Source organism: Halorubrum coriense DSM 10284, assembly GCF_000337035.1.
Taxonomy (GTDB): domain Archaea; phylum Halobacteriota; class Halobacteria; order Halobacteriales; family Haloferacaceae; genus Halorubrum; species Halorubrum coriense.
In genome coordinates this window covers 1-56,997 of the sequence record NZ_AOJL01000062.1, presented here as the reverse complement: position 1 = coordinate 56,997, position 56,997 = coordinate 1, and the positions used below count along the sequence as shown (strand labels likewise).

The following is a 56,997-nucleotide window of genomic DNA, read 5'->3' as shown; positions in this document are numbered from 1 at the left end:
GGCATGTCTCCCCTGACCAACAGGTGACCGAGTGGAAAGCTGTAATACCCGGCCGGATCGATTCGGGCCGTTCTCTGAGTTGCTACACTATCCTATTAAATTCACTCTGAAAGGTACTCCTCAACGACGTCGTGAGCGGTCAATTCGACCACGCCGTCGTCGATAAGACCAGCCGGCTCTCCTGATTCGGGCCGACCGGGATCCACGAATTCATCCAGCATTGCTTAGAACACGATTTCGGCGTCGAAGCGTTCGACGTCGGGTTAGAGATCGCGTCGACGATGGCGAGCTCCAGCAAACGATTTACATCATGGTCGCGCGGTTGATGATCGACCTCGTTCAGATCGAACACCAGTAGAAACTCCAGCCAATTCGTTCCGGCGTGCGCGCCGCCTATGACACTGGGAAATGGGCCGGTCAACCGCCGGCCGGTTTTGAGGCCAGGGACGGATACCCCCGCGTTGTGGTCGCCAAGTCGTATAGTAGAATTAGCTTGTCAACGCTACATAGAACCATGTGAGAATATGTACTCATAGCTGTCTCAGAGCGGCGATCGGGCCGGTTCAGTAGTCGAATACCGGATTCTAACACATCCAGAGACAAAGAATCAAATAGTCAATCAGAGTAGAATTTGTTACCATGCTCCCAGACGATCTCCCAGTTGATCGCCAGAAATTGCTGACGTGGGAAACAGAATGCTGGCAGTGTGGCGAGCAAACGCCTGTAGTCTGGCCACGAGAAGACCATCTTGATACGCCTCTCGGAGATATATTAGCGAATTACGAAACNGGCAGTGTGGCGAGCAAACGCCTGTAGTCTGGCCACGAGAAGACCATCTTGATACGCCTCTCGGAGATATATTAGCGAATTACGAAACCGCTGTTGAACGAGTCTACAGCAATACTCTCGGCAAGAAAGTCTGGGGGAATGTCTGTCAGCACTGTGATTCTTACCAAGGAAATCATTTCATCCAGCAAGAGGCACTGGGGATTGACCCTCCACTAGTAGACTGTCCACATTGTGGAGATGAACACGAATGGAGTCCGGACCAAGGGATGGGTGGGGCATTCGGACAGGGATGGGTGTCATGTCCAGAATATGGTGAAATACCGGTTGGTGACCCACGGGAAGAGTGATGAATACCTTAGCGCCATACAGAACCAGATCAGTAGTATTTCAAAACTCGAATGAGTAAATTGCGACATGTACGATCTCACTGGCTTTCAGCGCGATCTGCTGTACGTAGTTGCTGGACTTAATGACCCTCACGGACTCGCAATTAAAGACGAGCTCGAGGACTACTACGAAAAGGAAATCCATCACGGTAGGCTCTATCCCAACCTCGACACGCTCGTCGAGAAGGGACTTATAGAAAAAAGTCAACGGGACCGACGGACCAACGAGTACAGCACTACTCGCCGGGGCATTAGAGAGATTGAAGCTCGGACTGAATGGGAAGCCGGGTATATTGACCACGACGGGTGATCGAACCGCTGCGTTCGAGGACTGTTTGATTGGTTCTGTTGAAATCCTCAAGAAGTGACACATTCTGACTGCCTGTAGTCAGTACAGGTGATACAAATACCACTGAATAGCTACTAACGAGATACTCAGTTGGTGGCTCCGTAGTGCCTGAATCGGATTCAAACACCTCTTTGAGTCTTCCGGCTCTGTTGAAATCCTTAATAACTGATATTTTTGAGCTCAGGTCACTCACTACAGTTGGTACAAGTCGTTACTAACGCATCTGAACCTACAAGAACCCCCACACAAGATATACTAAAACTAATACAGCGATTGGCACGATAGCTACAATCGTTTGTCCTATAATTGCCATCGAATATAATACGCTTATAATAATTAGGCTCTGTTGAAATCCTCAAACGGTGATATGTTTCAGGCCGCGTGCTGAATACAGAGCGCGAATCTTGCGAGGTGGCTAGCTGCGGGTTAGCCATAGGATATACACGGCGACTCCAGACAGGGCCACCAAGAGAGAAAATAGTAATTGCTGAGCAATAATCAACCCGTAGAGGATAACGAATATGACGAAGACACCTGTGAGACCGAGAGCTATCGCGTGACCTATCAAGTTGTACGTCTCATCGGAGAGCATCTCACTATATTTTTTTTTAGAATGTATAAATGGTTTTGATACACAGATCCTCTGGATCTCGCATGCCGTTTGTATCAGTTGCTGAGGATTTCAACAGAGCCAATAATTATACTACCAGCTATGAGGTGGTGTACTCGGGACGTGTTTGGCGGGGACCAATCTGCCATATTTGATCTATTGTAACACCAATAAAATCACTTTCGAACCTAACAATCAATATGATCGATCAATATTGTGACTAAGACAGGCGATAGTAAGTTCACGGAACTGTTTCCACCAGTGTCGTGACCGGACGAACGCACCATACTTCCGCTTGAGCGTCGAATTGACAGCCTCGGATTGACTTCGTTGACCGTAGAGATCAGCGTCTAAGCGTGCGCTCCATGCCTTATGAAGTGATGTGAACTCACGGTGCTTAATCAGTGGGCGGGCCTCGTGTTGCCGGGCAAGTCGCCTGATTTTCTGGTCGTCGTAGCCCTTGTCACCGAGCAGAACGTCAATACTCTCGGGATTGCGCTTGATCAACGACGGGGCGATCTGGCTATCGTGTTTTCGTGTCGTCGTCACGTGGAGATCGAGGATTGCGTTCACCTTCGTATCAACCAAGAGCGTTACTTTGAGCTGCTGAATCGTGAGTTCGGCGCGTTTCGTGTAATGTTTCGAAGCGTGACAGCGGTCAAACCCTGACGCATCAACGCCAACAACGCCGCTCGTCGGAAGTAGTGTCGCTGAGAGAGTCAATATGACACGCCACACAGCCATATCAAGTCGATTAAACGCTTTACAGAGCGTTGACGGCGTAGGGAGTTCAGCTAATCCAAGAACACGACGGATCCGTGGCATCTCGATCAGTTCGTCAAGTAGGCCGCGGTAGGTCGTGTTCTTCCGAACTTTGAGACAGAGCAGAACAACGTGCTGCGGGAGTGTATAACGGTGTTTGGAGAACTTCGAGGAGTATCGAGAGACCGCTCGACGCGCCAGATGGATCGCCTTCTCAGTAAAACGGAGAATATGGGACTTCGGGAGGGCCTTCATTTTGTAGAATTACAGGACGAACATGTAACTCTCTGAGGATTTCAACAGAGCCTCACCAGTGTAACACGATCTGTGGTGTAGATCCCTTGTACTGACCACATCTAGGCCAGAATATGTCATCTTCTGAGGATTTCAACAGAGCCAGATTGTTGTAACATCGTGAGATGTGAACGCATAAAGTCATACAAGCGGCGTGAACGGGGCGTCCCTCAAGGATCAAACCCTGACAACTGCTTGGGATCGAACCACAGACCGCAAAGAGAACGACGTGGGCTCTAGCTGTCGTGGGAATAGAAAAATCAGTTCAGTTTTGTATATCACTCCGATACACAGTGATATGTGGAGGCCGGCGTCGAGGCCAGGAATCGATACGATGCGGGAAGCCCTCCACGCATCGAGCGATTACATCCCAGGGCTCGTCTGGAATACTGTGCTCATTACTGCAGTCGTCGGCTTCCAGTGGAACCTCCTTCAGATCGCAGTGTTATATGTCCTCGAGATCGCGGTCATTAACGTCCTATACCTGCTTGTTTCGCTGTTCGCACCGCAGCCAATCTCGGATCTCGATGAAGAGCGGTGGAACAGAGAGCCGACACCGGTACAGCCGATCGGGTGGGTGCCTCCAGTGTACTATCGGAACGCTCGGTTCATCGTTCGGTATGTGCTGTTCGTCGGAATCCTGGTCCCGATTGTGTTACAACGGCTGGTCGCGCAGTACGGGCTCGAATCAGTACTGACCCCGTCTGTCGGGTTAGCCGTAGTCGGAATCATACTCTTCGAGTTGCGGCGTGTCTGGCAGCACTTTATTCGTGGCCGGAAGTACCGGGAAAGTTCACCACTGGAAGCGATCCAGTTCGGATTCATTCACGTCGGTGAACTGTTCGTCATTTTGGTGTACGCGATTGTCCCCGTCACGTTTATTGTGGTGATCACCGCCATCGCGTTCGGAATCGATTACGGTTCACGTGCTGCGCTGCTGTTCTATCTCGTCCCGATCGGCGCGATTAGAATCTGGTTCAGCAGCCTCGACCCCCTAACTGACGATTTCGAAGTCAGTATTTCGTAATGCTGCTAAGTGCGGGTCGATGCCGACTGAGAGCGGTTCCGATTGAAGCGATCACGACGAGGATCCCGGTCACTACGAGCGCGCTGCCGAGGATCGGCTCAGAGAGCCGATAGAGGAGCCTCCCCATAGTCAGATTTGCGCCGGCCAACACGACGGGGTAAAGCGTCCGTACTATGCACATCGTCTTTATTTCTAGGAGTCCGTCCGCCACAGTTGAACACGGCCGGTCGGTGGCGTCGTGTCGATGCTCGCAACGGTTCCGCATGCTGAGTTTCCGAGGTCCATCGTCTTGTTAATGATTCCGCGCTAAACCCCCCTGTAATCGGAGGCCGATTATACAGAGTCCATCGACAGAAACAGTCTAACTATCCAGATGTGTAAATTAACAGACACGGCTACCGCTCAATTTCGACGGTTGGGAAAGTGGTAATAAACGAACTACATCCGACGTCGCCGGCTAGTTATCCCACAGAGCCTGTCTGTGCGTTGAGAGCGGTGAAACCATTATCGGCATTGTAGACCGTTTCGTCTGCCGCCACAGAAAACATCCGATCACTGCCACCGTTCCACGCTAGATTCCCCGTTCAGGTGCTGTGTTGAATAGCGATCTGATCGGCTAATATCGCGGAGTAGAAGGACGAAGCCGAGAAAATCGATTCTGTCCATGGAAGTCGATATCCTCGACTTCGTTGAGCAGTGTCGTCGCCTAGTCAAACAAGCGTTGGGAAAGCACGCGGGCGAACCCGCCAGCGGCGGGTTTGCCCGCTGGAAACACGTTGTGCTACACTGTTTTCGGCTCGAAGACGGCCACAGCTACCGTGAAACGCCGAATCGGTTGAAGTACATGGCCGAGGTTCGTAACGTCCTCGGGTTAGATCGAGACGATCTCCCAGACTACAGCACGATCTACAAATCGTTCGATCGGCTGAAAATGTGGGTATGGCGGGCGCTGCTGCGCGTTTCCGCGCAGCAGCACCCGCAGTCTGGCCACGCTGCTCTCGACAGCACGTTCTTCGATCGGCGACGTGCGTCGTCGTACTTTCGCCAGCGGGCAGGACAGACGATACAGACGCTGAAAGTGACGACATTGACGGATGTGGAATCGCTTGCTGTGCTTGATGTTCACATCGCAGCTCGATGGAAGCATGACACGAAGACCGGACCGCAGGTCGTCCGCCGAAACGCGGACGACCTGCAGTCCGTCGCCGCCGACAACGGCTTCCAAGACTGGCACACCGAGTACGAAATCGCCGCATATGACGTTGAGTACCTCGTTCATTACCGCGGCTCGTCAGCGAGCGCAACTGCGAATAACGCACTCAACCGAGCAAACGGCTACTCTCAGCGCTGGATGGCCGAAACATCGTACTCGACAACGAAGCGCTCGCTCGGCGACGCCGTGCGAGCGCTGGGCTAGTATCGGCAGTTCCGTGAAATCGTCTTGATGTTCGCCATCACCAATATAGAACCACTGTGTGAGCCGCTGTAACCGTGACTCAGCATCTATTCAACACAGCACGTTCAGGGACAACGAAGTCAAAAGAAGCCGTCTTTTTATGTCACGTCCCGACCGATTCCAGGCTCCAGTCGGTCTTGTTGGAAGCGCTCTGTCAGGGGAGGCGAGACACCCGGAGACGCCGCAAATACCGGTGATGACGGCGAGCGCTCCACAACGAGTTCAAGCCATGTCCCTATTTGATTAGTACCACTGTTAGTCGTTCAAGCATGTTTCTAAGGTTGAGACAGCGCTCAGTCACTTATTGTGAGACTGACACCATTCTCACTGACGACTGACTAACTCTCGAATTAAATAGATATACCTCTCAATCGGGGGTCACAAGAAGAGCATGATTCTATAGGTGAGGTGTTAAAATCACTCACTCCACGTAAGTCGGTCAACAGTTGGAAACTCAGCCTTCGCTGTCTGGGGCGGGTTGTAGTATCGGGACATGATATCGTAGTACCCGAATTCAGGAGGGATACGTGCACACGCCGCTGCCAGATTTTTGTCCGCTGTGTGGGTGATCACACGAATTCGGGCATTTGTATCGAACAATCGAACTGCCAACGCGACTACCGCTGCATCCTGCCAGTTGTTCGTCTCTGGATACTTGCTCTGCTGGTTGAGAAATTCATCTGTAACGAACCGCGCTTTCTCAACCGGTCCAGCGCTACTATCGAACCCCTTAGTGCGATCACCCGGCAGCGGTGTGGCTACCCGAAGCCAGCCCTCTTCGATAGCCGTATCGAGGTATGGATTTGTCGGTGAATCGGCACTCCCAGTATCCGTCAGTTCGTGATAAACCGCTGCTGGCACCCAAATTTCAGTTCCGGCTTCCTCAACGGCACCCTTGAGCGACTGTATGCGTGGATTGGGATACTTCCCCAAATTTCGAAACATCACCGTGTCTGCAATATTCGCAGTGTACATCCTCGCAACTTAGTTGTCGGTGAGTCCTTCGAGGAGATCGCCCTCATCATCATCGAAATCAGCTGGTGTGTACGTCGCCGGACTTGACTCATCGTCCCCGAGATCAAGAATCGAGTAGAGCGCTTCGACGAGATCATACGCAGTTCCTGACGACAGATCTGTGAGGCTCGCAATCTGCCGAATTGTGACGTCTCCCTCACTGTGTGCCGTTATGAGATCGTATGCAAGTGCGAACGTGACGATTCCGTGGTCGTTGAGAACCCGCTCGATCGCTGGGTACTCGTTCTTCTGTGCGATCACCTCGATAAGTTCGGGAGTGATCGAGACTTCCGTCTCGCGGACCATCAGCGTCAGTTCGAACTCTTCAGCAGTGTATCGGGCAGTCCCGACACCGTCATTAACTGTGCTGATCAGGCCCGCCTGCTCCAGTTTATGGAGATAGCCGTATACGGTCTTCTTCGAGACAGTCGCTGTTTCAACGAGTTCAGGACCCGTAGCAGTCCCTGACCGTCTAATCGAAGTATAGAGACTCGCGAGAGACGGGTTCTCAAGTAATTCTGTGAATGTGGGGATTCCGGTGATCATTCCCGGTGTGTCCCCCGCGTTTCGCACGTGTTCTGTATCGTAGCTCATCTTGTATAGAGTTACGAAACTAGAAACTATAAACGTTTGCCACGGGATGTAGCGCTGTTGTATCCACAACTCGTCAAGAGCATCAGAAGATAGGGTGTCTACCGACAATCCCATTCTTTAGGATTGGTTCCTGTCGTCTTTAGCTAAAATCTACACCCCAGTTGTGGAGCGGTAGCGAGCATCTCTTGTGTATTGTCGTTGCGTGTTATACAGCAGAATTGAAAGTAATTATACTCACTAGTTAGTCTATTCAATTGTACTTTCTAGTTAGACTTTCACTGTCTTGTAGTTGTACTAGTCAGTACAATTAATTAGACCTACTCGTTTGTCTTATCTATCTTTATTACTAGTGAGCCTAACACACATAACATGCTGACATACACGACCTATTCCGAGGCGGGAGGCGTCGGGAAGACCACCCTCGCGTCGAACCTCGCCGACGCGCACGCCCAACGCGGCCGGGATGTCCTCCTCCTCGATCTCGACCCGCAGAACGGCTCGATAACCTACCTGCTCGGCATCGACGCCGCTCGCGATGACGGCGACCAGGACAACATCGCCCGGCACCTGATCGACCGGCCGAAAGGCGCGTTCGAGGACCTCATCCATGAGACGCCGTTCGGCTTCGACCTCGTTCCGAGCCACAATATGCTCGAGGACCTCGCCGATCTGCTCGGGCGGGCGGAGTCGATGGCGGAGGACCTCGGCGAGGAGTTCGACCGGTTCGACCGACTCCGGCAGGTGCTCCTCAACGCGGGCGTCCCCGACAAGTACGACACGGTGATCGTCGACCCGCCGGCGACTGCGGGCCCGCACCTCTACAACGCGATCGGCGCGACGCGGTCGCTGGTCGTCCCCCTCGAACCCACGGGCAAGGGGATGCAGTCTATCAAGGGCCTCCAGGATGTCGTCGACAACTTCGAGGCGACGGTCGGAGTCGACGTCGGCGTCCTCGCCGTGGTCCCGAACGGCGTTGGGCGGACCGCCGACCAGCAGGAGTACCTTGAGCGCATCCGCGAACTCGGCTACCACGCGCCGGTCGCGATCGGCGAGCGCTCCTCACTGTTCGAGGGCTGCTGGGACAAGCAGACGACGGCGTTCGCGTACGTCGACGAGCACCGCTCCCGGAAACGCGACCACGAGATGGACACGCTCGACCAGTTGCGTGAGCTCGCCGCGCACGTCGAGGAGGTGGCCTGATGGGGGGTATGAAGTCTGGCTCGGGCGACGACCCGTTCGCCGATGACGAGAGCGACGACCAGGGCGACGTCGACGACGATCTCGACGCGGAGCAGCACGGCGCCGCCGGCGACGATCCGTTCGCGACGCCGCCGAGCGCGACCGCGGAGGAGACCCCGACCAGCTCACCGTCGGAGACGTCGACGCCCGACGCGCTCCCGGCCGTCCCGGATCACCCGGCTGACGAGGAGTCCGCGCTCCCGTGGATCCACCGCCGCGACGGCGTCAAGGACGGTCGAAGCCACAAGACGATCCACTACACGGAGCACACCCTCAAGCGCGAGCGCCGCGAGCTGCTCGGCGCTGTCGAAGACGAGCTCGGCGAGGACATCGAGCTCACCGACGCCCGGGAGGCGGCGTACCTCGTCGGGATGGACCACGTCGACGAGATTGCGGAAGTCCTCCGGGAGTGGGGCTACGCGATCGAGTGAGCTAGAGGCCAAGCTGGTCGGCCATCCACTCCGACGCTGCCTTTTCCAGCATCGCATCCCACGAGTTGAACCTCGTGTTTTCGTCTACGTGGTCGTCGAACTCGTCATCTGGTATCGCCTCGAAGTCCTCTTCACCCTCGATCTCCCAGCCACCTGCCTCGAAAAACGAGTCGAGGTCGTTGAAGTCGGTATATCTGCGCATGAATGCCCCATCGAATAGTTCTCCGAAGCTGACCTGGTCTCCTCCAGCGACATCGTCTAGTTGATCTCGCAGTTCATCGAGGCCGCCAATTTCAACACCCATATTTCAAATGAATGTCAACCTATCCTAAGTCATAATCTCGGAGGATAGGTCTCATGCGTGTCTTTATTTCACCGCAGAACTCTAATGATATTTCTAGCAAATCAATAACGGCCCGTCATTCGAGTACTGCTCCAGCAGACCCTTGATTCACCGTGAACTGTTCGGGTGAACTTCGTCGAACAAGTCTGTAACCCGCTGTTCGATATCGTTTCGGATCACACGGACCTGCTCGAGATCTTGGCCATCAGGGTCCGTTAGCGCCCAGTCGCGAACATCTATTTCTTCAGCATCGAGTTCGAGCGTCGAACAGCCCATTGTGGCGACGACGTCACATGATTCGAGCTCAGTCGTTGAGACTTCTCGAGGGACTCGATCCGAGAGATCGATCTCGTGGTCTTGCATGACTGTCACGACTTCGTCGTGGACGCTGTCGGCGGGGTGAGTACCACCGGTAATGATCTCAACACTGTCTTCGAGTCCACGACGGTCACGCTCGCGTTCGGCGAACGCTGTTGCCATCTGGCTGCGACCAGCATTCTGTACACAAACGAATCCTAGAGTAACCGGCAAATTATCACTCATAATCAGCAGAATCGATGCCGTCGACTTGAGAACTTATATGTGATGTATATACGTCTCAATAGCTCAACACGGGTCTGAGAGTACTTCTCAGATAGCCTACCAAGAGCCGTTGTGCCTGAAGTAACAGCTATACCGATCCCACTCGCTTGTGGAGGTGTGACTGAATCCGATGAGCGAACGGACCACCAGGTCGCGTTCGTGTGTGTCCAAAACGCAGGGCGAAGCCAAATGGCGGCGGCGTTCGCTGAGCGCGAGCGCGACCGTCGCGGTGTGGGCGATCAGATTACGATCGTTACCGGTGGCACACAGCCCGCGGACCACGTCCACGAGATTGTCGTCGAAGCAATGAGAGAGCGAGACATCGATCTCAGCGACCGAACGCCGCGAGAGGTGACGCCGGACGAGCTACAGGCGGTCGATCTCGTCGTCACGATGGGGTGTTCGGCATCGGACGTGTGCCCGGCGACGTGGAACGGCGAGAATCGCGATTGGGGGCTCGACGATCCCCACGAGCGTCCGATCGAGCAGGTTCGTGAGATCCGTGACGAGATCGAAGAACGTGTCGTCTCGCTGTTCGACGAACTCCCGTCGCAGACGCCGGCCGCGGAGTGACGATTGGCAGGGTCGTCAGCCGGAACGGCCCCTATGACCTCCGCTAACAGCAGCCGTCGTCGGCGTCGCCGCAGACGCTCCCGTAGTCGACACCGGTCTCGTCGCCGATCGCCTCGTTACACTGCATCACCATGGTGGTGAACGCGAACTCCGAGGAGGACTCTTTCGCCGCCGCGAGCTCCTCGCCGAGCGCCTCGGCGGCCGCGACGACCTCTTCGTCCGTCACTTCTGACTCGCTGGCATCCTGACCGGAAGCGCTCAACAGCACCCACCTCCGGTGGACCGCGCGAACTCCTCGCCGATCTCGTCGCTAATGGCGTCGTTCGTTCGCTGGAGCAGTTCTATCAGGTCGGCCTGTGCGGCCTGCTGACGCTGGATCGTCTCGTTGTTCGACATCTCGGTCTGGAGCTGCTTCAGCTCGGCCATCACCGACTCGTCGAAGCCGCCGCGTTGCATCTGCTGTTGCTTCCGCTGGTACTCGCGGAGCAGCGCCATCGCGTCGTCATCGTCCTGTAACGCCTCGTCGGCCGCGACGAACTGCTGATACGTCTCAGACTCGCCGAGCGTGTCGAGGAACTCACGGAGCGCCGCCTCGACGCTGGCTTCTACGTCTCCCTCATCGGGTACACTCACGCCGTCCCCGGCCGCATCTTCAACGTCCTGTGCGTCGCTCACGACGGCGTCACCTCCGGTGCGTCCGATTCGACAACGTCTGCGAGTCCGGTAATCTCCTCACCGAAGGCGCTGAGTTCGTCGAGCCCGATCGGTTCGTCCTGCCGGAGCGGCGCCAACATTAGTGGCGCGTCGAACCGGTCACGGATCTCGTCGAGGTACTGGGCCTGCTGGGCGCGGCGGTTCGCGAAGAAGGCGTTGTCGCCGTACTCCTCGGGGAGGAGGTAGTTGGCGACGACCAGCGACGTCTCGATGCCGACCTGATCTTCGAGGTCCGCGGCGGCCCGATACGCCTCCATCATGGGCGTGTACTCGGGGTACATCACGAACGCGAACGTGCTCCGTTCGGGATCTTTCATCGTCTCGATAACCTCGTCGTACTGGTCGCCTTTGGCGGGCGCGGCGCCCTTCGTCAGCGAGCCGAGGTCCATGAACCCCTTCCAGTCGGAGGGGAGTTCGAGCAACCGCAGCGTGTGGCCTGTCGGCGCCGTGTCGAAGACGACCACGTCGTAGCCGTCCTCGTCGAAGTAGCTCACGAACTTCTCTAAGGCGGCCATCTCCTCGGCGCACGGCGACTCCAGCTCCTCCTCGACGTTCGCGATCGCGGCGTCGACGTCGATCTGGGTGTCCTCTTTGTCTTCGTACATCTCGGTGACGTGGTCGAGGACCTGCTCGCGGTACTCGGCGAGCGCTTTCTCTTGGTCGATCCGCGCCGCGTCGAGATTCTCTTGGCCGACCGAGGTGGGCTCGTGACCCACGGGCTCGCCGAAGATGTCCTCTAAGTGCGCGGCCGGGTCGGTCGTGACGACAAGCGTCTCGTGGCCCGCCTCGGCCAGTTTCGTCGCCGCCGTCGAGGCGACCGTACTCTTGCCGACGCCGCCCTTCCCGGTGAAGAAGAGGTACTGCGTCTCGTCACCCGGTGTGAGTTGATCGACGACCGCCTCGGCGTCAGCCATCGAATCGAAGTCGACCGCACCGTCAGCGTCCACGTCGGTGGCGGTCCCGACGTCGACGGTCGCCTCCGTGCCGTCGTAGAGAACGCCGCCCACGTCAGCGAGCAGGTCGAGGCCGGCGATCTCGCCGGGCTGAAGCGGGTACGTCGCCGTCGCGTCGGCGTCGAACTCCTCCTGGGCGCGCTTGATGACGGCTTGTTCGTCCGCGCGCTTCCCCTCGAAGAAGGGGTCCTCGCAAACCGACTCGGGGAGGTAGCCGTTGAGGATCAGCAGCTGCGACTCGATCCCGAGCTCACCGAGGTCGCTCGCGCTGCGTTCGATTTCGTCGATCGAGGAGTCCTCGGGCTTACCGACGAACGCGAACGAGGTGCGCTCGTCGTCCTGGAGCGTGTCGATCGCGCGCTCGTAGTCCTGTTTTTTGTCTTCCATCGAGGCGGCCGGCCCGATACAGGTCGAGCCGCCCTTCTCGAGTTCGGCGTTCCAGTCGGAGGGGAGTTCCATCAGGCGGATGGTGTGGCCCGTCGGTGCCGTGTCGAAGACCACGACGTCGTACTCCGGGCTGTCCATGAAGTCGACGAAATTATCGAAGGCAGCGATCTCCTCGACGCAGGGACTGTTGAGCTGCTCTTCGACCGTCTGGATCTCCTCTTCACCGAGTAGTTCGCGCATCGGCTCGATCGTCTCCTGGCGGTACTCCTCGGCGGCGGTGTCCGGGTCGATCTCGATCGCCGAGAGGTTCTCGATCCCGTCGATCGCGGTGACCTCGTGGCCGATCGACTGCCCGAAGATGTCCGAGAGGTTCGGAGCAGGGTCGGTGGTTACCAGGAGCGTCTCGTAGTCGTTGTCGGCGAGCCACGTCGCGGTCGCACAGCTCACCGTGCTCTTGCCGACGCCGCCCTTCCCGCTGAAGAAAACGAACTCGGTGTCGTCGCTACTCGGTTCGACTACCTCACGCGCGCTCGTCGCTGTCGACTGTGATTGTGCCATTCGTTAGGCCTCCTGTGGTGTTGGGTTCTCGTCAATAGCCGCGGTCAGTTCGTCGTACGAGAGGTACTCGCCCTCGGCGACGATCTCGTCGTCGACGACCGTGATCGGGAGGATCGACGGGCCGTCCTCCTGGACGCGGTCGTAGATCCGCTGCGTTTCGAGGAACTGGTCGATGTTGTGCTGCATGTTTGCCCGGTTGACTTCAAGATCGTCGAACGCGTCTTCGAGCTGGTCGAGCGCCGCGCTGACCTCGACGAGTTCGTCGTCGGGGTCGGGACCGCAGACGCCGGTGGAGCAACACATCGCTTCTTCGTACAGGGTGAGTTCGGTCATGATTGAGTCGGATCGCGGTCGGACATCTGATATATCGTTCACAGCAGGACACGTCGGCTTGTCCTCGCTGTAGTCGGTTCATTTGAACAAACTCTCATACAATTATAAGCCCTTCGGTCAGATCTCTCCGCGCCGGTACCATATCACTATCTTGAACGACTGAGAACCCCGATCACCCGATGAATCCGTTGGTGGCCCATGATCCTGATTCGTCGACACACGTCGTGGTTCGACACTTCGACGCCGGGGCGCTCACGAGGACGAGCGCGCTGTCGACATCACCATTCTGGATCTGTCGTGTCGCAGTCGGTGGAATCCAAACTGCGTCACCAGCTTCGAGTTCGACGGGCTCGTCGTTGATAACGACGGTGGCTTTCCCCTCTAAGAGGACGTATATCTCCTCATGATCCTCCGCGGCGTGGTCGTGCGGCTTGTTCCGCCACCCGGGCTCACAGCGTGCGATCGACACGCCGACCTGTTCGCTGTCGAGCGAGTCGGTAAGCGGCCGCATCGCGCCTGAAACGGTCTCAATGTCGGTATAGTTGACCCGTTTGTAGGAACCCGTCATACCGAACACCCCGCAGCGGCGCATTCGGCCGCATCGTTTCTCAAACCTACCAGGATGGTTGTTGTCGATCGACGGACACCCGCCACAAGTCTCGTACCTTTCATACGAGACAATATTTGAGAGATTGCTATATTGTTCTCGCTGTCAAGCTACCAGTTGAGACAGCGCTCCGCAATATTTAATCTCGGTTCAGTTCAATTGTCTGTATGTCATCGACCGAGCGTTTACAGCGATATGTCGCCGATGAGTGCGGCTCCTGTACAGACGAAGACCTCGCCGGCCGGTTAGCGGAGCTAGAAGAACTGAACGAGAGCGTCGGTGGATCCGACCTAGAGACCGATATTGAGCTGCTGTCGGCGCTCGGCAACGAGACACGATACAAGATCGTCCGGATGCTCCACGCGACTGACGACGACGAGCTGTGCGTCTGCGAACTCTCGCCGCTGTTGGACGTGAGCGACAGCGCGATCAGCCATGCCCTCTCGCAGCTCACTGATGCTGGCCTCGTCACCCGCCGGAAAGAAGGGAAGTGGCGGATGTATCGTGCCACGCCGCGCGCAAACGCGGTTCTTGTAGCGCTCGACGGGTCGCGGTCGTTGTAAAAAAAGAATCGGCCTCGGCTCAGAGGAGGCCGGCGAAGATGGTGTTGAACAGCACGCCGACCGTGATCCCGATCGTTACGACCGTCGTTGCGTAGATCGCGAGCAGTCGACGCTCGAACAGCTTGTTCAGGAGGATCAGGTTCGGGATGCTGATCCCCGCGCCGCCGATGACGAACGCGATCACCGTTCCGATGGGGATCCCCGCCTCGGTGAGTGAGTGTGCGATCGGCAGCATTCCGCTAATACTCACGTAGATCGGCGCGCCGGCGAGCGCAGCGATCGGTGTCGCGAGTGGATTCCCCGGCCCGGCGATCCGCTGGAGGAACTCCGCCGGCACGGCGCCGTGGATCAGCGCGCCGATCGCGATCCCGACCGCGATGTACGGGAGTGTGTCGCGGAAGAAAGAGAGCGCGCCCTCCCCCGCGGCAGTCACGCGTTCCTTGTGGGTTCTGTTCGTGGCCGTCGTCCCGCACTCGCTACACCCGGCGGCGTCGGCCGCCTTCGAGGTGTCCGAGGGAGTCGCTCCGCCGTCGGTCGCAATCTCGCGACCGCCCGCGGTGATCCGAACGTCCTTGATGTACCCGTCGAGTTCGAACGTCCCGATGATGAGGCCCGCGACGATCGCCGCGAACAGTGCCGTCGTCACGTACGCGACGGTCACACCGGTCCCGAACAGCCCGAACAGCAGGAACACGGCGATCCAGTTGACGATCGGGGAGGCGAGCAGGAACGAGAACGCCATTCCCGTGGGGGCGCCGGCTCCCAACAGGCCCGCCAAGACCGGAACGGTCGAACACGAGCAGAACGGTGTCACCGCGCCGAGGCCCGCAGCGAGGACGTTCCCGCTGCCGTGGTCGCGTGCGCGAAGCATCTCCTCAACGCGCTCGGGCGGGAGATATTCCTGCGCGAGCCCGACGAGGAACGACGCACCGATGAACAGCGGCGTGAGAACCATCGCGAGGTGGAGGAAGTAGTCCCACGAGTCGAGCAGCGCCGCTTCGGTCCCCGGCGGGATCATCGGTCTTCACCTAGCGCCGCGGCCAGGTCCAGCAGTTGGAGGCTCGCCGTGTCTGCGATCCGGTAGTACGTCCACTTCCCCTCCTTGCGCGTGGCGACAATACCGGCGTCGCGGAGCTTCCTGAGGTGCGACGCGACTGTCGACTGGGGCGCGTCGAGTACGGTCTCCAACTCGCAGGCGCAGAGCTCGCCCTCTCGGAGTGCATGGACGACCGCGAGCCGCTTCTCATTGGCTAACGCTTTGAACGCCGACAGCTCAGCGTCGATGACTGCGTCATCTGCTCGTCGAGCCGCCGGGAAGGGTCCGTCACAGCAGACGCCCTCGTCCATCCGCCGGAGCGTCCCGCTCGCGGATTCAGAGCCCGCTTGAGCCGCCGTGTTCGGTTCCTGCGACATTATCGATCAGTCCTCCGCGCGGTCGGCGCGCTCTTCCGGCGCGTCCGCCTCGCCTTCGTTCGAGTCTACTTCCTCTATCTGCATGTCACAGCAGCTCTCGTCGTCGTTCGACTCGCCACCGAGCAGTCGGTCGAGTATCGACATACATATCGATATAATCCGATTTGACTTAATTCATTTGGTCAGATATTCAGATGTCTTGCGAACGCGATCAGGCCGATATAAGATTCAAATGAACGGCATCGGCGTATCACCTTATTGAGCCGCCTGAACGAGTCGATACACAGTAAACAAGAATTGAAGCGTTGAAGCGCCTTTGACGGGAATATAGCACTGCTTACAACCCCTGTCCGAGCGGTTCGCGTTATTCGCGATACCGTGGGACAAGCAGGCCCGTTTATATTTGAATACAAACTAAATTATACTTTGAATTAGGTGGCGGCTCTAGGAGACCAGACGGACCGAGAAAACGGAATATCGGCTGATGAGTCGCTGAGTGAAGAGAGTAAATAATAGTTCGACAAAATTATTGACACTGGCGCATTCGGCATGTAGGCCGATGCGTCGGACTTGGTGTTCTTCCAACGTGTCCTCCCGGGAGGTCAATCGGACGGTACGAGGAACTGAGCCGGTCGATAAAAAGATCGAGATGTGTCTGGATCGGCTCGAACACGTCATGAAGATTGAGAGTCAACTCGGAGACGCGGACGCGGCGGCGGCAATTCCTTTGAGGATGAACAGAGTATGTTTGTAGTCATGTTGGTGTGATAACTTTGCTATCGACACCAACATTTCTTGAATGAGTGGTTCCGGCAGTCCTCCTTCCAAAGATGATCCTCGTATACAGTCTCTGTGCGAAGCGTACCAGCTGGGGATCTCTATCCGAAACGAACTCAAAAAAGCCGATCTCGTCACAACGTTCGAGAAGCTCGGTCATTCAATAGATGCCATCGAAGACGGGTATCCGGCATGGCATCCTGCACCGCTATCCTTTCGCGCGATGGTCCTTTCGTTCGTGTTTATGGAGATCACGGGTGACTCGTACGCCGAGTTTTCTCGACGACTCACCCGACAACCGGAAGTCGCCACTATTCTCGGCTTCAGCCGGGTGCCCGACGAATCAGCCTTCTCGCGGGCGTGGCGAAACCGGTTCGACGACATAGCCCACGAATACGCCCACGCTGCCGCCCACTTCGTTGTTAAAGAAGTCCACGATCGCGACATCTCAGCGCCGGAGGTGCGGCCTAAGGCAGAGGTCGTCGACGATGAGCAAGAAGATACAGGCCCAATAGAAGACGAATCCTTCTCACAGGAGGAGATTATCCAGACGACGCGTCTCGCGCGTGATCACGCCTTCGACCACTTCGACTCTGGTCGAGCGTCGAACGCCTCGTATGAGGACACGCAATTCTTCGAGTTACAGACATTCATGGGGATGGTTCGGTGTGGAACCGCGCAGGGAGCGACTCGCTTCCAGTACCGGCGTGATGAAGAGTATGGACCCCACGGTGACACCCACCTCCGCGCAGTCAAGCAGTTCGATCCCGAAGGGCTCGTGAACGGCTTCAATGAAACGACGGACCGCTTGCTCTCCGTAATTGCCTCTGAAGCAACGTTCCGACGTCCAGTCACAGCCGCAATCGACATCACGACTATTCCCTACTACGGAGAGGTCGCAGGGATGTCGATGGTTAGCGGGACGAAAGACAGAGACAGTCGAGCGTTCAAATTTGCGACGCTTTCGATCATCGGGCAGAACATCCCGCTGATCTTAGCTGTCGAGCCGGTTCATGAGAGCTCTGAGTGGGATGAGAACCCGTCAAATCAGATCCATCGTACTGTGCGACGGCTCGTTCGACGAGCGAAAGAACACGTTCCAATCGAGACAGTGCTGTGTGATCGAGAGTTTGACTCGATACAAGTGTTCCAGACACTCTCAAACCTCGATGTGAACTATCTCATACCCAAGCGGGTCTCCAGCTCCCAACGGGATGTACTTGAACAAATGGAGACAGACGACCAAGAAGTGGCTGTTGAGTCGGCTTCTGTGGCTCTGTTGAAATCCTCAGCAAGTGATATATTCTGACCCTGTTTCGGTCAATGTAACTGATTTAGTTACCAGACGATGGGGTACCAGAATCAGCAATACGTTCGTCGTATTTTGCCATCGCTTCCTCAAGCGCCTCGCCAGCGTCAATTTCTGTAGCTTCGGCTAGCGCAAGAAGTGAGAATAGTACATCTCCGATTTCATCGGACGCAATGTTGACCTCTTCCGGCGAACTACCGTAGTCAGTCGATTCAGCGGCATCTTTTGCTACCTCACCTAGCTCTGAAACAACGTCAAGAAGTCTGTAGGTGGGTGGCGATTCCATTTCGTGCTCCTGAACAAACGAGGCAACCTTGTCCTGCTCGTTCATATTTGCCTCTACCTCGGGAGTGAGGAAAAATCATAAGATACGCAGCTCTCATCGACCGGCTATTTCAGGCAGAAATGTGTCTGAAGAATAATATTCTAACAGAGTCTTTCGAATAATTCGATGTTGAACGGACGTACCTGGCTGGCTGAGAGGGCTTACATTCATCGTGCTGAGCGCACAACTAGTTCGTATAGATCTCCTTGACCGAGACCTCCCTCGCAGAGAGTATCTAAAAGGGGCGGTCGCGGTGGGTGGGGCTGGCGCGCTGTCTGCCTGTCTCGACCGGGCGGAATCGGATCCGATCCCCACCGGCGACCCCGGAGCAAAACCCGCCCAGCAACACGCTTGGCGGGAGTACATTCGACACGATGCGGCCGGAAATTCACAGCTTCCCACTCATCAAGTGTTACTGTATCTGAATCTTGATGGGGAGGGACCGCCGACGTCCGAGCAGCGCGAGGCTGTCGCCGCTTCGCTCACGACTCTCGATCGGGCGTATGAGTGGAGTCATGAAGGGTTACTGTACTCGATCGCTTATTCGCCGGCGTACTTCGAGCGATTCGAGGCGTCCTTGCCGGCAACTGTAGACCTGCCCGCACCCACGTCGCTGTCGGATTTTGAGACGCCGACATTCGATACGCAAGACGCGGTCGTACACCTCGCGAGCGACCGTGCCGACGCAGTGTTGGAGGCCGAAGAAGCGCTGACCGGTCAACAGGAGCGTGTGAACGGTATCGACGTCGAGGCACGCCTCACGGATGCGTTCACCGTAGACTCGCGCCGTACCGGGTTCGTCGGAGCCGGGCTTCCGGCACAGAACCAGAATGCCGCGGGCATCCCGGATTCAAAACCGGTGCCAGAGGAGTCTCCGCTTTTCATGGGATTCATCGCGGGATTCGTCGGGAATCAGGCCACCGAGGAGTACGTTACGCTCGATGAGGGGCCATTCGCCGGTGGGACGACGAAGGCGATCGCAAACATCCGACAGCGCCTCGACGACTGGTACGGCGAGCAGGACTATGATGAACGGGTGATGGAGATGTTTAGTCCGGTACACGCAGAGGAAGGACTCGTTGAGGGGGTTGGCGCGAACCTCGGCGACAACAGCGGTATCGACGAGATGCTCGACGATATCCTCGACCAAGCCCGCGAGCACGCGCGGGTGGGCCACGCGCAGAAAGCCGCTCGCGCGAACAGGGACGATGACGGGAACGTCCGGCTCCTCCGGCGGCACTTCGAATCGACCGACGACATCGGCTCCGATCAGAAGGTTGCGAGCCTCCACTTCCCTTCGTTACAGCGGGGCATTTCCGCGTTCGAGGAGGTTCGTCGCGCGATGAACGGCACGGATGTCACGGCGGCGACGCCGGCCGTCCGCCAGCGAGTCAACAACGGAATTCTGGAGTACATTTTCACCCGTCGGCGAGGGAACTTCCTCGTGCCGCCTCGCCGCCATCGTGTCCTTCCGTCCCCTCGCCCGACGTGAGGCGTCTCGACCGCGTCAGGTTCTCTAAACTCGATTGGGATGCTGACGGGCGCACCGTTCACTCCGGTTTCACGGACGTGTCGGGCCATGGGCCCTGTCTTTCCGAGAAAGTAGTTATTCGTCGACGGTGAATTCGATGTCGTCCATCTCGCCGGTTACGCCGCCGAACGCCGTTTCGTACCCTTCATGACGCGCGGTTTGCGGCTGAAGGGTCGGCGAGATCGTCAGCTGATCACCAGATCGTACTTCGTCGACCACGCCTCCGTAGTGATACCCGAGGTCGGGGTCCAGCGTCCGGGTGAGCGGTCCCGCAAACAGTGATTCATCGCCGCGGGTCAGTGCTGCTGAGAGACTCATCGCCGGTAAGACCATTTGGTTGTACTGCGACCGGGCCGAGACGGCGAGGTACTGGCCTTGACCGTCGACGCCTGCCGGGGGCGTGTCGAGGACCGTCGTCACGAAGACGGCGCCGTCAGTACGGCCGGTCCCGACCACGGGGCCGGGTAGCGCGTCCGGCCGCGGTGCGGTCGAAGCCGGGAGCATCTCCATCGCCATTGGAGAAACCGCACCGCGTGCTCCGGCATCCTCCAACCGCCGGAAACTGATCGTTTCCTTGTCCGAGGCACTGTATTCGAATGGGATCGTCGCAGTCCCGGGTTCCTCGAATCGGCCTCGGAACGCACCGGTGCGTCGGATCGACAGGCCGCCGACACTGAGCCGGACATCGTACGCACCGCCCCCCTCAAGTCCGAAGTTCGCCCCGTAGTGAAACCCCATCGGCTGTGAAAGCATCGGGTAGATTGCTTCCTGCGAGACGAGCGTCTCGCCTCGATATATTTCGACGCTCAACCCGGTCTCTGGCAGAATCATTTGCGTGTCAGTGTCCCAGACGCTGGCCATGAGGTGTATGTCGTCATCGGGGCCGATCTCGGTCATCGACGTGGTCTTACCGTTGACGTTCCAAAATCGATGGGCGTAGCTGTACATGAGTCCGAAGCCGTACTCGCCTTGGTTCGCGGTGCCGATCATCTGCATCCCCTCGACGTGGCTCGGCAAATAGACCCCATCAGGGCGGTTCTCAACAAGCGCCGGGGCACGCGACGACTCCGGGATAAACTGGGTGGCACAGCCAGCAAGGCTCGCAAGGCTGGCCACCCCCACACCCGACTTGAGAAACGCACGGCGATTCATATTGGAACGTAGGAGACGCGTCGAGAAGGAGGTTTTCATGCGACCGTGTCGATGACAGTTGGTCGGCGTGAGCTGGTCGCGGGCCGTGTGACGCGACGGGCGACGCACCGACGTCGCGTCCACCGCTTACTCGGCGTCGTCTTCGTCGTGTTAGGGTACGTGCTCGTCGCGCACGGACTGATGGCGCTCGGCGTTCAGATCCCTCATCCGATGCCCCACATTATCAGCCGCTCGGGGGCGAAATGGGGCACTAACAGAGCTGAATACTCTCATACAAGATAGAGGGTAGACCTCCTATCTGAGTGCGTTGAGAGAAATACAGTTCGACGGCTCTGTTGAAACCCTCAACTGCTGATAGTTTTGAGAGGCGATGCTGAATAGAGCGCGCAAGTCGGTCACGACACTGATTTCTCAATCGAAGACCGAAGTATAGACATGCCTGATGAGCAGTTCCAGTACGAGTCAATTGGTGTGATCCGGACGCCCTTCGAATCGCCAGATGGAATGCCGATTCAACCGACTGGAGCAGATGACGCAGTTGGGACTGTCGAGGTTGACGAGTCATACGCGGATGGTTTGCAAGACCTGGACGGGTTTACTCACTGTATCTTGCTGTATCACTTTCACGCATCTGGTGACACCGCTTCCTTACAGGTTGAACCGTTTCTTGATGACGAAAAAAGAGGAGTCTTTGCCACGCGGGCACCACAGCGTCCGAATCAGATTGGACTCTCTGTTGTCGAAATTGAGTCCGTCAGAGATCACGAGGTGACTGTGAGGGGAATCGATGTCGTTGATCAGACGCCGTTGCTGGATATCAAACCGTTCGTTCCTGACTTTGATGTTCCGAATGATGCAGACACAGGCTGGATCAACGCATCGAAATCAACAATCCAATCAAAGCAGGCCGATGAACGGTTTCTTTGATAGGTTCGTCCTATGGGGACTGGTCTGATACTCGCAGCGTCCGGGCTCTCGGCTCTGGGAGTTCTGAGGGCTGCCATACCCACTGACCTATTTCGCTGTCTCGTTCATCGATATCCGCTGTTCAGAGTGATGTGTCGATGTTGTGAGTGAGACAGCCGACAACGAGTTCACGGAACTGCTTCCACCAGTGTCGTGAGCGGACGAATGCCCCATATTTCCGTTTAAGACTGGAGTTCACTGTCTCGTTCTGACTTCGTTGGCCGTAGAGGCCGGCATCTAGCCGAGCATTCCACGCCTTGTGGAGCGACGAAAATTCTCGGTACTTGATGACCGGACGAACACCATCTTCACGGGCTAACGCGCGAACCTTCTGGTCGTCGTATCCCTTGTCACCGAGGAGAATCGTTACTTCATCTGTATTCCGCTTGATGAGGGACGGTGCGATCTGTGAGTCGTGTTTTCTGGTCGTCGTCACGTGGAGATCGAGGATAGCATTCGCTTTCGTGTCCACGAGCAGTGTGACTTTCAACTGTTGAATCGTCAGCTTCGTTCGCTTCGTGTAGTGTTTTGAGGCGTGGCTACGGTCGAAGCCGGAGGCGTTGATTCCGACGACACCGTTAGTTGGGAGAAGCGTAACCGAGAGGTTGAAAAGAACCCGCCAAACAGCCATGTCCAGGCGGTTAAACGCCTTACACAATGTCGAGGGGGACGGAATTTCCTCAAGTCCGATGGCGCTCCGAATCCGAGGCATCTCGATAAGTTCGTCGAGGAGTGTCCGATACGTCGTATTCTTCCGAATCTTGAGGCAGAGCAAGACGATGTGCTGGTGAAGTGTGTACCGTCGTTTCGAGAATTTCGAGGAGTAGCGAGTGACAGCTCGTCGGGCCAAGTGATACGCCTGCTCAACAAACCGGAGCAATCGTGACTTCGGGAGGGCTTGCATCCGATCAAACTATCGGGCGGACGTGTAACTCTCTGAGGGTTTCAACAGAGCCAACCTAATTTAAACTATCGGTGCTGCCACAGCTACAATCAATTACGTTCGTCCTGATGACTTCCTAGTTACTCTGTGCTGAGTAATCTGGTATCATTGAGTCCAAGGATAACTCAGTACAAGAGCTATACTCTGTATTCAGCACGACTCTCTGAAAGTCAATAACATCTGGTAGGATCTACAACGGTACATTCGCAGGTTTCATCAGCCGGCTGTTTCAGGTGAGAATACGTCTAAAGAATTGGATTCCAACAGAGCCAGTGAGGAGAATCTCACTCTGTATTGCCGCCGTCACCCACTGCCCTGACCGAGCTACTAGCTTGAGGGCCGGCATTGTCACCCCTTACATCTCCAAGCCGATCAGGCTCGATATTAATGATGAACCTGCTGAGGCGGTCTTGTAGCTTCCCTGCCCGCTCTTTGAGATTGTCTGCGTTCTGAGAGACCTCCACAAGCGATGAGGTTTGTTCTTCGGCTGCTGCTGAGACGTTATCGGACTCACTGTCCACTTCATTGGCCGCATTTGCGACCTCCTCGACGATGCTTACGACTTCCTCTGTAGAGGCAGCTTGACTGTCTGTTGCGTCGCTGATCTCTTGGATACCATCATTCACCCCTTCGACGGTGGTCGTGATCTTATCGAGAGCAGCGAGGGCCGACTCAACCGTGTCAGCGCCCGAACGAACCCGGTCCTGCATAGACTCAATATCTTCAACGGTCTCATCGGAGTTGGACTGAACGCGCTCAATCCGCTTGGTAACATCATCAGCAGCCTCTGCAGTCTCCTCTGCAAGCCCCTTCACTTCGTCCGCTACCACCGCGAACCCGGACCCGGCCTCACCGGCGCGAGCCGCTTCTATCGAGGCATTCAGCGCAAGCAAATTCGTCTGATCAGCAATATCATCGATCAACTCCACAACCTGTCCGATTTCATCAAGCTCACTCACGAGCGTGTTGACTTGGTCGACTGTCTGCTCAGACTGAGACTCAATCTCTCCCATCTCATCAATTGCCTCTGACGCGGCTTCTTGGCCGTCATTACTGAGTTCAACCCCACTCTGAGAGGCTGTGGCAACTTCGTCTGCTGAGGACGCAACTTCTTCGACTGTCCCAGAGAGATTCTGCATCTCGTTCGATGCCTCTCGGCTCTGCCCGTGCTGTGTATCCGCGTCTGCTGCAATCGCTTGGATGGAGTCCGCGACTTGCTCGCTCGCACGCTGCGTCTCTGCCGTCGATGTACTCACATCTTCACTTGCGGAAGCGACCTCATCAGCGAAAGCTTGAATCTGCGCGAATGTCAGCTCAAGATCCTCCACCATATCGTTGAACGTGGTGGCTATTTCAGCCATCGCCTCGTTGTTTACGTGGGTATCAAGTCGGCGAGTGAAATCACCAGCGGCACACTCAAGCATGACTGACTGGTAGTCAGCAGCGGCCTGCTCAAGTTCCGCGTTGAGTTCTTGCATTCCCTCACGCTGTTCGGCTGCCTCTATTTCCTTTTCTTTGGCACGATCTCTCGCATCCTCTGCTTCTTCGAGTTTCTCTTGGACCTTCTCACGAGCTTGTTGTCGCTGAATCGCGAGCGACTGCCAAAGAAACGTGATTGTCCCCGCAAGCATTAGCACTCCAACAGCGTGTATCCCACCCCAGACGACTGGGTTCGCCATCGCCGCCTGATGATTATACACTGTGAACCACTCTATGAGCCCGAAGACACTGTGTTGGAGGGCAACATAGCCAATCGTGATCGCGAACGGTACCCAATCTTCATACAGTGCGACAACCCCGACTCCCACAAAATAAAGAAAATGTGCCTCGATGAATCCCCCAGTAAAGTAAGCTAACACTGACCCCTGTGCCATAAACGCGATTGCGCCTGTAGCCGCTCGAATTCGACGCGGAAGTGCTGGAATCGCAGCTATCACCACCAATCCCAACACGATACCAGTGCCAACAACGGAGTGTAGCATCGGGATAACCGGCAATTCCGCACCAGTGACCGACTCCGCTCCCACCATCCGACTAACTCCGAAGACAAACGGAAGCAAAGAGAGCGTGAACGCCAACACACCGATGTGTCTCCGCCTGAACGTATCATCAGGAATCTCTTTTCCATTTGGCGTGTTCTCTATGTACTTTTTAACTGACGATTCTGTATTTCCAAATTCCATGTACTTTTGCTGTTCGATACCGTATTTAACTCCTCACCCCGAATTCTCGTCTTTGAGAATATTCTGCGTTATACGTCCTTGACGGCCTCCTCTAGGCGCTCGACCCGCTCCAGAGCCGGCTGAGCTCGGTGCCGTCGGCCCGAAGGTCCTCGACTGGCCGGAGCTCGTCGAGCGCGGCGTTGACGCGATTGTCGTCGGCGTCGTCGGTGGGTGTGTAGGCTATTGTCCGCTTGACCCCGGCCTAAAGACGGGGGTATGCGCTCGTATCTTTATCAGGGGAATCCAGATATTATCCGATTAAGTGGGCGGGCAGGCCGCCTCTGTTAACAGTTAGTACGATGTGAAATTAATTAAAACATCCGCTCAGAACGTCAACTGTGGTTCGTGTAGGAACTGTCAGATTCATCCCCGCGCTAAACACGGGGCTTTCTCCTCGATTTTCCGTAACGTGCCTGTGGGCCGCCCCCTGAGCAAGTTCACAGTCCTCACTGACGTTTTGAACGGGCTAGTTGCTGTGAGCAGCGGTCGAGATCCTCGACCGGGGGCCTCAGACCACCTTGGCCACCGCTTCGCGCAGACTCAGTCCCTCGCCAACCACGTCGCGGCGATAGTGCATGTAGACCGCGCCGAGCGGTGGTTGAAGGATGTACGCCAGCGCAATGGGCAGAACCGCCTCTGCGGGCACCGAGTCGGCGGCGACGACGACCGCGACCGCGATAGAGAGGTTACGCATACTCGTCGCGTACACCAAAGCGACGCCGCGTTCGGTGTCGAGCAGTGCCCGCCCGAGTCCCGCACCGACTGCGAGGATGACAGCATAGAAGATAACCAGCGGGACGATGGTGCTGGCGGAGGCGACCGGGTCGGCGAGGATGCTCTGTGAGCGCATCGTCATGGCGATGAAGACGATGAACATCACGCCGACGGAGCTCAGGCCGCCGAACGTCGGCTTCAGCCGCTTGAATCCGTCCGAGCCGTACCGCCGGAGCAGCACGCGTCGCGTGAGGTTCCCGGCGATCATCGGGATCGCGACGACTTGTGCGAGCTGCTGGTACAGCGCGGTCGGGTCGAACGCGACCGAGGCGGGCACGAGCATCGAGAGGTACGCCGGCAGGATGGCGACGGCCGCGAGCAGGTTCACGGCCATCGCCACGAGCGCGGACTCCAAGTCCCCGTCGGCCAGTCCGGTCCACGCGGCGGTCATCCCGGAGGTCGGGATGAGCGCGATGAAGTACAGCCCGACCGCGTAGGCGGGGTTCCCCGCGAAGAAGGTACGCGCGAGGCCGACCGCGATCAACGGTGCGACGACGAAGTTCACGACGAGGCTCAGCCCGACCGGCTTCGCGTGGCCGCGCAGGTTGAGCACCTCTCGCAGGTCGATGTTGATCATCATCGGGTAGATCATCAGGAACAACACCGGGAGCACGGCGGCCTTCACGAGGCTCTTCGTCCCGGTGCCCGCAACCTGCCCGAACGCGAGGCCGGCGACGAGCGACCCGAGGACCACGTAGATGAGATTTTCCTTGACGGCGGTGAGAGCGTTCCGGAGCATGAATGAAAAGGATGTGTATAGTGATCAGTCGTCAGCCGGGGCGGGCGCGTCGGCCGCGGCCACCTCACTTGCGTTCAGCGTCTCGAAGGCCTCAGCGACGCCACTCCCAGCGATGTCAAGTGCCTCCTGCCATGCCTCAGACGACTCGGGATCGCTGGGCGCGAGGTCGACCCGTTCGAGCACCTTCGGCAGGCTGACGTGGTAGACGCGCTGGGTCTCCTCGCCGACTTGTTGGACGACGACGTTACACGGGAACAGCGTGGCGGCGTCACCGCTGGTCTGCTCGGCGACGATCTTGCCGGCGTGGGGGTTGCCGATGCCGACGACGCGGGTCGGCGGGAGCTCCTCCCCGGTGTGTTCGCGGATGTTCTCCGAGGGGGCGAACTCGGTCGGGATGCCGAAGCCGGCGTCAGTAAACGCCGCTCGCACCCGTTCGACGGCGTCTTCGTGGCCGGTCTCGAGGTAGGTCTCGCGAGCGCCGATGTCTGCGAACGGTTCTTCGAACGTCGAATCGCTGTCTGCTGGCATGCGTTAGTTGTATTGTGCGTTATACACAAAAATATTATGTCGATGATATTCGGTTCTGACTCCAAGGTCACATAACTGCCTGCGAAATGCTCTTAGTACGGCATGAAAAAGGGAATTATGAATTTAGCACAAGACTATAGTGATTCAAATCACAATTTACTCTTGCGTTATGTTCAAAATTCTGCTTCCGTATGACGGATCCGAACCGGCCGAGCACGCACTATCGGTAGTGTTCGACCGCTTCGACCCCGATATGGTGACAGTGCTATTCGTTTTCGATCCAGCCGAGGCAGGATACGACGCCCCCGACCCGTTCGGGACGGACACAGAACTAGAGCAGCTGGCAACCGACCAATCCGAAACAGTACTCGCGGATCTCGACGTGCCGACTGACTCGGAGACAACGGTAAGAACGACTCATCAAATCGGCCACCCAGCCAGGACGGTCGTCAACTACGCCGATGATGAGGCAGTCGACCACGTCGTCATCGGAAGCCACGGCCGTGCGGGCGTCTCACGACTACTGCTTGGGAGCGTCGCCGAGAAAGTCGTCCGGCGGTCACCAGTCCCGGTGACAGTAGTCCGGTGACGGACCGGATCGGGACACACGTTGGACGACAGCGACCGAGATGGTGGCCGGGGAGACTCCCCCCTAGTTTGGAATGAGCTTGTTGAGGAGATCACCGCCACGTTACGCAAAGCGATTCCACGCGAAAGCCTCGTCGCACTTCACGGACCACCTGCGACTACTGGACGATCCTTGTCTCACTCACCGTAGAGACCGGCAGCACTGGTCAGACACCCCCCAGTGTGAGCTATGCTTCAACTCGAAGCCGCTTACTAGTACTACTACTGTATTCTAAATATATAGTTAATGGTGTAGGCAAAACTCAAACAGAAAACGCAGACAGCAGGCTGTCTTACCGTCTTCTACAGTTCACATTAGGTTAGCTCTGGCTGCGGTTTATACATGATCCGATAGGCTTGCTTGGTGTAGACCGTGGTGGGTGCCTGTGCTTCATCTCGCCTTTGTCGGAGCTCATTCCAAACTAGGGGTCCCCGTGTTGACTACCGAGAGTTGCGGGACAATCGTCGACGAACTGCTCAGGCGGACACGGAGACCTCGGTAAACACGGAGACGTGATTGTTGTCGAGGTCGATCGGGAGCTGGGTGTCACTACCCCGGCAAGGGGTGGATTAGCATACACTCAGTTACCGTCTTGATGTCGTTTCGACGCAGATAGTACGGGCTCGTTTCAAAGAACCGACTGTTCCCGCACCCTTCCCAAGAGTACTCGTTTCCGGAATCGGATGTTGGTATAGGAGGGGGGAGGGGGGGTCTATGAATAATGATATCGGCTCAGAAGGTGGGGTGGGGGGGTTGCCGAATTCTCCCGCAAAAACGCGCCAAACCCCGATATCACTCGCTACAGCCTCTCAAACACTCGAATCCTAAGTTCGCTCTATAAAACTGAGGGTTTTATATGAGATTCACGCGAAGAGTACCCTCGATGGGTCGTAATCGGGTTGTAAAGAAGACAACGAGATTAGTGTTTGACACGTTTGGGTTGCCGGGTGGTTGGGCGTGGTGTTCCTCCGTGCTTGCTGGCTGTGGCGTCCCTACCGTGAGTTTTGCTTCTGAGACCGTGTCCAACCGGGGCGAGGGGGGATACCTTCCGAGGCCGTTTCATTATTTATAGACCCCCCCTCCCTACCCTCACTGATATTCTATCGTGTTCTTTCGGAAACAATCGACGTTCTGCCGGTGATTTGAATTTCAGATGCTGTACATGTATCGATTCTAAAATGGACTGAGTGCTGTTGAGAAAAACTGAATCTCCAGTCATATCCTCGATCAAGCCGTGAACAGGACAAAAGACACACTCTACCCAGATATCAACTCAAGCCCGGATCAGTACGCCGTCACAGAAACACAATTCACACAGTCCATGTGGGGCGGATGGAGCATCCTTGATCCGTTACGTGACCGGCTCGCGCCGTACAACACGATTCGGCTCAACGCTGGTGAACACGACCTACTCGGCGTCGGCATGCCAGCCACAAATGTGTTGAACGGCGACGCAGCCGAGACGCCAGTCACCGTCATCGAGGCAAAGGATCATAATACGGATCCGAGCGATACGGACGTCGTCCGTGGTCTCACTCAAGCCCACGCGCACCTCCCGAAGTCAATCTCGGCTACGTCGCCGCACCGGCTCCCAGTGTCACCGACGCGGCACGCGCACAGGCCAGGAACCTCAATATCGGGATCATCGCCGTCGAAGATACTGAAACGGCACACGTCGTTGAGCCCGCTCGCGTCACTGGGGCCGGTTCGCGGGCCTATCAGCACGCAGCCGAGAGGTTTCGCCGATTGAACTCAAGAGATTAATTCGCTGAAATCAGTCCTCAAGTCCGAAGTCAGCAAGTGAGTGCGTATGATGCCACATAGCGACCACTTCGTCAACATCGAATGTGAGGACGCCGTCTGTCAACTGAATCTTGATGACCCCGTCCTCGATTTCTGAATCGTGGAGGTGCATCTCAAGCGGTTCATCGAACTCTGAAACTGCGAGCATTAGTTCGCCTTTTTCTTCCAGTTCCGATTGGAGTTCCGCTGTTTCAACTACCATCGTACTACCAAATACGGGTTTGGTAAAAGTAAAGATTAGTTCTATTCGTAAAAATATATTTTTGTCGAAGGATTTAATTGTTCTAATAGCACAATACTGATGTGACTGAATCTGCCGTGTCAGTCACAAGTCGGCACCGTCAAGCTACCCTTACGGAGAATTGAGAAGAAAGCCTCGCGCTTCAGCGCAGGGAGAATGTCACTCTGCTGGCACGGATTCGACTCGTTTGTCGTCGTCCGTCGACGCGTACTCGTAGCGATAGTAGCCGCCGGTCAGGCTGCGAGCGGTTATCCCGTACTCTGCCAGTACCCGCGTTGCCATGTAGGAGCTCTTCCCGATCTTACAGTACGTAAACACCTCTCCGTCCGGGTTGACGTCAGCGGCCCACTCTCGGATCTCGCCGAGCGGGACGTTCTCGTCGCCGTCGATCCGTCCTTGGGCCTCCCGCATCTCCGGAGGGCGGGTGTCGATGACCGTTGCCTCGTCTTTCCGTTCGAGAAACTCGTCGAGATGGACGACGTTGGCGATATCTTCGACGACGTTCGCACCAATCATTCCTAACACGTTAACCGGGTCTTTTGCGGCCGAGTATGGCGGCGCGTACGCGAGATCGTAATCGCGGATATCGAACACGGTGTCCCGGTGTGCGATGGCCGTCGCGAGGACGTCGATTCGCTTATCGACGCCGCTCTCGCCAATGGCTTGTGCACCGAGGATCGTTCCGTCATCGGGATCGAACAGGAGTTTGAAGTCGATCTCCGACGCCCCGGGGTAGTACTCCGCGTGGTCCGGCTGACTCGTGTAGACCGCTTCGTACGCCTGTCCCTCCTCGTCGAGCGCCGCTACCGTGTCACCGACGGTGCCGACATCGAGATCGAACACCTTCGCGATCGAGGTGTCCAAAACTGGATCGAGGCGGTCATCAAGGCCGGCGATGTCGTTCGCGGCGACCCGGCCCATCCGATTGGCCGGCCCACCAAGCGGTACCCACGCGTTCCCGCCGGTCCGAGCGGCCGGCGGAGCGGCGACGTCGCCGACGGCGTGGATCGACGGCGTCGACGTTCGCATTCTATCATCGACCGCGACCGCACCACTGTCGTGTAGCTCTACGCTTGCCGACTCCGCCAGCTCTGTTCGCGGCGTGACGCCGGTTGCGACGACGACGAGATCGAACGTCTCTCGCGAGTCGTCCGTCGTGGCGACAACCGTCCCGTCACCGGGTTCCGTCAGCGAGTCGACGCCGGTTCCCAGCCGGAGATCGACGCCCCGGTCGCGGAGCCGTGACTCGACTCTCGCCGCCATTTCCGGACCGAGTGTGTTCGGCATTACCTGTTCGAGCAACTCGGCGACGACGACGTCGTTCCCGGCTTCAGAGAGGTTTTCGGCGACTTCGAGGCCGATGTAGCCGCCGCCGATAACGAGCGCTCGCTCGTCACCGGTCATCCTCTCGCGAATAGTCGTCGCGTCCGAAACGGTTCGGAGCGTGTGACAGTGTTCCAGTTCGGACAGGTCGAACATGGGCGGGACGAGCGGCTTCGCTCCCGTGGCGATAACGAGGTCGTCGTAGGCGATCGCCGCTGGTTCCCCGTCGGCCGCAGTGACCGAGACCGTCTGCGTATCCGGATCGACATTCGTCGCAGCGACGCCCGTTCGGATATCGAGATCGAAGGCGGCCGCGAGCTGCTCGCTCCCCATCACCGTGAGATCGTCTTCAGAGACAGTGCCGCTGAGGTGATACGGCAGTCCGCAACTCGCGTACGAGATGTTCTCTCCCCGCTCGAGGACGACGATCTCGGCGGTCTCGTCGAGTCGTCGGAGTCGCGTCGCGGTGCTCATCCCGGCAGCGTTTCCACCGATAATGACGTACTGCTGTGACACGCGTGGACGTTGCGTTCGTGGCAAATATATGTTGAGCCGTATTCCCAATAGTGGGAAATATTGTGGGTTATGCCCGAGTGCGCTAACGGGTCGTCTCGAGATCTCGCTCGCACCGCCTGCTCGCTGTATTTCACCGGTCAGATCACGCTGACGGTCTGAGACGGGCGCACCCGACCGGCGGGTTTGCTACTAGCAAACCGTTTATATCACACGAGCGGGTAGTATTAACGAGATGAGCGACAAGACGCCACACCGCCGCCAGCGGCGCCGGCGTCGTCGCGACAACGGCCGGTTCGCGGAGACAGTCCCGCCCGAGGCGGTCCAAGACGTGTTTAGCGCCGTTGACGGCCCGGTCGTGACGACCACAGACGTCGCAGACGTACTCGGGGTATCGACGGAAGCAGCGCGGACGAAGCTCAACGGGCTGGTCGAGCGGGGGGAACTCCGCCGGCGTGAGACCGGCCGGACGGTCGTGTACTGGGTGGCCGGCGACACCGGTGGCCGACCGACGAGGGAGCGGCACGGGGGTGGACACGATGAGTGACGCGCCTCCCGCAAGCCTTCCCGTGAGCCCGGCGGAGGGGCGTCATCTCTGCGCGCTGCTGGTATTGACGCTCGCCGACGACTCCCCGGTCGGCACCGGTGTTTTGGCCGGCTCCCTCGGCGTGAGCGGGCCGACGGTCACCGAGACGATTAAAACACTCGACGAGGCGGGGCTGGTGACCTACGAGCCCTACGTCGGGGTAGAGTTGGCCCCCCGCGGCGAGCGCATCGCACGGGACCTGTTGTGGCGGCGGTGTCTCGTCCAGCAGTTTTTCGAGACGGTGGATATCTCCTTGGACACCGAACAGGCCTACCGGATCGGCCGGATAGTTCCCTCCGGAGGGCTCTCCCGTCTAGACGACCAGCTCTCCCGGCCCTGTGACCGCCCCTGTGAGGCGACCAACGCGCTCGACTGCGAGCGGCTGGTCAGCCGGTGACCGACGGTGCGGTCCGTCAGTCTCTTCGCGGCCGCTGGGTTCGCGCTTGTTACCGCTGGCGCCGTGGCCGTACGGCCCACTAGCGACGAGACCCGGCGCTACCGGCGGATCGTCGCCGTCATCTTCGGGGCGTCGGCGGTCAGCTACGCCGGTATTGGCCTCGGCTACGGACGGGTTGACCTCGCCACAGGCTCGGTCGCATGGCTCCACTACGCGGAGTGGCTCGTCGGGACGCCGGCGTACGTCGCCGGGTTGTTCTTGCTTACCGAGGAGCCCAACACGGTCCGTCTCGCAGTCGGCCTGGATCTGCTGATGGTCGGCGCCGGCATCGGCGCCGCGCTGACATCGGAGCCGGCGCGCTACGCACTGTTCGCGCTCGCGACGCTGTCGTTGGTCGGACTGTTTGCCCTGCTCATCGATCGCCAGGGCGCCGGCAGCTTGCGCTCGGCGCTGTACGCAGACCTACGGCGGTTGTTTCTAGCTGTCGGCCCGGGCTATCCAGTTGTGTGGCTGCTCGGCAGCGAGGGGCTTGGCTTGTTTGGGTTCGGCGTAACGAACCTCGGGTTCCTGTTACTCGACGCAGTGGTGAAAGGCGGGTTCTTGATCTTCCTCTGCCGGGCCCGGCCCGTCGACATTATTGTCCCCGTCTGGGGTGACTGACCGCCCGGCAGACAGCGGCACTGTATAGACACCCGGTATCGCGGTATTGTACAACCACCGTAGCAACGCGGCAGTTAGGGTAAATGACCGTCCGTCCGGCCATTCGCCGCTGGAGGACCCCCTCGCGACGAGATCGTTGAGTTCCAGACGGGCAGCTTCGGTCAAAATACCGAGCACGTCGGCCACATCCGTGGTGGTGACAACCGGCCCCGCAATCGCCGTGAAGACGTCTTGAACCTCCTCGAGTACAACGGTCTCGGTGAACCGTCCATCGGTATCGCGCGAGCGTCCCTGACGGCGGTGCTGGCCACCCGCACACATCCGTCTGCGCTTTCTCTTCGGAACACGCGTCCGTTCGATCGCTGGAAAAAAGCCCTTTTGCTAGTGCCGTAATGGTACCCGCGGTTGGGTTCGTCGCAGTGGTGGCGTCACGGTAGTGTTCAGATAAGCTGATTCCATGCGAAAGCGAACGACCTCAACCACTCGTCAGCAGTTTCTGCTTCGGCGTTGCTGAAACAGTTTGAGAAACAGGTAGTTCTACGTTTTACCTCACGGAAAACACGTTCGACGTTGTTCCGATTTCCATGTCGTTCGTATCTGAAATCGAGGCCATGTTTTTCACAGGCTCGGTGAAGTGGAACCGCGCCATCAACGAGAACGATCGCGTCATCTACGTCGTGTTTTTCGCGGAGTTCCGCGAAAAACTGATCTGCGATCACGTTCGTTCTTGTTGTCTCAAGCGTTGTATGTAGCAGATCGTTTGAATTGGGATCGACAGCGGCGTACAGCCAATATTGTTCACCGTCAAGTTGAATCACTGTTTCATCGACCGCAATGTGATTCGGGCACCGACCAGATTCCGGCTGTAAATCGGCCTTGTGAACCCAGTTATGAACGGTAGACCGAACCCGATCAATACCGAATACCTCAAGAAACGAAACAGTATTCGAAAGCGATAAGCCAGCGAGCTGGAGCTGAATACTGAGCTTCATCAACAGTTTCGGTGTTGCTTCTCGCTCCACAAACTCTAAGTTGATCTCATCTAAACAGACGCTGAGGCGGTCGTTTTCGGGCATAGATCACTTTGAAAACGCACCGCCTCACCTTTCAATTCTTATCTGAACACCGCCGGCGTCACGACCGCAGTACTTTTTAGGCGGGCCAAAAAATACTGATTCAGAGAGAGTGAGTACAATAATGCTCTCTGGACGCATCGCCTCGGTCATACCTGAACAGACGAATAACGGGTCGTCCGTCGGTAGCACCCACGTGGCGGCCCTCGAAAGCGGGCAGACCGGAACGATTGAGCGGGTCGACGAAGACGTATCTGATCGCGCCCTCGCGATGGGCATCCGACCCGGACGCGAGCTTGAGGTGCGGTCCAAACACCCGTTCCATGGTCCACTGGTTGTTGCGGTTGATCAGTCGGTGACGTCGATCAGTCGACAGTGCGCTCAAGGGATCGAACTCTCGGTTGAGTGATGTCCGATCCCTCGCAGATACTCCTCGTCGGACATCCAAACGTCGGCAAAAGCGTGCTGTTCAACCGGCTCGCCGGCGCGAGTGCGACCGAGTCGAACTATTCCGGGACAACCGTCGACTACGCCGAAGGTGACCTCGTCATCGACGGTGATACGGTTCCCATTATCGACACGCCAGGCACCTTCTCGCTTGATCCGCGAGACCGCGCAGAAGAGGTAACGGTCGAACTCCTCGAAGACGCTGCCGATGTGCTCGTTGTCGGCGTGATTGATGCCACACGCTTTGAGCGGGGGCTCAACCTCATGCTCGAGCTAATCGAACGCGGACACGAACTCCTCGTGGCGCTCAATATGTGGGATCAGGCCCGTCGCAAGGGGATCGACATCGATGTCGATCGGCTTGAATGGTTGCTTGGCGTACCGGTTGTTCCGGCCGTTGCTACGGAGGGACGGGGAATTAAAACCCTCCAGCGTCGGATAGATGAGGCGCACGCCCCGTCAATTGAACAGGTACAGACACGCATTCGAAACGGCTCCTGATATGGACTCACAGCTTGATCCTGCGGCGCGGTGGAATCTCGTTGACGAAATCGCAGATCAGACCGTTGAGTACGAAACCGCTGAGGCCTCGGTCGCCGACGAAATCGGTCAGTTAATGGTCTCACCGTGGACCGGCTTTCCCTTCGCAATCGCCGTGCTCTACGGGATGTGGGGCTTCTTCGGCGCCGTCGCCGGCTTCTTCACCGATGGGTACTTCGTGCCCCTGTTCGATCGGTACTGGCTACCCTGGCTTCAGGAAACGTTCCCGCTTGAGGGCACTTGGGTGTACTTCGTCTTAGTCGGTGACCCGGCGGCAACCAATAGCTTCGAGGCGTTCGGGATGCTCACGAGTGGTCTCTTCATCGCCGTGGGCGTTGTTGTTCCGGCGCTGCTTGCGTTATATTTTATCCTATCCGTCCTTGAGGATTCAGGGTATATCCCACGGCTGGCCGTGTTGCTCGATACGTTCTTCCACCGGATCGGCCTACACGGCTTCGCGGTCGTGCCGATGGTTCTCTCCTTTGGATGTAACGTGCCGGGCGTCGAGGCGACCCGGTCACTAGAGGGGGAAAAACAGCGGTTTATAATGATGACCTTGCTGTCGGTGTTTATTCCCTGTGGCGCCCAGTTGGGGGTGATGCTCTCGTTGATCCCCCAGTATACGGGATTCATCCTCCTGTATCTGATTGCTGGCTTCTTTGTGTTCGGTGCCGTCCTCAACCGGGTTGTCAGTGGCTCGATACCGGAGTTCATTGTCGACATCCCACCGCTTCGCTGGCCGCGGCCGCGACCACTCGGCCAGAAACTCGCGATGCGCACCCGCGGCTTTCTCACGACTGGTTTGCCGTTCGTCCTCGTGGGCGTCGGAGTGATGAACGTACTCTATGTGACTGACCTCATGAGTGTAATTGGGATGGCAGTCCAGCCTGTGCTAACCGGCTGGCTCGGCGTACCGGCAGACACGGTTCCCGCCCTTGTCGCCGGCTTCATGCGGAAGGACCTCGCCGTCGCCCAGCTGAGCGCCATCGCACTCACCCCCTACGAGACAGTAATGTCTGTAATCATGATCAGTCTCTACTTTCCCTGTGTAGCCACTTTCGTTATGCTGATCAAGGAGGGCCGCAACAGCGGCGGACTCACGCGCGTCCTCCTCGGAAGTCTCGCCACGCTGATCGCAGCGCTGTTCATCTGGGGCGGACTGTTCCATCTACTTGGGATCGTTATGGGGGTGGCATAAATGCGGATTACGCGTCTCTACTGGGCGTTTTTCGGAGCCAGCCTGCTCGTCGTTGGCGGAATCGAACTCGCCGTCGGGATCCTTGGCGTCAGTCGGGCAGTCGGACCAGTCTCGATCGGTGGCACCTACGTCCTCTGGCGTGGCATCATCCTCGCCACCGCCGGCGGACTGTACACCCATGCTGTCCTCGCCGACGTCCCCAGTATACGCGAGCGGGCGATCGTTGTTCTCGCCAGTGGTATGCTCTGGATCACGGCCGGCACTCAGCTTTTCACTGCGGTACTGGAAGCGATCCCGGGCGGCGCTGAGACGTGGATTGCTCCACCAGGGGCAATTTTCGGCGCATTAGCGCCACCGTACGCGCCAGCACTCATCGCCGTTCTGCTCACGCTCCCCGCTATCCGTCACGTTGACGGAATCGCTGTCATCGACCGACTTCGTGAGGTGGTTGCGTCGTGAGTACCTACCGTTGTGTCCTCGCGATGGTCGCACGAAACGTACCCGTCTCGACGATCGCCACCCAGTTGGACACGCGGGAAGATGCCATCCGTGGAATGCTTGACTCGATGGTCCGTGAGGGGTACCTCCGCGCGATCGACTGTGAATCGGCGGCCTGTAGCGGCTGTCCGATGTCCGATGCCTGTGGAATGGATACCGACGGGAATCCAATGAGCTATCTGCTGACCCAGCGTGGTCGGGAACTGCTTGCGGAGCACGACTGCGTCGCTGTCAAGTCCTAAGTGGTCGACTTGCCGCGCCATACGAGTATACGCCACTGTAAAAGCGGGTAACGCACAGATCAAGGGTGGTAACGAACGCTGCGGCGCCGCCCTTTGCGACGGCGCTGTGGAACGTGGTCGACTCGACGACTAGGTGGATGATGCCGAGGAACGTCGTCGACGCTGCCTCGTTCATGCTAGTGGCGTCACCTCCGAGATGGTTAGAGAGACAGAACCGGCATTTTGGCTGGCCGTCTGGGACTGACGCCCCACAGGACCGGTACTCACGGCCGGCGCAACAGAGCTACCAGCAGCGCTTGTCGCGACGCGTTGGCGTCAGAAGGCACCTTCACCCCTATCGTCTAGCCTCATATCCGGAATGGAGGACGCCTCGCCGGTCGGCCTCAGTTCGGTGAAATTTCGATAGCGATCACGCGGCAATCAGTGTGGTTTGTCCCGGATTCGTACTTCAACGGCATGGCCAGTGTCCGCTCTGTCTCGGATTTATATATGGACTAAGAGATGCGAATATTTTATTCTTCAGACGGCATCATAAACGCCAGAAAGCGTTCTACAAACATATTTTATACGTGTTACCCGAACGTGTGGAACCAGATATGTACCGATCAGTTACCGGTCGGTGCTCACGGAGCCAAAGAAGGGGTCCGTATCCGTCTACCCATCCGTTTGTCTTCGAAATCCGCCTCAACCCATAACCAAGATGAATTTTACCATAGTCAAGGATGTCATAGAACGATTCACAAGCTGTTGTTTACAGTTAAAACATATCTGAATTAGTAGTTGGAAAGATTCTGCGTATTGACCGCCGAGGATTCTACTAACTCAGAGGAGTGTTCCGATAGGCGTGCGAGATATAGAGGATGTAGTCAGCGTTAGTATTGAGTCGGAGATCTCATTCCACAGTTTACATGACCCGCCACAATCACACTCTCTAACATAGCCAATGTCCGAAGAGTCCCCCGGCAGGTCCTCCAATAAGCCCTCCAATTCACGATGGTGGTATGGCGTCGCGTTCTTCATTGCGGTTTTTGTCGTAGTACAAGCCTCGTACGGTATTCTTCAGTTAGTGAGCGAACCACAGGCCGGTTCTCCACCAAGCCTCGTGCCCTCCGGTCCAGAAACGGCGGTGTTCAGATAAGGATTGAAAGGTGAGGCGGTGCGTTTTCAAAGTGATCTGTGCCCGAAAACGACCGCCTCAGCGGCTGTTTAGACGAAATAAACTTAGGGTTTGTGGAGCGAGAAGCAACACCGAAACTGTTGATGAAGCTCAGTATTCAGCTTCATCTCGCAGGATTGTCGCTTTCGAATACTGTTTCATTTCTTGAGGTATTCGGTGTTGATCGGGCTCGATCCACCGTTCATAACTGGGTACACAAGGCCGACTTACAGCCGGAATCTGGCCGGTGCCCGAATCACGTTGCGGTCGATGAAACAGTGATTCAACTTGACGATGAACAATATTGGCTGTACGCCGCTGTCGATCCCGACTCGAACGATCTGCTACATACAAAGCTTGAGCCAACAAGAACAAACGTGATCGCAGATCAGTTTTTCGCGGAACTCCGCGAAAAACACGACGTGGATGACGCAATCTTTCTCGTTGATGGCGCGGTTCCACTTCACCGAGCCTGTGACAAACACGACCTCGATTTTAGATACGAACGACATGGAAATCGGAACAGCATCGAACGTGTATTTCGTGAAGTAAAACGCAGAACTACCAGTTTCTCAAACTGTTTTAGCAACGCCAAAGCAGAAACTGCTGATAAGTGGCTCAGATCGTTCGCGTTCGCATGGAATCAGCTTATCTGAACACTACCCCAGAAACTGGCTTGATATTCTTATTCTCCTTGCTCTCGGTGGTAGCGACCGTTCTAATCGGAGGCCTTCTAGCCCCACTGTACTCGCTCTGTATCTATCTCGATGCCAGAACACTCCGTCAGAAAGACAGCGACTGGATACCAAACCGAGTGCTGTGGGGCGGCGTTGCTATACTACACTTGGGTTCGTTTGTGTTTTCTGCCGTACAACTAATCACGATTCCCGCCGGTGTGGCCTATCTTTACAAGCGTCACAGGGAAATCGGGCTCAGATAACCACACAAGTCGTTTTATCCGCAGTAACCGACTCGCGCCCTGTATTCAGCACGCCTCTCTGGAAATCGACAAAATCTGGCAGGAGCTGTAGCGGTGCGTCCGCACACTTCAGCGCCCGGGTGTTTCAGACAATAATGTGTCTGAAGAATAGGATTTCAACAGAGCTATCAAATACTAATTCCGAACAATATCCACTAGTATGAATGTTCTTCACAAGTGTCTGCGCTATGACTGGTTGTTAGGATGAGCACTACCACTGTTGGATTCAGTCTCCGTATCCCTAATCCCAAAACATCAATATAAATAACTTAATGGAGTAAAAATCCTCCTCACAGTGGAGAACGTGAGAAGCACACAGGTTCAGATCAAAGAAACTGACACGGTCGATCAGGAGCTAGAAGCCTTTTATCCGGCAAAATAATAACTATTACGGACGCGATGGCAACCTCAGAAAACGAATCGAAAGACACGATAACCGTGTATCAAGAGCGGTTGGACGCACTCGATGCGACACTGGCATCAAAAATGGACCGTTGGAGCGTCCCAGCGTTGCGAGCCGCTGTCGGAGCGGTGTTCATCTGGTTCGGCGCACTCAAAGTACTCGGCGTCTCGCCGGCCGGCGACCTCGTCGCCTCAACGGTGTACATTCTTCCACCTGAGTTTTTCGTCCCGGTACTTGGCGTGTGGGAAGTGATTATCGGTATCTGTCTGCTCTATCCCCCGCTTACACGCGTCGGATTGCTATTGCTGGCACTCCAGCTTCCGGGGACGTTCCTTCCGATGGTACTGCTCCCTGAAGTCGTCTATACTACGTTCCCGTACGGGTTGACAGTCGAGGGTCAGTATATCGTAAAGAACCTCGTAATCATTGCCGGCGCACTCGTTCTGGGAAGTACTGTGAGAGATGAACCTGCGTCGGTGTGAATCAGACAGTTAAGTGCTCGCGCTGAAAGACGAATTTTGAGCCGGAGCCGATGAGTCTGAGATGTCATCATTCGCTCTGAGAGGAGCCTCGATCGACGACCAAACTTATCTCGATGAGTATGATAAAAGGAGTCTGTTCCTCGAGGACTTGTCCTGATTCGAACCCGACATGTGTGACCGCTAGACTCGAGATGCTCCCCACAAAGATAAGAAAACCGAGCAACCGGACAATCCGAGAGACGACAGCCGATACGTCGCCCGATGACCGGACGTGAGCAGGGTCTCGTCGGTAAGTATGACATCTGGCTCTGCCGGCAATCGTTCCGCGAACTGGCTCCGAAGATGGGGTTCAAAAAATATGACTGACGCACGGTACCTCACTGACAACGTCTCATCAACCAGGACGGCGAGAAGGAAACCGTCGTAGTCGTTGGCAAGGAGAGCGTCGGGAAGTCGAAACTCGTCACTGGCAGTAGTGGCGGCTCACTGGTGAGCGGTCGTAGAACATGGCATCAATCGCGGCGTGTTCAGAGAGATGGTGTAGCTGCGTTGACTGACACAGCAGGACTTGACACACGGGGTTGTGTTGAATCGCCATACAGCAGCGAGGTAGGCCGCTAACGTTCGTGGGGCCCTGAGTTGGCATGTGATAAACAATAGTTGATTGATTTCACCTACATACGCGTAATTGGATAATCCATATGTCTGGAGAACATTCAGCAAGTGGGAGTGCGACACAAGATTGGTGGCCAGAATCACTCGATGTAGAAATACTTGATCAGAATGCCAGCAACGTTGGGCCGTACGAAGACGAGTTCGATTACGCTGAAGCATTCGAGTCACTCGATTTCGAGCAACTAAAAGCAGATATTGAAGATGTATTAACTGATTCTCAGGAGTGGTGGCCGGCCGACTACGGACATTACGGACCGCTCATTATCAGGATGGCTTGGCACAGTGCGGGCACGTATCGTACTGGTGACGGTCGCGGTGGTGCGTCAGGTGGCACACAGCGGTTTGCGCCTGTCGAAAGCTGGCCAGACAACGCAAATCTCGATAAAGCTCGGCGACTGCTCTGGCCAGTCAAGGAAAAATATGGTCGGAAACTCTCTTGGGCTGACTTGTTAGTCCTCTCTGGAAACGTCGCCATGGAGTCGATGGGATTCCAAACGTTCGGCTTTGGAGGGGGGCGTAAAGACGCATACGCACCAGACAAAGGGGTCAACTGGGGGCCTGAAGAGGAAATGATGGAAGACAAACGCCACGATGAGGAGGGGAACCTCCAAGGCGACCTCGCCGCAGACCACATGGGCTTGATTTACGTGAACCCAGAAGGTCCTGGCGGCAAACCAGACCCATTAGAGTCTGCGAAGTACGTACGCCAATCCTTTGATCGGATGGCGATGAACGATGAGGAAACTGTTGCCCTCTGTGCTGGCGGACATACGTTTGGAAAGGTACATGGCGCTGACTCTGACGAAAATCTTGGTGCTGAACCCGAAGCAGCGCCTATCGAACAGCAGGGCCTCGGCTGGGAAAACGAGTATGGTGAGGGCAAGGGCGCCGACACGATTACAAGCGGTATCGAGGGGCCGTGGACTCAGTCCCCAACCAACTGGGATATGGAATATGTAGATCTCCTGCTGGATCACGAGTGGGAGCCACACAAGGGGCCCGGCGGAGCTTGGCAGTGGCGGCCAAAAGACGAAGGGGTTCATGACTCTGCAGAGCCAGCCCACGACGAGATTGAGAGTGCAACCCCGATGATGCTGACGACGGATGTCGCACTGAAGCGGGATCCAGACTACCGGGAGGTTCTCGAACGCTTCCAAGAGAACCCGATGGAGTTTGGAATCAGTTTCGCAAAGGCATGGTACAAGCTGATTCACCGCGATATGGGGCCACCGGAGCGGCTCCTTGGTCCGGAAGTACCTGATCAAGAGATGCTCTGGCAGGGACCCATCCCCGACGCCGATTACGAACTGGTCAATGAGGAACACGTGGCCGAGCTCAAAAGAGAAATGCTTGACTCCGATCTGTCTCGCACTCAGCTTGTCAAAACCGCTTGGGCTTCAGCATCAACGTATCGGGATAGTGACAAGCGCGGCGGTGCGAACGGGGCCAGGATTCGCCTCGAGCCACAGCGAAGCTGGGATGTTAACGAACCGGGAGAACTGGAAACAGTACTTGACACGCTCGAAGGTATTCAAACGGCGTTTAATGACTCTCAATCGGACGGAGTCCGTATCTCACTTGCCGATCTCATTGTACTCGGCGGAACCGCAGCCATCGAAGAGGCGGCAGCCGAGGCCGGACACGAGATTGAAGTGCCGTTCGAACCGGGTCGGACTGATGCGCTTGCTGAGCAGACAGATGTCGAGTCGTTCCAAGCGCTGAAACCGGACGCCGATGGCTTTCGCAACTACTTCACCGATGGAGATGGGCTAAACCGCTCACCTGAAGAACTGCTGGTCGACAAGGCAGATCTCTTGGACCTGACACCGGCCGAGACGACGGTCCTAGTTGGCGGCATGCGTACGCTGGGAGCCAATCACCAGAATTCGGAGCTTGGCGTCTTTACCGACGACGTAGGAACGTTGACTAACGAGTTCTTTGAAACGGTACTTTCGATGGATTATGAATGGGAGGCAGCTGACAGCGAAGGTGACAAACAGGTGTACGAACTCAGACATCGTGAAACGGGTGAAGTCGAATGGACGGGGACACGCGTGGATCTCATTTTCGGGTCGAACTCACGGCTTCGTACCCTCGCAGAAGCTTATGCTGCTGAAGAGGAGAAGTTCATAAATGACTTTGTCGATACTTGGCAAAAGGTGATGACGAACGACCGCTTCGACCTGAATTGACACCTGCCTTCGCGTGAACAAGGAGGAGTTCGAAGAGGGGTCACCTCAACGTTCTTGATCGAACGACTGCCCCGGACACGTTCGCGTCCGAACGACCCGGTGAGTATCGCCGCCCACGTGTGCTACTATCCAGCGATGTGATGCCGTGGGAAGCCTCGCTGTTTACGTCGAGGAGTAGGTCACGTCCGAGAGGGGTCGGTTGCTCCACCACGATCCGACAATACCCGTCTCACCACGCCAATGGCGCGGCTTCTGAGAGATCGGAGTGAGAAGTGTATTGTCTGCTAGAACTTCCACCACGTTGTCGAGGAGATTATCCTAAGTCACTCGAAACGACATACAAACGATTCAGTAGATTCATCCCGCGCTAAAGCGCGAGGCTTTCTCCTCGATTTTCCGTAACTCCCAGCCCGTCGGGAAACGCTGGAAGCCATCGCTACCACTGGATACGGCGCAAGCACGGCAGCCGCTGTCTGCTGCTCCTCACGCGAGTCCGCTACCTTCCAGACACCAATATAGACCTCTAGAACGCTCATGGAGCGAATTACGGAGAATCGAGGAGAAAGCCTCGCATTTTATTTTGGAGAAGATTTCAAGCGTCGCAGAGTTGCGCTTAGACAGCCAGCATTATAACGGACAGTAGTATACTGACGGCGAGCGTATAGGCCGCTACAGGGACGAGATTCATTCGGATTACGACTCCTTCTTTCCCGACGAGACCAACAGTCGCCAGCGCAGCGATCACATTATGAATTGATATCGCGTTCCCGACCCCGCCTGCTGCGGCTTGCGCTGCGACGATATGTGCTGGAGAGAAGCCTAGCTCTCTGGCTAGCTCATACTGTATGGGACTGAACGTGACGTTTGAGACCATCACAGAACCGGTTACAAACGTCCCAAAGACACCGAGAGGGGCAGCAACAATCGTATACACTCCATCAAGTGTCCCGCCGACCCCGTCGGCGAGAGCGAGCATCATGCTCTGTCCGCCCGGGGCGCCTACATACTGTCCTGAATGAAGGAGGATCCCAACGGTACCAATGATGAATGTGAGTGCTACAGCAGGCGTTGCTGCTGTCTCACCCGCTTCTTTCCATGCGTTTTTGATATCAGTCCGTGAGAGCCCGTATAATGGAATTGAGATGAGAGCGACAGCGACAAGCCACGTACCCGGTGCGTATGCCCATTCGATACTATTCGTGATAGTTGTGCCAAAAATTCCTGTCCAGGCTGGTGCGAGCAGATCGACTTCCGTCAACAGGCTTCCTATGGGTGTGAAATCACGAGTTGCTATGAGAAGGATAACAACGAGAAGGTATGGCGTCCAAGCTCGAGCAAGTGACATTGACTGTCCGCCATCTGTTAAACTGCTGTGCTGGCCCACGGACCGAGGGGAGTCCGCTTCAGTTACTGTTCCAGTCCAAGCCTTTGGCCATGTCTGATTATCTGGCAGCCGCCACTGTTCGTCTGGAACCAACCATCCACGATTGAGTACCGTGACGGTGAGTCCCCCACCAACGATGGGCGCGATGATTGATGGCATTTCTGGACCGATGAACACAGCGGTAAGGGTGAATGGGATGACGAACACAACCCCAGCGAACAACGCGAGTGGAACGATAGGACGTACCGCCGCAAGAGACCGGTGCGTTACATCGCCGAAAAAGTAGACGAGCATTGATACGGTAATAACTGGCATAAATAGCCCAGGGAGAAGGTGGTAGGCGGCCGCAAGTCCGCTCACTTCACTCATAAATGCTACAGCCTTACCAGTAGAAACGCTGGCAAGAGAGCCGACCGCTTCCATCACGCCTGGGTTGATTGGGACACCGACTGCCCCGAATGTCGTCGCCATCGCGTGCCCAATAAGCGCCACGACAACGGCTCCGAGTGCTGGAAATCCGAGGCTGACCAATAGCGGGGCAACGATTGCCGCAGGAGTACCAAAGCCGGCAACACCAGTGAGAAACGTTGTGAGGAAAAACCCGATGAGGATAGTTTGGACACGGTGATCACTACTGAGTGAGGCGAACCCCCCAGCGATTCGGGAAATTGCTCCTGCCTGTCTGAGTGTATACAATAGTACGAGCGCACCGAAGACGATCCAGAGAATTTCGACAGCAAGTATCACTCCCCATGTAGTTGCCGCAGCGATCCACCGAACTGGGAGCTGCCAGACAGTCGCAGCCACGAGTACGGCGGTGCCCCATGCGACTGGCATGGCCTTCGTCGCCGGCCAGAGAGCACCGACGAGTAACACTGTAGCAGCCACGAGAGGCAGTGCTGCGGCAGCAGCTAGGAGCACTTCGCTCATCGTTGACCACCACCCTGTGTCAACCAACTAAATAATCGATAACTGGTGGGGAGACCGAGCCGAAAAATGAACCCACTACTGGTTACCTTAATTGTCGTTTGGAGTATTAAGAGATCACTCATGTTTACATATACAGCTAGAACCTGAAGTATATTTTTGTAATATTTGTTTGTAAATTACTAGAACGAACAGGAAATACAATTTTCGTTCATAAACATCCCACTAAGGTGAATAGCCGCGATGAGTGTTCGTGTAGCCCTCACACGATTGAAACGTGGGGCGATCAAAAGGTCGAATAATTCATTTTAAGCTTGATCGACTTCGTGATGATAGCGATAGAATCGAGTTAGAATTCCTAATTCGGGGGTGTAAAGTCCTGTCCGGCAGTGGAACTTGGTGTCCGGTTCAATTATATAATACACAAATTTTGACACTATGTCGACTATTTCGAATTCGGGTGTCAATCGGAATTAAGTTGCCGTCCACAGTGCCGTGTTGAATAGCGTTCTCTGAGCGGAAGTGAGATCACGCTGATTCTGTGACCTCCCTCGTCAGCAACTCACAAGTGGATCAAAGTGCGGCCTTCTACGAAGACACCACTATTCAGCAAAGCAGTCCATAGGCGAATGTAACACACCCGCGGTATCTGTCTGGGGTTGTTCGAGAGACACACCAGACAACACAAGCCCATACACAACCGAAAGCGACTATGATCGAGCCGCTCCTCCGGATTGACATCGCGCTCTTCGTTCTCATCGGCGTACTGGGCGGCGCCCACTGTATCGGGATGTGCGGTCCACTTGTGACGATGTACTCGAAGCAGATGACGCCGCAGCCTGACGGCGGGACGGTAACAGCCAACGACGGGCGTGCCGGTCATCTCACAACCTACGAGGTTCGCCAGCACTTCCTGTTCAACGTTGGCCGAGCGACGACGTACGCAATTTTCGGGGCCCTCTTCGGGGCGCTCGGCAGCGTCGTGTTCGTAACCGCTGACCAGCTGACACCGATCGCTGATCTCCTGCGGGGTGCCGTCGGTCTCGCGGTAGGGGGATTCATCGTGGCGACGGGCGTTCGGTATGTTATCCGGGGGAGTGGAGGTGATATTCGAATACCCGGCGTACAGCGCGTCACGTCGTGGCTTGCGACGAGAGTTCACCGACACGTGAACAGCCCGAGTATCGTTGGCCTCGGCGCCGTCCACGCGCTTCTCCCCTGCCCAATGCTGTATCCCGCGTATCTGTTCGCCTTCGCCAGCGGGTCCCCCACCACTGGAGGAATCGCACTCGGTGCCCTTGGCATTGGGACGATTCCAGCTGTCTTCCTCTATGGAACGATTATCCAGTCGATCGATGTCGCCCACCGACGACGCGTCCATCGGCTGCTCGGCGTGGTGTTCGTCGTACTGGGGTATGTGCTATTCGCGCACGGGCTGATGGCGCTCGGTGTCCACCTTCCACACCCGATGTTCCCGCATTACCAGCCCCTCGGGGGCGCGATGGGGCACTGACCCAGCAATGGATCCTTTTCGCTGGCTCGATACAGGTGACGGCTCCAAGCAACAACTACGAGGGGAAACACGACGGTAGCTGGCGTCCCGGAACTCCACGACCTGTCACGTGGTGGCCACTCGTTTGAGGTCGTCAACGAGCCGGTCGATGTCGGTTTGCGCCCCTGTGGGCACGTCCGCTCAATGACCCTTGATTATTTAAACGCTATTACTGAGTGACCTACGGCTTTAGTTGTAATAGGACCTCACTTACACACACCAGTAGCCTCAATTTGAACTGTAGCATCGTTCGGCAACTGCTCGACGCCAACGAAGGTCCGTGACGGCCGTTGACCCTCAAAGAATTCGTCATAAGCCTGCGTAACTGCCTCTAATTGGTTCATGTCAGTCAGATATACTGTAGTTCGCATTAGATCCTGACGACTGACGCCAGCTTCAGCAGCGACAGTGTGAACACGTTCAAGAGCTTTAACAGTCTGTGTTCGGACATCCTGATCTGCTACTGTCTCTTTGCTAGGTACTTGGCCATCGAAACATACCAATTGTAAACTGCGATTGCGAACACTGTACGGACTTGTCAACGAACTATCTCGTTCTTTTCTGGTTATGTTTTCGGACATGTTAGTCGCTTAGCTTCGAGCTTCCTGGAGGTTTGTTATTAGCTGCTCTATATTCGAGGAACTCATCGTACTGCTCAACAACAACTGTTGAGTCCGCCCGCGGCTTCGCAGTACAGGTGAGTATGTAGCCTGCCTCTCGGTCTTCAGTGTCGTACCGACGCGCGTTTGGATGGACAACGTCGCCGTCAACCAAACGAGCAGCACAGGTGATACACCAACCTTGTTGACAGTCAGCTGTGAGCCACACACCCGCCGAACGCGCGGCCGCAAGGATCGTCTCGTCCTCACTGATCTCAACTTTGTGTGTTTCACCCGCTTCGTCCAGCGCCGACTCTTCGGGAACGACAATCGTGACGGTCCACGTATCGTCCGACGACTGTGTCATAAATGAGGGGAGAGCGAAGGCCGTTGTTACTCGCTCAGGCGGAGTCGTTGAACGGGTTGTTTTTCGTGTATGGTGCGTCGCCTGGCTCCCCCCGTGCGAAGTGCCCAGCCGGATTGATCTCGCCGTCCCGCTCCTTGCTCAGCAGCTCAATGAACCAAGCTTCGTGGTCCATCTCTTCGTTGAGAATCCGCTGGGCCATGTCGTAGGTTCGCGGGTCGGCCCCACGAGTCATGTCACAGATTTCGCTCCAAGTGCGGATCGCACACCGTTCCGCTTCAAGCAGTACTTCCAGAATGTCTTCGACTTCTAGCTCGGATGTGTCAAACTCACCGCTGCCATCCATTGGCGTTGGCACTTCAGCGTCAGGACAGGACGCGCGATCCGCGAAATCACGAATGTCATTCGGGAGCGATCCCTCCAGCTCGTAGACTCGCGGGACGACAAGTTCGAAGTGTGCCCGGTCTTCGAGCCGAGCGTCTTCGGTAATCTCTTTGTAGTCCTCCTCGCCAGCGAGATGCATCCGGAGATTCGTATAGTAGTAGTACGTCGTGAACTCCGCACCGATAGCGTCAATCAGTTTCTCTCGGAGTTCCTCAGGATCGACACCGCGTTCACGGATCACCTCGGCTCCGACTCGTTTGCTCGTGTCGCCAGGTTCTACGGAACCGCTGCCGTGTTCTTTTTCGTTTGCCATCGCATCCCTACATACCCCGGTAACAGTAATCAGAATTGTTTTAGCAATAGATGAGATTATCTGTTAGATAAATTTAATGGCAACAAGAACAATTCTTTTGTAGATCTGCTTTTTAGCAATAGATGAATGAGTGGAAAGCCTGAACCCTCACAGGAGACACGTGAGTTTGAATTTGTCCTCCAGTTCGAGTCAGGAGCCGATGAGCTGATGGATATGTTCCGACAATACCAGAGCCTCTCATTATGGTCGTCGGCGATATTTGTGAACGACGACTATATGTGGCGGCTCGATTACGCGAAGGGGACAAGCGAAGCGCTAGACGCGTTCGATGAGGTGTTTCTTAGCGAAACCCGCTGTAACGAGTGTTTCGATGTCGTAGATTGTGATACGGACCGGTCATATTGCGTCCTAGATCGTCAAGAGAATAGTCGGACTATCTATACACTTCGCCGTGAGATTAACAGTTGTCATTCACTTCCGCATATCGTACTTGGTCATATTCAGACAGGAACCATATTCGAATCCCGTCGGGTCGGCGATGAGTACCGGTGGCGCATTCTCTTCCCTGGTGATTCTCCTATTGGAGACATTTACGATACAATGGAAGCACAGCTTCGGGAAGGCGTGTCGCTTTCGGTGTCGCATATCACTGCTGGCAGCGACTGGAAGGCGACCGAGCGCCTCGCAACGGACTTCTCGCCAGAACACTGGGAAGTGCTGAAGGCGGCAGTCAAGCACGGTTACTACGAACGACCGAGACAAGTTTCTGTCTCCGACCTTGCGTCGATACTTGATGAACCCCGTTCTACAGTTCAATATCGACTACGAACCGCAGAGGATCGTATCGTGTCGGAATTTGTCGAGCGAACACTGTGAGGGATGTGGCTACGAGTGGTAGCCATCACGATTGCTGAACACTGGTCAGCGAGATTAGCAAATTCGTTCCGTGTCTTAAAATAAGCGCGTATCAAGAACGGTTGGACGCACTTGGTGCGACACTGGTATCAAAAATGGACCGTTGGAGCGTTCCAGCCTTACGAGCTGCTGTCGGAGCGGTATTTATCTGGTTCGAAAAACTGAAAATAATTAGTATCTTACCGGCCGGCGATCTTGTTGCTTCAACGGTGTACATTCATTCTTCAGCCTGAGTTTTTTGTTCCGGTACTCGGATTGTGGGAGGTGATCATTGGAATCTGTCTGCTCTACCCGCCGCTTACTCGTGTTGGGTTGCTACTGTTGGCACTCCAGCTCTCGGGGACGTTCCTCTCAATGGCACTGCTCTCAGAAGTTGTCTATACCACGTTTTCGTACGATTAACGGTCGAGGGGCAGTATGTCGTAAAGAATCTCGTGATCATCGCTGGCGCGCTCGTTCTGGGAGGTACCGTCAGAAACGACTCTATGTCCGCGTGACTCGGACAATCAAGAGAGTTCGTGCTGAGGACGAATTTTGATTTGCGCTCTTCTGTAGGAGGTTTTTGATACGCTGAGCTGCCGCTGTGGAGTCGAAGAGGACAATGACACCGCGTCAGCGGTGTCCGACGTGAATAATTCCGCTCAATGTGTCTGGGTGGGAAATACTACCGCATTGGTGTCGACGGCTTTTTTTACCCTCTGTTCGGACGTGGGCCGTTGTGACGGTGAGTTAGATACAGACCCGCTAGGTGGGTAGGTCATTAATCACCACTACACCCTCGGTCTCAACGAGCCTATCTCAGAGCACCTCACCGGCGACCGGCGTCTGCTGGAAGAAGATTGCCTCATTATTCCACAAACAACAAGTCAATACGCATGATACGTTCACTGAGGCGGTCGAACTCTGGCATAGGCACTTACAATCGTCCGCCTCATTCTCTAATCTAACGCCATCTTGAGTGTCTCATCAACTGCTTTGGTAACTCACGCGTTGCGTTGCCGGAAGACAAGAGCGACGAGAGCCACAACAAGCACAATCTGAACGATTTTATCGACATATCCAACGAGGGTGAAGTTCCCCGCCTTGGCAACGTACCACAGTGGGATCTGGACGGCTGTATACGGGATCGCGGCGATAGCGAGACCATGGCGACGGACACCCCGTATGTACAGAAGCATTCCCCCGATGAAGCCAATACCAGCAAGAAGTACCGGCGGTGCTCCCTCTACAACACCAGCATATAGGTGTGTTGCGGCTGTGATTCCTAACAGGATGAGTACGACTTGCTCAACTGTTGACAGCGAGTTCATCCCAGAAGTTCCCGTCGGCGCCTGTTGAGTCGGTGTGGACACATATATTAGTGTAGCTCGACGTGTATTAATCTTGTGCCATTAATACAAGACTATTTGAATAGAGCCTGTCATAGAATCCATCTCATAGCTTCTTACAGCCCGGATCTTTTCCTCGCTCGTAGTTGGTGATGGCAACAACGAGCCGGAGACAGAGCGTAATGGACACGTCTATTCGTGCGTGGACGCGGCCTCGGGCGCGGATGTGCCTGAGGCCGCAGCCCTTGACTGCGTCGTTGGTTCGCTCAACTCCTGTCCGGTTGTTGTACATCTCGTCCAATATAGATTGTTTCAGCTGAACGTCTTCACTGTGTTCTTCGATTCGGTTTCCGACCCTGTACTCGATGTTCTTCGGGTTGTAATTGATGCTAATTCGACCTGAAACTGGCCTATTCTCCGAAACTGGGCAATTCCACGAGCCTGACGTGTTGCGAAGATAGGGAATAATGTACAGGTTCGACGTCGACCACTCACCAAACTGAGTTCTCTTGTGTGCCCCTGCTCACCAGTAAACAAACCTACTATTCTCCTGAATCCATATTTTTCATATATATTCTAGCGTGAAACAGATGTTCGCTGAAAACTGCGAGTTGACGGCTCCAAATCCCACCAGTTTCAGATAATGTTTAGAGCACCGTGTAAGATACAGGGCGCAAGTCGGTCACGACTGACAAGATAGTGCTGCTCAAATGGTTGGACGCTGACACTGATCACTCAAATCCGTTCAACGACGGCGAGGAGTCCCGGTTCAGAACGTACTCTTGTTTCGAACACTCTCTCCTGTATCTCGTGGACCGTCCACTCGGACCCAAATGTAGAGTGAATATCTTCGTGAGTGAGCGGATTCGGCCCCGCATTCTCGGTGGCGCCCTCAGCGAAGCCGACGAGAAAGAGGTGTCCACCCGACGAGACGACTGCGGCGAGTTCACGAGCGTAGGTTTTCCGTTCGTCTGCCTCGAAGGCGTGTAAAAGCCCGCTATCCAACACCGCTTTGAACGGTCCAAGATTGCTTGGGAGATTCAGCGCATCTGCAACACGAAAGTCGGCGTTCAAACTACGCTTTCTGGCCTTCTTTTGTGCCACTTCGATGCCCACCTCGGAGAAATCGATTCCGAGAGCCGTGTGTCCTCGTTCCGTAGCCCAAAGTGCGTGTGTCCCGGTGCCACATCCAACGTCGAGGACCGGATCGGACAACCCATAGCTCTCGATGGCATCCACGAGTGCTGGTTGTGGATGAGCAATGTCCCACGGTGGAACTGTTTCACTCTCATACACCTCATTCCACCAATCCGCTTCGTCTTCCGTTTCGGACTGATCGGCCATGGCCCTCCATATTATCCAGTCACTTATTATGAATCTGCTGAACTCTCCCTATATATTTGTACGTATCAGTTACCAGTTAGCGGATAAGTCATGATCTCCTGTGCTTACTCGTTCACCTGTACTGACCACACCCAAGTCAGAATGTATCAGTTCCTGAGGATTTCAACAGGACCGTTTTCTACTGTAACTGCGCTTTTATATGTGAAGACGTGTAAATTATTGAGCAGTGATAGCGTGCGCAGGGGAAGCCCCAATGGGGTCACGGTGGGAGCGCCTCGGTCCACGGAGGAATCTTGACAGTGCGGGCTATGAATCTACACCGAAAGATTACGAGGTAGACGGGCTTTTCGCCACGAATTCTGGCGCGCTTGTCGAAGCACAATCCTTCGATATGACGTTCCGTGAAATGGTTGACGGCGTTCTGTCAACCTTCCCGCGCGAGCAACAAGTCCGACACAATCGCTCAGCCACGCTAGAGGATCTTGTCACCGAAGTCCCAGCCTGCTACCTCCGATTTTACGACACTCTTGACCACGAACAGGGCGACCCGAAACCTTGGGAGGCTGTCTTCCGAGCGCACGTGCTCCGCTGCGTGAAGGGCTGGAAGAGTGAAACGACTCTCTGGAAATATCTCAAACAGAAGCCGCTTCTCAGCACGCAGCTCGGCTTCGATGGTATCCCTGATCAGTCAACACTTTGGCGGGCATGGAACGGCCGTCTCAAAAGTGTCCGCGATGCCGTTCGGGATGCCGCTGAGGTCGTCGTGGATATCGCTCGCTATCACGATATTCCTGCGCCCGAACCAACGTTTCTTCCCAACCAGCCGACGGATACAGTCACACGTTCAAAAAGCAAGGATACGCTCGCTCGTGAGAAGGCCCGCGAGGTTTGGAAGGGTGCGAAGCCCATTGTCGAGGACTGCTTCCACCTTGATCGCAGCGAGAACGCGAGTATTCCCGAAGGTGCATTCTGGGAACAGCAGTCATACCTCGGGATGCGGACTGATATGCATCCGAACGACGGCGCACAGTCCTTTGCCGCTGACTCCACCCGGACAAAGACACCGTCTGGCGACTCCCACAGACTTCAGACGAAAGATCTCGGCGTCGAACGTATCCGGACAATGCTCCGAGAGACTAACCAGACACTCGTTAAGCAGGCGAAATCGAAGGACAAGATGGGCCGCAAGCAGATGGCAGCCATCGACCTCACAAAAGGCAACCCGTGGGATGGCGAGATCACCCGAGATCGGAGTGGACAGAGTCAGGAACCGTGGATTCTTGGGTACAAAGGTGACGACGGCCCGTTCTTCCAGTGGGCAGTCATCAAACTCGTCGGTCACGATGTCCCGCTCATACTCGATGCCGTCCCAGTCGAACGCGGCCGGAAGCGAGCAGATCTCGTAGACGATCTGCTTGATGGTGCGACAGATATTGTCCCCGATCTGGAGCTCGTGATGATGGACCGCGAGTTCGCCGACGATGGCGTGAAAGACGCCTGCGAGAAGCACAACGTTCACTACCTGAATCCGGCTGTTGTGCGCTCCAGTAGCGACCACGAACACCAGATTGCCAAGATCGCCAGCGAGAATAGGGACTTCGACGTGGTCAAGCAAAAGCGTCTGGACGACGGGCCTGCACGAAAGTCAGTCTACCTCCCGAAGTGTGAGTGGGAACGTGAAGACGAAGATGACGATGGGAATGACTTGACGGTTCGACAGGAACTTATTGAGGAGTTCGAAGACATCGGTGAGACAACGCCGCTCTCAGAGGACCGCGACGGCAACTCACCGCTGGGAAATATCCTCGATGAGGTCCACGAGGAAGAGGAGATCGTGGAGCCAGCGCGGGTTGAAGCACTGACGGTGCCGTTTGAGACGAACCTTCCGTGGGTAGATGTCAATCCTTCGGACGACCGGGAGATGAAACATCAGATTGGGCGGCTGATGGTCCGATACAAGCGCCGGTGGGGCATCGAAAACGGGTTTAAGAAGCTGAAGACGTTCCTCGCGGAGACACAGTCCCCCGACCACCAGTTCCGGTACTTCAACTTCGCGTTCGCCTGTGTGTTGTACAACTGCTGGCGACTCGTGGATATCCTCGTACAGTTGGAACTCCACGGTGAGGTCGGCAACCAGCCGGCGGTCTCTTCGAACTCGTTCCTGACATTTGCCAAGAAAAACTACGGTCTCGATCCACCCGACTAATTTCTCGTCTCCTCTGAGCTTGCTCGATTGTGAGCGGCGGCGCTGGCCTAACCGGCGATTTTCTATCGCATTTATGAACGCTACGCGATAGGTCTCTCAGAAACGCATTTCCAGACCCGCTCGGCCACTTCTTTCAGATGGCTTAGCCTCGAAACCTGTACATCATAGACCCATCTTCGCAACATCCACAGTCTCGGAGGTTGTGTTTGATGCGTGCCTTATTTTCATACCTATTGGCTGGTTATCTACTTAGGACATGTGCGAATCAATCGCCGTCGTGGTCAACTAGTTGACCGTGTGAAGACAGCGATAGCGACGAAGTTTGGAATCCGACTGTATTTGACAATATTATCACTATCATATATAATATTGATATTTGGTAGTTTTGCGGTTTATCAGTGTTGTTTCGGCATTCACCGTTGGGTGGAAAGATGTTATTTGCTCTGCTGAAATCCTATTCTTCGGATACTTCTTCGTCTGAAACAGCCGGCCGCTGAAGAGTGCCTATTGACTGGAAAGATTCCTGCCAATTTCCGGTGATATCCATAGCCTCGTGCTGAATACAGGGCGCGTATCGGTCAGTGGTCTGCCCGGTGAGAAACAGGATTGCGGATCGGTCAGTACAGAGGATGGATCTACTGCCCTGAATTGCTATCTGTTGAAACCTCATCAGAAAGTAGGTTTAACACTCAGAGGAGGGGGTCAGACAGAGGTATTGTTCGATTCACGCCGGATGAGCGCGGTCGGCTGTTTGTTGTCTTTCTTCCATCAGATTTTTATCAGTGTACTAAACATAGTCGATGCCATGTCTGGGTCGAAAGACGACCCCGTGTCGTCACTCTCGGAACTCGCTGTCCCGTTCCCGACCGCGGGAAAACTGACGGCTATGGACTTTTCTGATAGGTTTCGCTCCCAGCTTGACGACGCGACAATTATCGGACTGGGCGAAGCCTCACACGGGACACAGGAATTCTTCGAACTGCGATTCCGGCTCACCCGTCTCCTCGTAGAGGAGTTCGGAGTTCGCGCGGTCGGCATCGAGGCCGGGTTCGATCCACTGTGTCGGGTCGCCGAACTCGTCGACGCCGGCGAGGGCGACATCCGACCGCTTCTCGCCGAGAGTGACATCTACCGTCCCTGGAAGACCGAGCCGATGGTCAATCTCTTCGAGTGGCTACAGTCGTTCAATGCCTCACGCCCACCCGAGGACCGTGTCCACGTCTACGGGTTCGACATGACGATTATCGAGCAGGCAGCCGCGGGGCTTGCGTCGTATCTCGAACGAGTGGACGCCGACATCGATGCGTCGCTTCGCGAAGACCTCGACACCATAATGGCCGGCTATAGTTCCGGCGACGAGAGACAGACGCTGCTCGAAAGCGCACGGCGGGTACACTCGACGCTCCGGCCGATGCTTGACGCAAACGAGTCGGCGTGGGTCGAGGCAGATTCGCGTCGGGCGTACGAAAACATCCGATACCGACTCCACCTCATCGACCGGCAACTTGAGGCCCACGAGCGTAGCCACGAAGGACGGATGGCACTCAGAGACGAGACAATGGCCGAGAACGTCGAGTGGATTCGTGGTCGTTCGACTGGCCCAATCGTGCTGTGGGCGGCCAACGGTCATCTCAATCGGGGGAGACACATCCTCGAGGAATGGGACGTAGACGTTCAGTCGATGGGAGAGTGGCTCGCCCGCTCACACGGGGAGGGATACTGTCCAATCGGCTTCGGACTCGGTAGCGGTGAGGTAGCCGCTCTTGACGGCGAAACAGAGGAAATCCTCGAATACCCGATCCCCGATCCTCCGTCGGAGTCCATTCCAGACGTGCTCCGGCAGGTCGACGAGTCGCCCTTCTATCTGCGGGTCGACAATCTCCACAACGATTCTTCGATCCAGGAGTGGCTCCGGACCCAGCCACGGCGACACGAAATCTGGGGTGGCCATCCCGACGGCGATAACCCCGTACAGTACCTTCAGTCCGATCTTAGCGAGTTTGACTGGTTCTTTTTTGTCCGGGAGACGTCCCCGCTCGACCACCTAGAATGAGGAGCGACAGGTCGCATCCCCGGCATCATTCCGCTGAAAGCACTCGATTGGTATAGAGAAACCTCCTAACGGATACGTAAGCGCATTCTACCGACTGATTCAGGATTCAGATGGAGTCAATAACGCAGTTCCTGTGCTAACTGTATCCTCTGTATCGGCCACACCGGTACTGGCAGACAATCGGGAGTTCACCGAGGTACCGCTGAATAGAGTGTACAAGTGTTGTACTGGGCTGATTCAGTCCTAAGCCGATAATTCGATACAGCAGCCTCCAAGTACAAAGTCCGGTTGTCCAGATCGTGTGGATTTATTCTCATCACGGAATTCTCTCCGTATATGACCGGCTCTC

At 56.1% G+C, this 56,997-nt stretch carries 54 protein-coding genes and 8 pseudogenes; 29 read left to right on the top strand and 33 right to left on the bottom strand.

The features are described from left to right. Positions 1 to 139: 139 nt before the first annotated feature. Positions 140 to 352, bottom strand: a complete 213-nt coding sequence (locus C464_RS19000) for a hypothetical protein (protein WP_161781687.1) — start codon at positions 350 to 352, stop codon at positions 140 to 142. Between the two features lie 851 nt (positions 353 to 1,203). Here C464_RS19000 and C464_RS16150 point away from each other — a divergent pair. After that, the gene (locus tag C464_RS16150; protein ID WP_006114854.1) at positions 1,204 to 1,485 is read left to right on the top strand and encodes a helix-turn-helix transcriptional regulator; all 282 of its coding nucleotides are present in this window, start codon (positions 1,204 to 1,206) and stop codon (positions 1,483 to 1,485) included. Positions 1,486 to 1,939: 454 nt separating this feature from the next. Here the strand turns inward: C464_RS16150 and C464_RS18995 are convergent, their stop codons facing one another. Beyond that, positions 1,940 to 2,116, bottom strand: coding sequence for a hypothetical protein (locus tag C464_RS18995; RefSeq protein WP_161781686.1), 177 nt, complete (start codon positions 2,114 to 2,116; stop codon positions 1,940 to 1,942). Positions 2,117 to 2,329: 213 nt separating this feature from the next. Further along, the gene (locus C464_RS17865; RefSeq protein WP_006114853.1) at positions 2,330 to 3,151 is read right to left on the bottom strand and encodes an IS5 family transposase; all 822 of its coding nucleotides are present in this window, start codon (positions 3,149 to 3,151) and stop codon (positions 2,330 to 2,332) included. A gap of 373 nt (positions 3,152 to 3,524) precedes the next feature. Between C464_RS17865 and C464_RS16140 the strand changes: the two genes are divergently transcribed. Both C464_RS16140 and C464_RS16135 read left to right on the top strand, forming a co-directional pair. Then, the gene (locus C464_RS16140; protein WP_006114852.1) at positions 3,525 to 4,217 is read left to right on the top strand and encodes a DUF6498-containing protein; all 693 of its coding nucleotides are present in this window, start codon (positions 3,525 to 3,527) and stop codon (positions 4,215 to 4,217) included. A 664-nt stretch (positions 4,218 to 4,881) separates the two neighbouring features. Then, a pseudogene (locus tag C464_RS16135) lies at positions 4,882 to 5,706 on the top strand (IS5 family transposase). Positions 5,707 to 6,090: 384 nt separating this feature from the next. On the opposite strand, the gene C464_RS17860 reads toward C464_RS16135, so the two are convergent. Both C464_RS17860 and C464_RS16130 read right to left on the bottom strand, forming a co-directional pair. Then, positions 6,091 to 6,648, bottom strand: a complete 558-nt coding sequence (locus C464_RS17860; RefSeq protein WP_080510487.1) for a hypothetical protein — start codon at positions 6,646 to 6,648, stop codon at positions 6,091 to 6,093. A 9-nt stretch (positions 6,649 to 6,657) separates the two neighbouring features. Continuing rightward, complete coding sequence (locus tag C464_RS16130; protein ID WP_049911319.1) at positions 6,658 to 7,281, bottom strand: winged helix-turn-helix domain-containing protein; 624 nt, start codon at positions 7,279 to 7,281, stop codon at positions 6,658 to 6,660. 369 nt (positions 7,282 to 7,650) lie between these two features. Between C464_RS16130 and C464_RS16125 the strand changes: the two genes are divergently transcribed. Then, positions 7,651 to 8,481, top strand: coding sequence for a ParA family protein (locus tag C464_RS16125; RefSeq protein ID WP_006114849.1), 831 nt, complete (start codon positions 7,651 to 7,653; stop codon positions 8,479 to 8,481). Next, positions 8,481 to 8,951 carry a hypothetical protein gene (locus tag C464_RS16120; protein ID WP_152420978.1) on the top strand — a complete coding sequence of 157 codons (471 nt, stop codon included), beginning with the start codon at positions 8,481 to 8,483 and terminating at the stop codon, positions 8,949 to 8,951. Before C464_RS16125 ends, C464_RS16120 begins: the two co-directional genes overlap by 1 nt. Before the next feature lies 1 nt (position 8,952). On the opposite strand, the gene C464_RS16115 is transcribed toward C464_RS16120, so the two are convergent. Both C464_RS16115 and C464_RS16110 read right to left on the bottom strand, forming a co-directional pair. After that, positions 8,953 to 9,255, bottom strand: coding sequence for a hypothetical protein (locus C464_RS16115; protein WP_006114847.1), 303 nt, complete (start codon positions 9,253 to 9,255; stop codon positions 8,953 to 8,955). A 147-nt stretch (positions 9,256 to 9,402) separates the two neighbouring features. Then, on the bottom strand, positions 9,403 to 9,837 hold the full coding sequence (locus C464_RS16110; protein WP_006114846.1) for a low molecular weight phosphatase family protein: 435 nt from the start codon (positions 9,835 to 9,837) through the stop codon (positions 9,403 to 9,405). Positions 9,838 to 10,035: 198 nt separating this feature from the next. Between C464_RS16110 and C464_RS16105 the strand changes: the two genes are divergently transcribed. Beyond that, a complete protein-coding gene (locus tag C464_RS16105; protein ID WP_275039727.1) occupies positions 10,036 to 10,449 on the top strand; it encodes an arsenate-mycothiol transferase ArsC in 414 nt (137 codons plus the stop codon). Between the two features lie 43 nt (positions 10,450 to 10,492). Here the strand turns inward: C464_RS16105 and hcsS are convergent, their stop codons facing one another. The 5 genes from hcsS to C464_RS16080 all read right to left on the bottom strand — a co-directional run bounded on the left by hcsS (position 10,493) and on the right by C464_RS16080 (position 13,986). Beyond that, positions 10,493 to 10,717, bottom strand: coding sequence for a halo-CC-star protein HcsS (gene hcsS, locus C464_RS16100; RefSeq protein ID WP_049911317.1), 225 nt, complete (start codon positions 10,715 to 10,717; stop codon positions 10,493 to 10,495). Further along, entirely contained in the window at positions 10,708 to 11,124 is a 417-nt protein-coding gene (gene hcsL / locus C464_RS16095) for a halo-CC-star protein HcsL (protein WP_006114843.1), read from the bottom strand. The genes hcsS and hcsL overlap by 10 nt, the downstream gene beginning before the upstream one ends. Then, positions 11,121 to 13,061, bottom strand: a complete 1,941-nt coding sequence (gene arsA / locus C464_RS16090) for an arsenical pump-driving ATPase (RefSeq protein WP_006114842.1) — start codon at positions 13,059 to 13,061, stop codon at positions 11,121 to 11,123. Before arsA ends, hcsL begins: the two co-directional genes overlap by 4 nt. 3 nt (positions 13,062 to 13,064) lie before the next feature. Then, on the bottom strand, positions 13,065 to 13,394 hold the full coding sequence (arsD, locus tag C464_RS16085; RefSeq protein WP_006114841.1) for an arsenite efflux transporter metallochaperone ArsD: 330 nt from the start codon (positions 13,392 to 13,394) through the stop codon (positions 13,065 to 13,067). A gap of 172 nt (positions 13,395 to 13,566) precedes the next feature. After that, entirely contained in the window at positions 13,567 to 13,986 is a 420-nt protein-coding gene (locus C464_RS16080; protein ID WP_006114840.1) for a cupin domain-containing protein, read from the bottom strand. A gap of 182 nt (positions 13,987 to 14,168) precedes the next feature. Here C464_RS16080 and C464_RS16075 point away from each other — a divergent pair, with 182 nt between their 5' ends. Continuing rightward, positions 14,169 to 14,564, top strand: a complete 396-nt coding sequence (locus tag C464_RS16075) for an ArsR/SmtB family transcription factor (protein WP_006114839.1) — start codon at positions 14,169 to 14,171, stop codon at positions 14,562 to 14,564. Positions 14,565 to 14,583: 19 nt separating this feature from the next. Here the strand turns inward: C464_RS16075 and C464_RS16070 are convergent, their stop codons facing one another. The 3 genes from C464_RS16070 to C464_RS18990 are packed head-to-tail and all read right to left on the bottom strand — an operon-like array spanning position 14,584 to position 16,121. Continuing rightward, a complete protein-coding gene (locus C464_RS16070) occupies positions 14,584 to 15,582 on the bottom strand; it encodes a permease (RefSeq protein WP_006114838.1) in 999 nt (332 codons plus the stop codon). Next, on the bottom strand, positions 15,579 to 15,977 hold the full coding sequence (locus C464_RS16065; RefSeq protein ID WP_006114837.1) for an ArsR/SmtB family transcription factor: 399 nt from the start codon (positions 15,975 to 15,977) through the stop codon (positions 15,579 to 15,581). The genes C464_RS16070 and C464_RS16065 overlap by 4 nt, the downstream gene beginning before the upstream one ends. Positions 15,978 to 15,983: 6 nt before the next feature. After that, positions 15,984 to 16,121 carry a hypothetical protein gene (locus C464_RS18990; protein ID WP_161781685.1) on the bottom strand — a complete coding sequence of 46 codons (138 nt, stop codon included), beginning with the start codon at positions 16,119 to 16,121 and terminating at the stop codon, positions 15,984 to 15,986. Between the two features lie 655 nt (positions 16,122 to 16,776). On the opposite strand from C464_RS18990, the pseudogene C464_RS16060 reads away from it, so the two are divergent. Then, a pseudogene (locus C464_RS16060) lies at positions 16,777 to 18,027 on the top strand (transposase); the annotation flags it as partial. A gap of 61 nt (positions 18,028 to 18,088) precedes the next feature. On the opposite strand, the gene C464_RS16055 reads toward C464_RS16060, so the two are convergent. Next, the gene (locus C464_RS16055) at positions 18,089 to 18,394 is read right to left on the bottom strand and encodes a MazG nucleotide pyrophosphohydrolase domain-containing protein (protein WP_006114835.1); all 306 of its coding nucleotides are present in this window, start codon (positions 18,392 to 18,394) and stop codon (positions 18,089 to 18,091) included. A gap of 190 nt (positions 18,395 to 18,584) precedes the next feature. On the opposite strand from C464_RS16055, the gene C464_RS16050 reads away from it, so the two are divergent. After that, complete coding sequence (locus C464_RS16050) at positions 18,585 to 19,880, top strand: DUF7405 family protein (protein ID WP_049911355.1); 1,296 nt, start codon at positions 18,585 to 18,587, stop codon at positions 19,878 to 19,880. A gap of 114 nt (positions 19,881 to 19,994) precedes the next feature. Here C464_RS16050 and C464_RS16045 read toward each other — a convergent pair whose 3' ends face one another. Continuing rightward, entirely contained in the window at positions 19,995 to 21,071 is a 1,077-nt protein-coding gene (locus C464_RS16045) for a DUF7350 domain-containing protein (protein ID WP_152420977.1), read from the bottom strand. A 105-nt stretch (positions 21,072 to 21,176) separates the two neighbouring features. Here C464_RS16045 and C464_RS19725 point away from each other — a divergent pair. Further along, positions 21,177 to 21,325, top strand: a pseudogene (locus tag C464_RS19725) (sulfite exporter TauE/SafE family protein); the annotation flags it as partial. Positions 21,326 to 21,506: 181 nt separating this feature from the next. Next, the gene (gene tsaA / locus C464_RS17845) at positions 21,507 to 21,998 is read left to right on the top strand and encodes a tRNA (N6-threonylcarbamoyladenosine(37)-N6)-methyltransferase TrmO (RefSeq protein ID WP_006114832.1); all 492 of its coding nucleotides are present in this window, start codon (positions 21,507 to 21,509) and stop codon (positions 21,996 to 21,998) included. A 121-nt stretch (positions 21,999 to 22,119) separates the two neighbouring features. Here the strand turns inward: tsaA and C464_RS16040 are convergent, their stop codons facing one another. The 4 genes from C464_RS16040 to C464_RS16025 form a co-directional block, all read right to left on the bottom strand. Continuing rightward, positions 22,120 to 22,941, bottom strand: a complete 822-nt coding sequence (locus C464_RS16040) for an IS5 family transposase (RefSeq protein WP_006114831.1) — start codon at positions 22,939 to 22,941, stop codon at positions 22,120 to 22,122. 323 nt (positions 22,942 to 23,264) lie between these two features. After that, positions 23,265 to 24,119, bottom strand: coding sequence for a methyl-accepting chemotaxis protein (locus C464_RS20015; RefSeq protein WP_394296108.1), 855 nt, complete (start codon positions 24,117 to 24,119; stop codon positions 23,265 to 23,267). 1,591 nt (positions 24,120 to 25,710) lie between these two features. Further along, the gene (locus C464_RS16030; RefSeq protein WP_006114829.1) at positions 25,711 to 26,715 is read right to left on the bottom strand and encodes an arsenic resistance protein; all 1,005 of its coding nucleotides are present in this window, start codon (positions 26,713 to 26,715) and stop codon (positions 25,711 to 25,713) included. Between the two features lie 24 nt (positions 26,716 to 26,739). After that, entirely contained in the window at positions 26,740 to 27,243 is a 504-nt protein-coding gene (locus C464_RS16025) for a DUF302 domain-containing protein (protein ID WP_006114828.1), read from the bottom strand. 169 nt (positions 27,244 to 27,412) lie between these two features. Here C464_RS16025 and C464_RS16020 point away from each other — a divergent pair, with 169 nt between their 5' ends. Then, on the top strand, positions 27,413 to 27,832 hold the full coding sequence (locus tag C464_RS16020; RefSeq protein WP_049911314.1) for a universal stress protein: 420 nt from the start codon (positions 27,413 to 27,415) through the stop codon (positions 27,830 to 27,832). A gap of 1,813 nt (positions 27,833 to 29,645) precedes the next feature. On the opposite strand, the gene C464_RS16015 is transcribed toward C464_RS16020, so the two are convergent. Together C464_RS16015 and C464_RS16010 are read right to left on the bottom strand one after the other, a co-directional pair. Further along, complete coding sequence (locus C464_RS16015; protein ID WP_049911312.1) at positions 29,646 to 29,876, bottom strand: hypothetical protein; 231 nt, start codon at positions 29,874 to 29,876, stop codon at positions 29,646 to 29,648. Positions 29,877 to 30,074: 198 nt separating this feature from the next. Then, entirely contained in the window at positions 30,075 to 31,754 is a 1,680-nt protein-coding gene (locus C464_RS16010) for an FAD-dependent oxidoreductase (protein ID WP_152420976.1), read from the bottom strand. Positions 31,755 to 31,986: 232 nt separating this feature from the next. Between C464_RS16010 and C464_RS16005 the strand changes: the two genes are divergently transcribed. From C464_RS16005 to C464_RS15995, 3 genes are read left to right on the top strand one after another with little or no spacing between them, the layout of a single operon-like run. Continuing rightward, positions 31,987 to 32,298, top strand: coding sequence for a Fic family protein (locus C464_RS16005; RefSeq protein ID WP_006114822.1), 312 nt, complete (start codon positions 31,987 to 31,989; stop codon positions 32,296 to 32,298). Then, a complete protein-coding gene (locus tag C464_RS16000; protein ID WP_080510483.1) occupies positions 32,291 to 32,734 on the top strand; it encodes a metal-dependent transcriptional regulator in 444 nt (147 codons plus the stop codon). The genes C464_RS16005 and C464_RS16000 overlap by 8 nt, the downstream gene beginning before the upstream one ends. A 6-nt stretch (positions 32,735 to 32,740) precedes the next feature. After that, on the top strand, positions 32,741 to 33,394 hold the full coding sequence (locus C464_RS15995) for a bacteriorhodopsin (protein WP_006114820.1): 654 nt from the start codon (positions 32,741 to 32,743) through the stop codon (positions 33,392 to 33,394). Between the two features lie 440 nt (positions 33,395 to 33,834). Here the strand turns inward: C464_RS15995 and C464_RS17830 are convergent, their stop codons facing one another. Next, positions 33,835 to 34,470 carry an IS6 family transposase gene (locus C464_RS17830; protein WP_006114819.1) on the bottom strand — a complete coding sequence of 212 codons (636 nt, stop codon included), beginning with the start codon at positions 34,468 to 34,470 and terminating at the stop codon, positions 33,835 to 33,837. 121 nt (positions 34,471 to 34,591) lie between these two features. Between C464_RS17830 and C464_RS20010 the strand changes: the two genes are divergently transcribed. The 5 genes from C464_RS20010 to C464_RS15970 are packed head-to-tail and all read left to right on the top strand — an operon-like array spanning position 34,592 to position 37,392. Then, on the top strand, positions 34,592 to 34,876 hold the full coding sequence (locus C464_RS20010; protein ID WP_152420975.1) for a FeoA family protein: 285 nt from the start codon (positions 34,592 to 34,594) through the stop codon (positions 34,874 to 34,876). Further along, on the top strand, positions 34,876 to 35,415 hold the full coding sequence (locus tag C464_RS15985) for a FeoB small GTPase domain-containing protein (protein WP_049911307.1): 540 nt from the start codon (positions 34,876 to 34,878) through the stop codon (positions 35,413 to 35,415). The genes C464_RS20010 and C464_RS15985 overlap by 1 nt, the downstream gene beginning before the upstream one ends. A 1-nt stretch (position 35,416) precedes the next feature. Beyond that, entirely contained in the window at positions 35,417 to 36,652 is a 1,236-nt protein-coding gene (locus C464_RS15980; RefSeq protein WP_049911305.1) for a nucleoside recognition domain-containing protein, read from the top strand. Then, positions 36,653 to 37,111 (top strand): hypothetical protein, encoded by a 459-nt coding sequence (locus C464_RS15975; protein ID WP_006114817.1) that lies wholly within the window; start codon positions 36,653 to 36,655, stop codon positions 37,109 to 37,111. Beyond that, on the top strand, positions 37,108 to 37,392 hold the full coding sequence (locus C464_RS15970; RefSeq protein WP_006114816.1) for a FeoC-like transcriptional regulator: 285 nt from the start codon (positions 37,108 to 37,110) through the stop codon (positions 37,390 to 37,392). Before C464_RS15975 ends, C464_RS15970 begins: the two co-directional genes overlap by 4 nt. Before the next feature lie 76 nt (positions 37,393 to 37,468). Here C464_RS15970 and C464_RS19455 read toward each other — a convergent pair. Beyond that, positions 37,469 to 37,812, bottom strand: a pseudogene (locus tag C464_RS19455) (hypothetical protein); the annotation flags it as partial. Positions 37,813 to 38,568: 756 nt separating this feature from the next. On the opposite strand from C464_RS19455, the gene C464_RS17820 reads away from it, so the two are divergent. The 3 genes and pseudogenes from C464_RS17820 to C464_RS17815 all read left to right on the top strand — a co-directional run. Further along, the gene (locus C464_RS17820) at positions 38,569 to 39,204 is read left to right on the top strand and encodes an IS6 family transposase (RefSeq protein WP_080510481.1); all 636 of its coding nucleotides are present in this window, start codon (positions 38,569 to 38,571) and stop codon (positions 39,202 to 39,204) included. 722 nt (positions 39,205 to 39,926) lie between these two features. After that, complete coding sequence (locus C464_RS15965; protein ID WP_049911304.1) at positions 39,927 to 40,412, top strand: DoxX family membrane protein; 486 nt, start codon at positions 39,927 to 39,929, stop codon at positions 40,410 to 40,412. A gap of 264 nt (positions 40,413 to 40,676) precedes the next feature. Beyond that, positions 40,677 to 40,778 (top strand): annotated as a pseudogene (locus tag C464_RS17815) (30S ribosomal protein S14); the annotation flags it as partial. Positions 40,779 to 40,878: 100 nt separating this feature from the next. Here the strand turns inward: C464_RS17815 and C464_RS18215 are convergent. Then, positions 40,879 to 40,989, bottom strand: a pseudogene (locus tag C464_RS18215) (IS5/IS1182 family transposase); the annotation flags it as partial. Between the two features lie 124 nt (positions 40,990 to 41,113). Between C464_RS18215 and katG the strand changes: the two are divergent. Further along, a complete protein-coding gene (katG, locus tag C464_RS15960) occupies positions 41,114 to 43,279 on the top strand; it encodes a catalase/peroxidase HPI (RefSeq protein ID WP_049911302.1) in 2,166 nt (721 codons plus the stop codon). Positions 43,280 to 43,892: 613 nt separating this feature from the next. Here the strand turns inward: katG and C464_RS17805 are convergent. Beyond that, a complete protein-coding gene (locus C464_RS17805) occupies positions 43,893 to 45,593 on the bottom strand; it encodes an L-lactate permease (RefSeq protein ID WP_006114809.1) in 1,701 nt (566 codons plus the stop codon). Between the two features lie 709 nt (positions 45,594 to 46,302). Here C464_RS17805 and C464_RS15955 point away from each other — a divergent pair. Next, positions 46,303 to 47,103 (top strand): sulfite exporter TauE/SafE family protein, encoded by an 801-nt coding sequence (locus C464_RS15955; RefSeq protein ID WP_006114807.1) that lies wholly within the window; start codon positions 46,303 to 46,305, stop codon positions 47,101 to 47,103. Between the two features lie 245 nt (positions 47,104 to 47,348). On the opposite strand, the gene C464_RS17800 is transcribed toward C464_RS15955, so the two are convergent. From C464_RS17800 to dps, 3 genes are read right to left on the bottom strand one after another with little or no spacing between them, the layout of a single operon-like run. After that, entirely contained in the window at positions 47,349 to 47,723 is a 375-nt protein-coding gene (locus tag C464_RS17800) for a RidA family protein (RefSeq protein WP_006114806.1), read from the bottom strand. 1 nt (position 47,724) lies between these two features. Beyond that, entirely contained in the window at positions 47,725 to 48,108 is a 384-nt protein-coding gene (locus C464_RS17795) for a 2Fe-2S iron-sulfur cluster-binding protein (protein ID WP_006114805.1), read from the bottom strand. A 34-nt stretch (positions 48,109 to 48,142) separates the two neighbouring features. Next, positions 48,143 to 48,802 (bottom strand): DNA protection during starvation protein, encoded by a 660-nt coding sequence (gene dps / locus C464_RS15950; RefSeq protein WP_049911300.1) that lies wholly within the window; start codon positions 48,800 to 48,802, stop codon positions 48,143 to 48,145. Positions 48,803 to 48,928: 126 nt separating this feature from the next. Here dps and C464_RS17790 point away from each other — a divergent pair, with 126 nt between their 5' ends. Together C464_RS17790 and C464_RS20005 are read left to right on the top strand one after the other, a co-directional pair. Then, positions 48,929 to 49,678, top strand: a complete 750-nt coding sequence (locus C464_RS17790) for a helix-turn-helix domain-containing protein (protein WP_006114803.1) — start codon at positions 48,929 to 48,931, stop codon at positions 49,676 to 49,678. 80 nt (positions 49,679 to 49,758) lie between these two features. Then, positions 49,759 to 50,214, top strand: a pseudogene (locus C464_RS20005) (hypothetical protein). A 486-nt stretch (positions 50,215 to 50,700) separates the two neighbouring features. On the opposite strand, the gene C464_RS19720 reads toward C464_RS20005, so the two are convergent. The 3 genes and pseudogenes from C464_RS19720 to C464_RS17780 form a co-directional block, all read right to left on the bottom strand. After that, positions 50,701 to 51,069 carry a hypothetical protein gene (locus C464_RS19720; RefSeq protein ID WP_239640250.1) on the bottom strand — a complete coding sequence of 123 codons (369 nt, stop codon included), beginning with the start codon at positions 51,067 to 51,069 and terminating at the stop codon, positions 50,701 to 50,703. An 82-nt stretch (positions 51,070 to 51,151) separates the two neighbouring features. Continuing rightward, positions 51,152 to 51,424 (bottom strand): annotated as a pseudogene (locus C464_RS17785) (transposase); the annotation flags it as partial. 356 nt (positions 51,425 to 51,780) lie between these two features. Next, positions 51,781 to 52,389, bottom strand: a complete 609-nt coding sequence (locus tag C464_RS17780) for a class I SAM-dependent methyltransferase (RefSeq protein ID WP_006114801.1) — start codon at positions 52,387 to 52,389, stop codon at positions 51,781 to 51,783. A gap of 391 nt (positions 52,390 to 52,780) precedes the next feature. On the opposite strand from C464_RS17780, the gene C464_RS15930 reads away from it, so the two are divergent. Beyond that, complete coding sequence (locus C464_RS15930) at positions 52,781 to 54,595, top strand: transposase (protein WP_006114800.1); 1,815 nt, start codon at positions 52,781 to 52,783, stop codon at positions 54,593 to 54,595. Positions 54,596 to 55,310: 715 nt separating this feature from the next. Then, the gene (locus tag C464_RS15925; RefSeq protein WP_239640249.1) at positions 55,311 to 56,648 is read left to right on the top strand and encodes an erythromycin esterase family protein; all 1,338 of its coding nucleotides are present in this window, start codon (positions 55,311 to 55,313) and stop codon (positions 56,646 to 56,648) included. The last annotated feature ends 349 nt before the right edge of the window (positions 56,649 to 56,997 follow it).

Excerpts from the sequence above, each read along its gene's own strand:
- C464_RS16150 (WP_006114854.1), top strand. The coding sequence starts at position 1,204 with ATGTACGATCTCACTGGCTTTCAGCGCGATCTGCTGTACGTAGTTGCT.
- C464_RS18995 (WP_161781686.1), bottom strand. The coding sequence starts at position 2,116 with ATGCTCTCCGATGAGACGTACAACTTGATAGGTCACGCGATAGCTCTC.
- C464_RS17865 (WP_006114853.1), bottom strand. The coding sequence starts at position 3,151 with ATGAAGGCCCTCCCGAAGTCCCATATTCTCCGTTTTACTGAGAAGGCG.
- C464_RS16140 (WP_006114852.1), top strand. The coding sequence starts at position 3,525 with ATGCGGGAAGCCCTCCACGCATCGAGCGATTACATCCCAGGGCTCGTC.
- C464_RS17860 (WP_080510487.1), bottom strand. The coding sequence starts at position 6,648 with ATGTACACTGCGAATATTGCAGACACGGTGATGTTTCGAAATTTGGGG.
- C464_RS16130 (WP_049911319.1), bottom strand. The coding sequence starts at position 7,281 with ATGAGCTACGATACAGAACACGTGCGAAACGCGGGGGACACACCGGGA.
- C464_RS16125 (WP_006114849.1), top strand. The coding sequence starts at position 7,651 with ATGCTGACATACACGACCTATTCCGAGGCGGGAGGCGTCGGGAAGACC.
- C464_RS16120 (WP_152420978.1), top strand. The coding sequence starts at position 8,481 with ATGGGGGGTATGAAGTCTGGCTCGGGCGACGACCCGTTCGCCGATGAC.
- C464_RS16115 (WP_006114847.1), bottom strand. The coding sequence starts at position 9,255 with ATGGGTGTTGAAATTGGCGGCCTCGATGAACTGCGAGATCAACTAGAC.
- C464_RS16110 (WP_006114846.1), bottom strand. The coding sequence starts at position 9,837 with ATGAGTGATAATTTGCCGGTTACTCTAGGATTCGTTTGTGTACAGAAT.
- arsA (WP_006114842.1), bottom strand. The coding sequence starts at position 13,061 with ATGGCACAATCACAGTCGACAGCGACGAGCGCGCGTGAGGTAGTCGAA.
- arsD (WP_006114841.1), bottom strand. The coding sequence starts at position 13,394 with ATGACCGAACTCACCCTGTACGAAGAAGCGATGTGTTGCTCCACCGGC.
- C464_RS16080 (WP_006114840.1), bottom strand. The coding sequence starts at position 13,986 with ATGCGCCGCTGCGGGGTGTTCGGTATGACGGGTTCCTACAAACGGGTC.
- C464_RS16075 (WP_006114839.1), top strand. The coding sequence starts at position 14,169 with ATGTCATCGACCGAGCGTTTACAGCGATATGTCGCCGATGAGTGCGGC.
- C464_RS16070 (WP_006114838.1), bottom strand. The coding sequence starts at position 15,582 with ATGATCCCGCCGGGGACCGAAGCGGCGCTGCTCGACTCGTGGGACTAC.
- C464_RS16065 (WP_006114837.1), bottom strand. The coding sequence starts at position 15,977 with ATGTCGCAGGAACCGAACACGGCGGCTCAAGCGGGCTCTGAATCCGCG.
- C464_RS18990 (WP_161781685.1), bottom strand. The coding sequence starts at position 16,121 with ATGTCGATACTCGACCGACTGCTCGGTGGCGAGTCGAACGACGACGAG.
- C464_RS16055 (WP_006114835.1), bottom strand. The coding sequence starts at position 18,394 with ATGAACGAGCAGGACAAGGTTGCCTCGTTTGTTCAGGAGCACGAAATG.
- C464_RS16045 (WP_152420977.1), bottom strand. The coding sequence starts at position 21,071 with ATGAATCGCCGTGCGTTTCTCAAGTCGGGTGTGGGGGTGGCCAGCCTT.
- tsaA (WP_006114832.1), top strand. The coding sequence starts at position 21,507 with ATGCCTGATGAGCAGTTCCAGTACGAGTCAATTGGTGTGATCCGGACG.
- C464_RS16040 (WP_006114831.1), bottom strand. The coding sequence starts at position 22,941 with ATGCAAGCCCTCCCGAAGTCACGATTGCTCCGGTTTGTTGAGCAGGCG.
- C464_RS20015 (WP_394296108.1), bottom strand. The coding sequence starts at position 24,119 with ATGCAGAATCTCTCTGGGACAGTCGAAGAAGTTGCGTCCTCAGCAGAC.
- C464_RS16030 (WP_006114829.1), bottom strand. The coding sequence starts at position 26,715 with ATGCTCCGGAACGCTCTCACCGCCGTCAAGGAAAATCTCATCTACGTG.
- C464_RS16025 (WP_006114828.1), bottom strand. The coding sequence starts at position 27,243 with ATGCCAGCAGACAGCGATTCGACGTTCGAAGAACCGTTCGCAGACATC.
- C464_RS16020 (WP_049911314.1), top strand. The coding sequence starts at position 27,413 with ATGTTCAAAATTCTGCTTCCGTATGACGGATCCGAACCGGCCGAGCAC.
- C464_RS16015 (WP_049911312.1), bottom strand. The coding sequence starts at position 29,876 with ATGGTAGTTGAAACAGCGGAACTCCAATCGGAACTGGAAGAAAAAGGC.
- C464_RS16005 (WP_006114822.1), top strand. The coding sequence starts at position 31,987 with ATGAGCGACAAGACGCCACACCGCCGCCAGCGGCGCCGGCGTCGTCGC.
- C464_RS16000 (WP_080510483.1), top strand. The coding sequence starts at position 32,291 with ATGAGTGACGCGCCTCCCGCAAGCCTTCCCGTGAGCCCGGCGGAGGGG.
- C464_RS17830 (WP_006114819.1), bottom strand. The coding sequence starts at position 34,470 with ATGCCCGAAAACGACCGCCTCAGCGTCTGTTTAGATGAGATCAACTTA.
- C464_RS20010 (WP_152420975.1), top strand. The coding sequence starts at position 34,592 with ATGCTCTCTGGACGCATCGCCTCGGTCATACCTGAACAGACGAATAAC.
- C464_RS15985 (WP_049911307.1), top strand. The coding sequence starts at position 34,876 with ATGTCCGATCCCTCGCAGATACTCCTCGTCGGACATCCAAACGTCGGC.
- C464_RS15980 (WP_049911305.1), top strand. The coding sequence starts at position 35,417 with ATGGACTCACAGCTTGATCCTGCGGCGCGGTGGAATCTCGTTGACGAA.
- C464_RS15975 (WP_006114817.1), top strand. The coding sequence starts at position 36,653 with ATGCGGATTACGCGTCTCTACTGGGCGTTTTTCGGAGCCAGCCTGCTC.
- C464_RS15965 (WP_049911304.1), top strand. The coding sequence starts at position 39,927 with ATGGCAACCTCAGAAAACGAATCGAAAGACACGATAACCGTGTATCAA.
- katG (WP_049911302.1), top strand. The coding sequence starts at position 41,114 with ATGTCTGGAGAACATTCAGCAAGTGGGAGTGCGACACAAGATTGGTGG.
- C464_RS17805 (WP_006114809.1), bottom strand. The coding sequence starts at position 45,593 with ATGAGCGAAGTGCTCCTAGCTGCTGCCGCAGCACTGCCTCTCGTGGCT.
- C464_RS15955 (WP_006114807.1), top strand. The coding sequence starts at position 46,303 with ATGATCGAGCCGCTCCTCCGGATTGACATCGCGCTCTTCGTTCTCATC.
- C464_RS17800 (WP_006114806.1), bottom strand. The coding sequence starts at position 47,723 with ATGTCCGAAAACATAACCAGAAAAGAACGAGATAGTTCGTTGACAAGT.
- C464_RS17795 (WP_006114805.1), bottom strand. The coding sequence starts at position 48,108 with ATGACACAGTCGTCGGACGATACGTGGACCGTCACGATTGTCGTTCCC.
- dps (WP_049911300.1), bottom strand. The coding sequence starts at position 48,802 with ATGGCAAACGAAAAAGAACACGGCAGCGGTTCCGTAGAACCTGGCGAC.
- C464_RS17790 (WP_006114803.1), top strand. The coding sequence starts at position 48,929 with ATGAGTGGAAAGCCTGAACCCTCACAGGAGACACGTGAGTTTGAATTT.
- C464_RS17780 (WP_006114801.1), bottom strand. The coding sequence starts at position 52,389 with ATGGCCGATCAGTCCGAAACGGAAGACGAAGCGGATTGGTGGAATGAG.
- C464_RS15930 (WP_006114800.1), top strand. The coding sequence starts at position 52,781 with ATGACGTTCCGTGAAATGGTTGACGGCGTTCTGTCAACCTTCCCGCGC.